Origin of the sequence: Cupriavidus oxalaticus (assembly GCF_038900635.1) — a bacterium.
GTDB lineage: Bacteria > Pseudomonadota > Gammaproteobacteria > Burkholderiales > Burkholderiaceae > Cupriavidus > Cupriavidus oxalaticus_B.
In genome coordinates, this window is sequence record NZ_JAYMRX010000022.1 from 1 (window position 1) to 57,671 (window position 57,671).

Annotated in this window: 49 protein-coding genes (1 of these 49 running past the window's edge); 24 read left to right on the top strand and 25 right to left on the bottom strand. The window is 66.0% G+C overall.

The genetic code is table 11. The annotated features are described in order from the left end of the window. Both VSR71_RS26810 and VSR71_RS26815 read left to right on the top strand, forming a co-directional pair. A partial coding sequence (locus tag VSR71_RS26810) for a hypothetical protein (RefSeq protein WP_342916802.1) occupies window positions 1-292 on the top strand: 292 nt, incomplete at its 5' end. A 124-nt stretch (window positions 293-416) separates the two neighbouring features. Further along, window positions 417-5,930, top strand: coding sequence for a trifunctional serine/threonine-protein kinase/ATP-binding protein/sensor histidine kinase (locus tag VSR71_RS26815; RefSeq protein WP_342916899.1), 5,514 nt, complete (start codon window positions 417-419; stop codon window positions 5,928-5,930). On the opposite strand, the gene VSR71_RS35345 is transcribed toward VSR71_RS26815, so the two are convergent. Together VSR71_RS35345 and VSR71_RS26820 are read right to left on the bottom strand one after the other, a co-directional pair. Beyond that, on the bottom strand, window positions 5,922-6,065 hold the full coding sequence (locus VSR71_RS35345) for a hypothetical protein (RefSeq protein ID WP_428979467.1): 144 nt from the start codon (window positions 6,063-6,065) through the stop codon (window positions 5,922-5,924). The two genes, VSR71_RS26815 and VSR71_RS35345, sit on opposite strands and share 9 nt — an antisense overlap. A 195-nt stretch (window positions 6,066-6,260) precedes the next feature. Next, entirely contained in the window at window positions 6,261-7,790 is a 1,530-nt protein-coding gene (locus VSR71_RS26820; RefSeq protein ID WP_342916803.1) for a DHA2 family efflux MFS transporter permease subunit, read from the bottom strand. A 316-nt stretch (window positions 7,791-8,106) separates the two neighbouring features. Here VSR71_RS26820 and VSR71_RS26825 point away from each other — a divergent pair, with 316 nt between their 5' ends. After that, on the top strand, window positions 8,107-8,787 hold the full coding sequence (locus tag VSR71_RS26825; protein ID WP_342916804.1) for a TetR/AcrR family transcriptional regulator: 681 nt from the start codon (window positions 8,107-8,109) through the stop codon (window positions 8,785-8,787). Further along, window positions 8,788-8,952 carry a hypothetical protein gene (locus VSR71_RS26830; protein WP_342916805.1) on the top strand — a complete coding sequence of 55 codons (165 nt, stop codon included), beginning with the start codon at window positions 8,788-8,790 and terminating at the stop codon, window positions 8,950-8,952. Here VSR71_RS26830 and VSR71_RS26835 read toward each other — a convergent pair. From VSR71_RS26835 to VSR71_RS26845, 3 genes are all read right to left on the bottom strand, one after another. Beyond that, complete coding sequence (locus VSR71_RS26835; protein WP_342916900.1) at window positions 8,949-9,956, bottom strand: bestrophin family protein; 1,008 nt, start codon at window positions 9,954-9,956, stop codon at window positions 8,949-8,951. The genes VSR71_RS26830 and VSR71_RS26835 overlap by 4 nt on opposite strands. A 110-nt stretch (window positions 9,957-10,066) precedes the next feature. Continuing rightward, window positions 10,067-11,080, bottom strand: a complete 1,014-nt coding sequence (locus tag VSR71_RS26840) for a tetratricopeptide repeat protein (protein WP_342916901.1) — start codon at window positions 11,078-11,080, stop codon at window positions 10,067-10,069. Between the two features lie 9 nt (window positions 11,081-11,089). Further along, window positions 11,090-13,993 carry a BTAD domain-containing putative transcriptional regulator gene (locus tag VSR71_RS26845; RefSeq protein WP_342916806.1) on the bottom strand — a complete coding sequence of 968 codons (2,904 nt, stop codon included), beginning with the start codon at window positions 13,991-13,993 and terminating at the stop codon, window positions 11,090-11,092. Window positions 13,994-14,251: 258 nt separating this feature from the next. On the opposite strand from VSR71_RS26845, the gene VSR71_RS26850 reads away from it, so the two are divergent. Then, window positions 14,252-15,625, top strand: a complete 1,374-nt coding sequence (locus VSR71_RS26850) for a tetratricopeptide repeat protein (RefSeq protein WP_342916807.1) — start codon at window positions 14,252-14,254, stop codon at window positions 15,623-15,625. 64 nt (window positions 15,626-15,689) lie between these two features. Here VSR71_RS26850 and VSR71_RS26855 read toward each other — a convergent pair whose 3' ends face one another. Then, window positions 15,690-16,064, bottom strand: coding sequence for a hypothetical protein (locus VSR71_RS26855; protein WP_342916808.1), 375 nt, complete (start codon window positions 16,062-16,064; stop codon window positions 15,690-15,692). 950 nt (window positions 16,065-17,014) lie between these two features. Here VSR71_RS26855 and VSR71_RS26860 point away from each other — a divergent pair. The 4 genes from VSR71_RS26860 (at window position 17,015) to VSR71_RS26875 (ending at window position 20,262) form a co-directional block, all read left to right on the top strand. Further along, window positions 17,015-17,806 carry an alpha/beta hydrolase gene (locus VSR71_RS26860; protein ID WP_342916809.1) on the top strand — a complete coding sequence of 264 codons (792 nt, stop codon included), beginning with the start codon at window positions 17,015-17,017 and terminating at the stop codon, window positions 17,804-17,806. A gap of 124 nt (window positions 17,807-17,930) precedes the next feature. Beyond that, complete coding sequence (gene cax, locus VSR71_RS26865; protein WP_342916810.1) at window positions 17,931-19,001, top strand: calcium/proton exchanger; 1,071 nt, start codon at window positions 17,931-17,933, stop codon at window positions 18,999-19,001. Window positions 19,002-19,300: 299 nt separating this feature from the next. Beyond that, window positions 19,301-19,540, top strand: a complete 240-nt coding sequence (locus VSR71_RS26870; RefSeq protein ID WP_342916811.1) for a hypothetical protein — start codon at window positions 19,301-19,303, stop codon at window positions 19,538-19,540. Window positions 19,541-19,719: 179 nt separating this feature from the next. Beyond that, on the top strand, window positions 19,720-20,262 hold the full coding sequence (locus VSR71_RS26875) for a hemerythrin domain-containing protein (protein ID WP_342916812.1): 543 nt from the start codon (window positions 19,720-19,722) through the stop codon (window positions 20,260-20,262). Window positions 20,263-20,268: 6 nt separating this feature from the next. Here VSR71_RS26875 and VSR71_RS26880 read toward each other — a convergent pair whose 3' ends face one another. Together VSR71_RS26880 and VSR71_RS26885 are read right to left on the bottom strand one after the other, a co-directional pair. Next, window positions 20,269-20,577: an EthD family reductase gene (locus VSR71_RS26880; RefSeq protein ID WP_342916902.1), complete on the bottom strand. Its 309-nt coding sequence runs from the start codon at window positions 20,575-20,577 to the stop codon at window positions 20,269-20,271. Between the two features lie 144 nt (window positions 20,578-20,721). Next, entirely contained in the window at window positions 20,722-21,012 is a 291-nt protein-coding gene (locus VSR71_RS26885) for a hypothetical protein (RefSeq protein ID WP_342916903.1), read from the bottom strand. A 190-nt stretch (window positions 21,013-21,202) separates the two neighbouring features. On the opposite strand from VSR71_RS26885, the gene VSR71_RS26890 reads away from it, so the two are divergent. From VSR71_RS26890 to VSR71_RS26900, 3 genes are all read left to right on the top strand, one after another. After that, window positions 21,203-21,469, top strand: coding sequence for a PepSY domain-containing protein (locus VSR71_RS26890; RefSeq protein WP_342916813.1), 267 nt, complete (start codon window positions 21,203-21,205; stop codon window positions 21,467-21,469). Window positions 21,470-21,508: 39 nt separating this feature from the next. Continuing rightward, window positions 21,509-22,150 (top strand): cytochrome b/b6 domain-containing protein, encoded by a 642-nt coding sequence (locus VSR71_RS26895; protein WP_342916814.1) that lies wholly within the window; start codon window positions 21,509-21,511, stop codon window positions 22,148-22,150. Window positions 22,151-22,252: 102 nt separating this feature from the next. Beyond that, window positions 22,253-22,996 carry an MBL fold metallo-hydrolase gene (locus tag VSR71_RS26900; protein ID WP_342916815.1) on the top strand — a complete coding sequence of 248 codons (744 nt, stop codon included), beginning with the start codon at window positions 22,253-22,255 and terminating at the stop codon, window positions 22,994-22,996. A 135-nt stretch (window positions 22,997-23,131) separates the two neighbouring features. On the opposite strand, the gene VSR71_RS26905 is transcribed toward VSR71_RS26900, so the two are convergent. Continuing rightward, window positions 23,132-28,606, bottom strand: coding sequence for an AAA domain-containing protein (locus tag VSR71_RS26905; RefSeq protein ID WP_342916904.1), 5,475 nt, complete (start codon window positions 28,604-28,606; stop codon window positions 23,132-23,134). 50 nt (window positions 28,607-28,656) lie between these two features. Then, the gene (locus tag VSR71_RS26910; RefSeq protein ID WP_342916816.1) at window positions 28,657-29,886 is read right to left on the bottom strand and encodes a M48 family metalloprotease; all 1,230 of its coding nucleotides are present in this window, start codon (window positions 29,884-29,886) and stop codon (window positions 28,657-28,659) included. A gap of 155 nt (window positions 29,887-30,041) precedes the next feature. Between VSR71_RS26910 and VSR71_RS26915 the strand changes: the two genes are divergently transcribed. Then, window positions 30,042-30,482, top strand: coding sequence for a hypothetical protein (locus VSR71_RS26915; RefSeq protein ID WP_342916817.1), 441 nt, complete (start codon window positions 30,042-30,044; stop codon window positions 30,480-30,482). 281 nt (window positions 30,483-30,763) lie between these two features. On the opposite strand, the gene VSR71_RS26920 is transcribed toward VSR71_RS26915, so the two are convergent. From VSR71_RS26920 to VSR71_RS26975, 12 genes are all read right to left on the bottom strand, one after another. Further along, window positions 30,764-31,216: a PA2169 family four-helix-bundle protein gene (locus VSR71_RS26920; RefSeq protein ID WP_342916818.1), complete on the bottom strand. Its 453-nt coding sequence runs from the start codon at window positions 31,214-31,216 to the stop codon at window positions 30,764-30,766. 245 nt (window positions 31,217-31,461) lie between these two features. Further along, window positions 31,462-32,526, bottom strand: coding sequence for a 2-aminoethylphosphonate aminotransferase (locus tag VSR71_RS26925; RefSeq protein ID WP_342916819.1), 1,065 nt, complete (start codon window positions 32,524-32,526; stop codon window positions 31,462-31,464). Beyond that, window positions 32,526-33,722, bottom strand: coding sequence for a phosphonopyruvate decarboxylase (aepY, locus tag VSR71_RS26930; RefSeq protein ID WP_342916820.1), 1,197 nt, complete (start codon window positions 33,720-33,722; stop codon window positions 32,526-32,528). The genes VSR71_RS26925 and aepY overlap by 1 nt, the downstream gene beginning before the upstream one ends. After that, window positions 33,719-35,425 (bottom strand): phosphoenolpyruvate mutase, encoded by a 1,707-nt coding sequence (gene aepX, locus VSR71_RS26935; protein WP_342916821.1) that lies wholly within the window; start codon window positions 35,423-35,425, stop codon window positions 33,719-33,721. Before aepX ends, aepY begins: the two co-directional genes overlap by 4 nt. Next, window positions 35,422-36,198, bottom strand: coding sequence for a phosphocholine cytidylyltransferase family protein (locus VSR71_RS26940; protein ID WP_342916822.1), 777 nt, complete (start codon window positions 36,196-36,198; stop codon window positions 35,422-35,424). Before VSR71_RS26940 ends, aepX begins: the two co-directional genes overlap by 4 nt. Before the next feature lie 29 nt (window positions 36,199-36,227). Beyond that, window positions 36,228-37,232, bottom strand: a complete 1,005-nt coding sequence (locus tag VSR71_RS26945; RefSeq protein WP_342916823.1) for a lysylphosphatidylglycerol synthase domain-containing protein — start codon at window positions 37,230-37,232, stop codon at window positions 36,228-36,230. Next, the gene (locus VSR71_RS26950; protein ID WP_342916824.1) at window positions 37,229-38,056 is read right to left on the bottom strand and encodes a HalD/BesD family halogenase; all 828 of its coding nucleotides are present in this window, start codon (window positions 38,054-38,056) and stop codon (window positions 37,229-37,231) included. The genes VSR71_RS26945 and VSR71_RS26950 overlap by 4 nt, the downstream gene beginning before the upstream one ends. 7 nt (window positions 38,057-38,063) lie before the next feature. Continuing rightward, window positions 38,064-38,732, bottom strand: coding sequence for a CDP-alcohol phosphatidyltransferase family protein (locus tag VSR71_RS26955; RefSeq protein ID WP_342916825.1), 669 nt, complete (start codon window positions 38,730-38,732; stop codon window positions 38,064-38,066). A 717-nt stretch (window positions 38,733-39,449) separates the two neighbouring features. Further along, window positions 39,450-39,815, bottom strand: a complete 366-nt coding sequence (locus tag VSR71_RS26960; protein ID WP_342916826.1) for a response regulator — start codon at window positions 39,813-39,815, stop codon at window positions 39,450-39,452. A gap of 23 nt (window positions 39,816-39,838) precedes the next feature. After that, entirely contained in the window at window positions 39,839-40,342 is a 504-nt protein-coding gene (locus VSR71_RS26965; RefSeq protein ID WP_342916827.1) for a hypothetical protein, read from the bottom strand. A gap of 44 nt (window positions 40,343-40,386) precedes the next feature. Further along, on the bottom strand, window positions 40,387-41,121 hold the full coding sequence (locus VSR71_RS26970; RefSeq protein WP_342916828.1) for a methyl-accepting chemotaxis protein: 735 nt from the start codon (window positions 41,119-41,121) through the stop codon (window positions 40,387-40,389). 55 nt (window positions 41,122-41,176) lie between these two features. Further along, on the bottom strand, window positions 41,177-43,429 hold the full coding sequence (locus VSR71_RS26975) for an Hpt domain-containing protein (protein WP_342916829.1): 2,253 nt from the start codon (window positions 43,427-43,429) through the stop codon (window positions 41,177-41,179). 603 nt (window positions 43,430-44,032) lie between these two features. On the opposite strand from VSR71_RS26975, the gene VSR71_RS26980 reads away from it, so the two are divergent. The 6 genes from VSR71_RS26980 (at window position 44,033) to VSR71_RS27005 (ending at window position 48,773) form a co-directional block, all read left to right on the top strand. Beyond that, complete coding sequence (locus tag VSR71_RS26980; RefSeq protein ID WP_342916830.1) at window positions 44,033-44,437, top strand: hemerythrin domain-containing protein; 405 nt, start codon at window positions 44,033-44,035, stop codon at window positions 44,435-44,437. Between the two features lie 138 nt (window positions 44,438-44,575). Further along, on the top strand, window positions 44,576-46,189 hold the full coding sequence (locus VSR71_RS26985; protein WP_342916831.1) for a cbb3-type cytochrome c oxidase subunit I: 1,614 nt from the start codon (window positions 44,576-44,578) through the stop codon (window positions 46,187-46,189). Window positions 46,190-46,205: 16 nt separating this feature from the next. After that, window positions 46,206-46,817: a cbb3-type cytochrome c oxidase subunit II gene (locus VSR71_RS26990; RefSeq protein WP_342916832.1), complete on the top strand. Its 612-nt coding sequence runs from the start codon at window positions 46,206-46,208 to the stop codon at window positions 46,815-46,817. A gap of 16 nt (window positions 46,818-46,833) precedes the next feature. Continuing rightward, window positions 46,834-47,436, top strand: a complete 603-nt coding sequence (locus VSR71_RS26995) for a cytochrome c (RefSeq protein WP_342916833.1) — start codon at window positions 46,834-46,836, stop codon at window positions 47,434-47,436. A gap of 57 nt (window positions 47,437-47,493) precedes the next feature. Beyond that, window positions 47,494-48,174, top strand: a complete 681-nt coding sequence (locus VSR71_RS27000) for an SCO family protein (protein ID WP_342916834.1) — start codon at window positions 47,494-47,496, stop codon at window positions 48,172-48,174. Beyond that, complete coding sequence (locus tag VSR71_RS27005; RefSeq protein WP_342916835.1) at window positions 48,171-48,773, top strand: hypothetical protein; 603 nt, start codon at window positions 48,171-48,173, stop codon at window positions 48,771-48,773. The genes VSR71_RS27000 and VSR71_RS27005 overlap by 4 nt, the downstream gene beginning before the upstream one ends. Window positions 48,774-48,881: 108 nt before the next feature. On the opposite strand, the gene VSR71_RS27010 is transcribed toward VSR71_RS27005, so the two are convergent. From VSR71_RS27010 to VSR71_RS27020, 3 genes are read right to left on the bottom strand one after another with little or no spacing between them, the layout of a single operon-like run. Further along, window positions 48,882-49,706 carry a GntR family transcriptional regulator gene (locus VSR71_RS27010; protein ID WP_342916836.1) on the bottom strand — a complete coding sequence of 275 codons (825 nt, stop codon included), beginning with the start codon at window positions 49,704-49,706 and terminating at the stop codon, window positions 48,882-48,884. A gap of 34 nt (window positions 49,707-49,740) precedes the next feature. After that, window positions 49,741-50,736 carry an HpcH/HpaI aldolase/citrate lyase family protein gene (locus tag VSR71_RS27015; protein ID WP_342916837.1) on the bottom strand — a complete coding sequence of 332 codons (996 nt, stop codon included), beginning with the start codon at window positions 50,734-50,736 and terminating at the stop codon, window positions 49,741-49,743. A 60-nt stretch (window positions 50,737-50,796) separates the two neighbouring features. Continuing rightward, window positions 50,797-51,858 carry a MaoC family dehydratase gene (locus VSR71_RS27020; protein ID WP_342916838.1) on the bottom strand — a complete coding sequence of 354 codons (1,062 nt, stop codon included), beginning with the start codon at window positions 51,856-51,858 and terminating at the stop codon, window positions 50,797-50,799. A 264-nt stretch (window positions 51,859-52,122) separates the two neighbouring features. Between VSR71_RS27020 and VSR71_RS27025 the strand changes: the two genes are divergently transcribed. The 5 genes from VSR71_RS27025 to VSR71_RS27045 form a co-directional block, all read left to right on the top strand. Continuing rightward, complete coding sequence (locus tag VSR71_RS27025) at window positions 52,123-53,289, top strand: acyl-CoA dehydrogenase family protein (RefSeq protein ID WP_342916839.1); 1,167 nt, start codon at window positions 52,123-52,125, stop codon at window positions 53,287-53,289. 13 nt (window positions 53,290-53,302) lie between these two features. Then, the gene (locus VSR71_RS27030) at window positions 53,303-54,667 is read left to right on the top strand and encodes an MmgE/PrpD family protein (protein WP_342916840.1); all 1,365 of its coding nucleotides are present in this window, start codon (window positions 53,303-53,305) and stop codon (window positions 54,665-54,667) included. 22 nt (window positions 54,668-54,689) lie between these two features. Beyond that, complete coding sequence (locus VSR71_RS27035; RefSeq protein ID WP_342916841.1) at window positions 54,690-55,931, top strand: CoA transferase; 1,242 nt, start codon at window positions 54,690-54,692, stop codon at window positions 55,929-55,931. A 98-nt stretch (window positions 55,932-56,029) separates the two neighbouring features. Next, window positions 56,030-57,262, top strand: a complete 1,233-nt coding sequence (locus VSR71_RS27040; protein ID WP_342916842.1) for an acyl-CoA dehydrogenase — start codon at window positions 56,030-56,032, stop codon at window positions 57,260-57,262. Window positions 57,263-57,289: 27 nt separating this feature from the next. After that, on the top strand, window positions 57,290-57,671 hold the start of the coding sequence (locus VSR71_RS27045) for a long-chain fatty acid--CoA ligase (protein WP_342916843.1). It continues 1,373 nt past the right edge of the window; the window shows 382 of its 1,755 coding nt (coding positions 1-382); its start codon is at window positions 57,290-57,292; its stop codon lies off the right edge, out of view.

Consider the following 57,671-nt stretch of genomic DNA (forward strand, 5'->3'; position numbering starts at 1 on the left):
GACCTTGGATTTAGCCATCCTCTGGCGTCTCCATCGTGTTCAACCGGGCAGGCTGAATACCATGAAGAGCGCCTCAGGCGGACATTTCTGCTTTGCTAAAACCGGACATTACCGCTTTGCCGCTACATCTCTTATTCGCATAATGTATATTATGTTAAATCATTGCCGGAGCCTTCTTGGCCAAGGCGCGCCTCATCCGGCGAACCGCGAGTCACTGCGGACGCGCCAGCCCGATCCCGGTGGCCCCGCGGCGCTGCGGTGTAAGATGCCTACTGCTGCGGAAACGCCGTGATGTAAATGGCTTTTTGCGCATCCCGCGCATCCTGGTTGTGGCGGACGAATGTGGGCCCTCTTAGCCCGACGCTGGGCAGCAGCCCTATTCCGATTGCAAGATGAACCCTTCACGTGGATCGCCGATGGTTAGCAGCCTAAGCCTTCAAATCTTGTGGGAGGACGGCGAGCGCGTCTTCTGCCGAGGGCGGCGCGATGGCGAGGGCGACGACCACAGCGTCCTGCTTGCACGGCCTGCCATGGAGCATCCCCCACCCGCCAGCCTTGATCGCCTCGCTCACGAATTCGGCCTGAAGGACGAACTCGATGGCGCGTGGGCGTTGCGGCCGCTGGAGCTGGTGCGCGAAGGCGGCCGGACCCTGCTGGTGCTCGAGGACCCCTGCGGCGAGCCGCTCTCGCGGCTGCTCGGCGCGCCCATGGAAATCGGGGAATTCCTGCGGCTCGCGGCCGGCATCGCCACGGCCCTATGCAAGCTCCACCAGCGCGGCCTCGTCCACAAGGATCTCAAGCCCACCCATATCCTGGTGAATTGCGCTGACGGGCAGGCGCGGCTCACCGGGTTCGGCCTCGCCTCCCGGCTGCCGCGCGAGCGGCAGGCACCGGAGCCGCCCGAAACCATCGCCGGCACCCTCGCCTATATGGCGCCCGAGCAGACCGGGCGAATGAACCGCTCGATCGATTCGCGCAGCGATCTCTATGCGTTTGGCGTCACGCTTTATCAGATGCTGACCGGCACGCTGCCGTTTACGGGCGCTGACCCGATGGAATGGGTGCACTGCCATATCGCCAGAATGCCGGTGCCGCCCAGCGTACGGGTCGGATCCATTCCCCCAGCGGTCTCGCACATCGTCATGAAGCTGCTGGCCAAGACGGCCGAGGAGCGCTACCAGACCGCCGCCGGGGTCGAGCATGACCTGCGGCGCTGCCTGGCCGACTGGGAGCGTCAGCATCGCCTCGAAGCGTTCCCGCTGGACGAACACGGCACGCGCGACCGGCTGCTGATTCCCGAGAAGCTGTACGGCCGGGAGCGCGAGGTCGGCATCCTGCTCGAAGCGTTCGATCGGACCCTGAAGAGCGGCAAGCCGGAGCTGGTGCTCGTCTCCGGTTATTCCGGCGTCGGCAAATCCTCGGTCGTCAATGAACTGCACAAGGTGCTGGTGCCGCCACGGGGCATCTTCGCATCCGGCAAGTTCGACCAGTACAAGCGCGACATCCCCTATTCGACGCTGGTGCAGGCATTCCAGGGCCTGGTGCGGCCCCTGCTGGGCAAGCGCGACACCGAGCTGGCGAGCTGGCGCGCCGCGCTGCTGGAAGCGCTGGAGCCCAATGCCCGGCTCATGACCGACCTGATACCCGAGCTGAAGCTCATCATCGGCGAGCCCTCACCGGTCCCCGTGCTTGAGCCACAACAGGCGCAACACCGCTTCCTGCTCGTGTTCCGGCGTTTTATCGGCGTATTTGCGCGCGAGGAGCATCCGCTCGCGCTCTTCCTTGACGATCTGCAGTGGCTCGACACGGCGACGCTCGACCTGCTCGAAGACCTGCTGACCCGCTCGGAGTTGCGCCACCTGATGCTGATCGGCGCCTACCGTGACAACGAGGTCGATGCCACGCATCCGCTCAGGCGCAAGCTCCAGTCCATCAAGAACGCGGGCATCAAGATCGAAGAAATCACGCTGGCGCCACTCGCCAGCGAGCATATCCGGCAGCTGATTGCGGAGGCGCTGCACTGCGAGCCGGGGCGCATCGAGCCGCTGGCGCAACTGGTGCATGACAAGACCGCCGGCAACCCGTTTTTCGTGATCCAGTTCCTGCACGCGCTCGTCGATGAAGACTTGCTCACCTTCGATCATGACGCGAGGCAATGGTGCTGGAATGCCGACCGCATCCATGCCAAGGGCTACACCGACAACGTCGTGGACCTGATGGTCGGCAAGCTGACCCGACTGCCGGCCGAGACGCAGCAGGCGATGCAACAGCTTGCCTGTCTTGGCAACGTCGCCGAGATCGCAACACTGTCGACGGTTCTCGACATGCCGGCAGCACAGGTCCACGCGGCGTTGTGGGAGGCGATCCGCCAGGAGCTGGTCGAGCGCCTGGAGGGCTCCTACAAGTTCATTCACGACCGAATTCATGAGGCCGCCTATTCCCAGATCCCGGAGGCCTCGCGCGCCGAGGCCCATCTGCGGATCGGGCGGCTGCTCGCCGCACAGACGCGCACGGAGAAGCGCGAAGAGGCGATCTTCGAAATCGTGGGCCAGCTCAATCGCGGCGCCGCGCTGATCACCGACCCGGACGAACGCGAGCAGCTGGCCGAGTTCAATCTGCTCGCCGGGCAGCGCGCCACGGCGTCGACGGCCTATGCCACCGCCCTCACCTATCTCGTCACCGGCGCGGAACTGCTGGGCGACGATCACTGGGAGCACCGCCATGGCCTGAGCTTTGCGCTGGCACTGAATCGTGCCGAGTGCGAATTCCTGACCGGACAGTTGTCGGTTGCGGACGAGCGCCTGGCGGCGCTGTCGGAGCGCGCCACGTCGATGGTCGAAAAGGCGCTGGTCGCGTGCCTGCAAATGGATGTCTACCTGGTGCTCGATCGCAGCGACCGCGCGGTCGCGGTATGCCTGGCCTACCTGCGGCATGCCGGCATCGAATGGTCGCCCCATCCGAGCGACGACGAGGTGCGACAGGAATACGATCGTATCTGGTCACAGCTCGGCAACCGGACCATCGAGGACCTGATCGATTTGCCGCTGATGGAGGATGCGGCGTCGCTCGGCACCGTCGAGGCGCTGAGCAAGCTCTTCGCGCCGGCCGTGCAGACGGATGTGAACCTGGCGTGCCTGACGATCTGCAAGGCGGTCAGCCTTAGCATCGAGCGGGGCAACTGCGATGCTTCCTGCGTGCTCTTCGCCAATGTCGGCAGGGTCGCCGGGCAGCGCTTCGGCGACTACCAGGCCGGATATCGCTTCGGCCTGCTCGGCTGCGAACTGGTCGACCGGCGTGGGCTCAGGCGCTTCGAGGCCAAGACGTTTCTCTGCTTCTCGATTTTTGTCGTGCGCTGGCTGAAGCCCGTGCGGACTTGCCGTGAGCTGCTGCGCCGCGCTTTCGCCGCGGCTAACCGGATCGGCGACCTCGCGTATGGCGCTTTTGCGGGCAACAACCTCAACTCGGACCTGATCTTCGCCGGCGAGCCGCTGCCCGAGGTGCAACGTGAAGCCGAACACGGCCGGGCCTACGCCGAGAAAGTGCGGTTCGGCCTGGTCGTTGATTTTATCGACACGCAGCTTGCGCTGGTCCGCATGCTGCGCGGCTTCTCACGGAAATTCGGCTGTTTCGACGACGATCAGTTCGACGAGCTGCGTACCGAGAGCCATCTGGCCAGCAGCGCCGACCTGGTCCTGGCCGAGTGCTTCTACTGGACGCGAAAATTGCAGGCCCGCTATCTCGCCGGCGACTTTGCAACGGCCGTGGATGCCGCGTCGAAGGCGCAAAAGCTGCTCCGGGTCGCGTCCGCGTTCTTTGAGGAAGCCGAATACCACTTCTACGGCGCGCTGGCCCGGGCGGCGTGGTGCGACGCCGCTCCGGTCGACGAGCGTCCGCAACACCTGGAAGCGATCGCCGGACATCACCGCCAGCTCCAAATCTGGGCGCAACACTGTCCGGAGAATTTCGCGGACCGCGCCGCGCTGGTCGGTGCCGAGATCGCCCGCCTCGAAGGCCGCGTGGTCGATGCCGAACTGCACTACGAGCGGGCCATCCGCTCGGCGCAGGAAAGCGGCTTTGTCCACAACGAGGCGCTTGCCAGCGAGCTGGCCGCGCGGTTCTACGCGGCGCGTGAATTCGAGGACATCGCGCATCTGTATTTGAGCAAGGCCCGCCATTGCTACCTGCGTTGGGGCGCCGACGGGAAGGTGCGCCAACTCGAGGAGATGCATCCGCGCCTCAGGACGGCAGAGCCCGTGCCCGGCCCGACGAGCACGATCGCAACGCCCGTCGAGCACCTCGACCTGGCGACCGTTATCAAGGTATCGCAAGCCGCCTCAGGCGAAATCGTGCTGGAAAAGCTGATCGACACGGTCATGCGCACGGCTATCGAGCAGGCCGGCGCCGAACGCGGCCTGCTGATCCGGTCCGATGGCCGCGACCAACGGATTGCGGCGGAAGTGACCACCGGCAGCGACGCAACGCGGGTGCTGTTGCACGAGTTGCCGGTGAGCGCGGACATGCTGCCGGAGTCGGTCCTCTACCATGTGCTGCACACGGGCGAAAGTGTCTTTCTCGACAATGCCGCGGCCGATCCTTCGTTTGCCGCAGATCCTTATATCCGCCAGCATCGCGCACGTTCCATTCTCTGCCTGCCGCTGATGAACCAGGCGAAGCTGACCGGTGCGCTCTACCTCGAGAACAACCTGACGGCGCGCGTGTTCAGCCCGGCCCGCATCGCCGTGCTGAAGCTGGTGGCATCGCAGGCCGCGATCTCGCTGGAAAATGCGCGCTTGTACCGCGACCTCGCGGAACGCGAAGCGAAAATCCGGCGCCTGGTCGACGCCAACATTATCGGCATCATCGTATGGAATGGTGCCGGCGACATACTCGATGCCAATGATGCATTCCTCGGCATGGTGGGATACGCGCGCGAGGATCTGGTCTCGGGTCGCATGAGCTGGCGGGACCTGACGCCGCCGGAGCTGCTGCCGGGCAGCGAACAGGCGCTGGCAGAAGTCGGGCAGACGGGGCGCGCCCGGCCCTTCGAGAAGGAGTACATCAGGAAGGATGGCAGCCGCGTGCCAGTCATCGTCGGCCTGGCCACGTTCGAGCCCAGCTGCAAGGAAGGCGTCGCGTTCGTGCTCGACCTGACCGAGCGCAAGCAGGCCGAGCAGAGAGTACGCGAGAGCGAGCAGCGTTATCGCGAGGTGCAGTCCGAACTGGCACACGCGAACCGCGTTGCGACCATGGGGCAGCTCACGGCCTCGATCGCCCACGAAGTCAACCAGCCGATTGCCGCGACGCTGACCAACGCCCAGGCTGCGCTGCGGTGGCTGAGCGCCCAGCCGCCTGACATCGATGAGGTCGGGCAAGGGCTGACCCGTATCATCAAGGATGCCAATCGGGCGGGTGACGTGCTCGGCCGGATCCGCCAGCTGATCAGGAAGGCGCCACCGCGCATGGAACCGGTGGACATCAACGAGGCGATCCGCGAGGTGATCGAGCTGACCCGTGGCGAAGCCACGAAGGTCGGCGCCTCGGTGCAGGTGCAGCTCGCTGACGGTTTGTCATGCATCGAAGGAGACCGGGTCGAACTGCAGCAAGTGCTCCTCAATCTGATCCTCAACGCGCTCGAGGCGATGAGCGGCGCCAGCGACGGCATACGGCAATTGCTCATCAGCACAGGGATACACGACACCGGCTGCGTGCTCGTGACAGTGAGCGATTCGGGGCCGGGCTTCGAGCCGCAGGACGCCGAGCGCGTGTTCGCGCCCTTCTACACCACCAAGCCCACCGGTCTGGGGATGGGGCTGTCGATCTGCCGTTCGATCATCGACGCGCATGGCGGCCGCTTGTGGGTCAGCGAGAACCTTCCCCGCGGCGCCGTCATTCAATTCACGGTGCCTGCCTGTCCGGACGTTTCATCGTAATTGCCGCGCGTCGCAAGCTGTATTCCGCGGGCACCCAGGCAAAGCCCTTGCCGTCCCGGCGCACATGGCCGATGCCTGGAAACGCCCGTCGTTCGGCGCTCTCAGGCCGGCATTGGAATAATGAATCGCGCGCACGCCGAGCGTGTACGTTGATGCCAACGTATGCCAAAGCCGATCCTGTCTTCGAAGTCACGGCAGAACCCAGATTTCGGTCGCCGACGCATGGACTGCTCTCATGGTCGCATCTCGGTGACAGCCCCCGGCTGCTCCGTCGCAACACACAGTGTTGCCCGAACAACACCAATTGCCTGCGTCGCGAGCGTCCGTGACTCAGTGCGTCACGGTCTTGAGCGGCCCCTTCGGACGCTTGACCGACCACACGACGAGTATCGACGCGACCATGAGCACGGTAGCCATAGCGTAGAAGTCATTCGTCGCCAGCATCACAGCCTGCGCATCCACCTGACGAGAGAGCAAGGTGGCTGCTCCGGTCTCTGAGCCGAGCAACTGTTGCGCAGTCCCGGCGATCGCATCCAGGTTCGACGGATTCGTTGCCCCCACCAGTTCGGCCCGGTTGAACTTCGCCATGTGCTCCCAGTAGGTCTGAGTCAGCGACGCCCCCACTGCCGAGGACATGAGGCGCAGGAAGTTCTGGAGACCTGCGCCGCTCGTGACCTTGTGGTCCGGCAGGTCCGACACGCCGAGCGACGTCAGGCTGATGATGCAGGCGGGGATCCCTGCCCCCAGCACGAACATCGAAATGGCCACGGACATGTAGTCGGCCTGCGTCGTGAATTGCGAGCGCATCAGAAACGACGCAGCGAGCACACCCATGCCCACGCTGACGATGAGACGAGCATCCACCTTCGGCAGCAAGCGACCGACGATCGGCGCTGTCACCACGGCGAGGATGCCCATGGGCGCCGTCGCGTAGCCGGCCCAGGTGGCGGTGTAGCCCATCTGCTGCTGCAACCAAAGGGGCGTCAGCACGATGTTCCCGAAAAAGATGCCGAACATGAGGCTCAGCGATAGCGTCGATCCAAGCCAGTTGCGCGACTTGAAGACCGACAAGTCCAGAGCCGGTGCCTCGTCCGTCAGCTCCCAGATGACGAGCACCACCAGCGATATGACAGCAAGGACCGCACTCCCGACGATGAAATTGGACTCGAACCAATCGAGCTCGCGGCCCTTGTCGATCATCACCTGGAACGCCGTCACGAACGTCACCAGCAGCGCCAGCCCGACGACGTCGATGCGGCTGCGTTCGGGCGTGGTCTCGAAAGGCTGCATCGCGCGGCGCGCACCCAGCAACACAATCAGCCCGAAGCCAATATTGATGTAGAAGACCCATGGCCAGCTCCAGTTGTCAGAGATCAGGCCGCCCAGGATGGGGCCGAAGATGGGCGCGACGACGGTCATCATCCCCCAGAGCGCCAGCGCGACGTGCGCCTTGTTTTTGGGGAACACCGCGAGCATCAGCGTCGACGACAGCGGAATCAGCGGGCCGCCGGCGAGACCCTGGAGGACGCGAAAGAGCACCAGCGCGCCCATGGACGTCGACAGGCCGCACGCGATCGAGAAGGCAACGAAGGCAATGACCGACCAGGTGAAGAGCCTCACCTGGCCAAAGCGCCTGGCGAGCCATCCGGTCAGTGGCACCGTGATGGCCTCGGCCACGGCATAAGCGGTGATGATCCAGGTGCCCTCGGTGGTCGAGACACCGAGGTCGCCCGAGATGGTCGGCATCGCGACGTTGGCGATCGTCGTGTCCAGCACCACCATGAAGTTGGCCAGCGACAGCACGATGGCGGCAACCACCAGCGGCGCGCCTGCAAGGGGGGCGGGAGTGACTGGCTTCATGGCTGGCCCGCCGCTGCGACATCGGGAACTTGCGCGCCTGAACACAGCAGCGATGCTGCCGCAAGCGCCGGATAGCGCAACGCCCGCCAACGACGGCCTGAGGCCTGCTGCGGCCTGACTCTTCGTGATCGCATTTCCAAGCTCCAATCAAGCTTACTAAACCGATCGGTATCGTAGCCAGTCATCAGGGTTCTTGCAAGCTTTCTTACTGGATTGACAAAATTCCGAGCCCGAGATGGTACCGATCGGTTTATAATGTGCCGGCAATGGAAAATCGCCGCATTGCCGACAGACACCGCAAATGAAGAGTTCCCGAATGAAGAGTTCCGAACGACGCATCTCCCGGGCCGGGAGAACGACACACGATGCGCTGTCGGCTGTGAGCGCGGCAGAGCCGCCCAGCGGCAAGGCCACGGTCGTCATGGCCGCGGCCCGATCCGTTTTCCTGGGCCACGGTTTCAGCGCGGCTACAACCGACATGATTCAGCAGGCGGCCGGCGTGTCCAAGGCCACCGTCTACTCGCACTACCCGACCAAGGAAGCTCTCTTCATTGCGGTCATCGACGCCGAGTGCGAGCGCTTCATCGCGAGCATCCGGGCCTTGCGGTTCCAATCAACGCGACTGGACCATGTGCTGATGGCGCTCGCTCAGGCGTACCTCGAAATCGTGCTTTCAGCTCCGGCCCTCGATCTTTTCAGGGTCGTTGTGGCCGACGCGCCCCGCTTCCCGGAACTCGCGAGGAAGTTCTACCTCGCGGGGCCGAATACTCTCAACGAGATCGTTGCGGCGCATCTGGACGAGGCTGCCGGGCGCGGCGAGACGGACTTCAGCGCCGTGGGTCGCGATGTCGCCGCCAGCCTATTCGTGAACCTCGTTCGCGGGGAACTCCAGCTGCAGTGCCTGACGCATCCTGGCTCGGTCCCTTCGGCCGCACAGCGTGACCTCTGGGCTCGCGCGGCGGTGACCACTTTCGTCCGCGCATTCGGCAAGCAGTAGGTGCCGGCCACGCCGGCGGCGCACACGCTGCCTCCCGGGCTGGCGCAGGCGCCGGAGCGCTTGCCCAGCGATTTCAAGGGCCTTGACGACCAGGTCAGGCAGGTGAAGGCTGAACTGTCGCAGCAGCCTGAGGAAGGCGACAACGCCCGGCGTCTGGAGCGCTAAAGGACAACACCGTGCTCTGTCGCTGGCCTGGCGATATCGCTCTGTTCGCCAATCATCCCCATGAGTTCGCGTTCGATCTTCTGGCAGATCTGCGCCATGGGCACGTCATTGGCATTTCCTTCGAACGGGTTTTCCGTGCTTTCGCCCACTTGCTCCAGTGCGAGGTACATCCACAGGATCATCGTGCTGAACGGAATGACCAGCCAGATCATGTGGCCCTGCATGAACCCTGAAACGCTGGCATTGAGCTTTTCGAACTCCGTAAGCATGCCAAAAGGCAGCAGCAGGCAAAAGGCGCGGACAAAGAGCTTGTTGATGACCGCGTATTGCCTGGGATACGGATAGTCCTTGATACGTTCCGCCCGTCCTTGCTGCGCGAAGAAGCCCCGGATCGACGCTAGCAGCTCCAGATAGAAGGCATTGCTGATCTCGCCGGCGTCAAGGAAGCGCTTGATCGTCGCTGACTGCGTTCCCAGCAGCTGGCTGGTCTTGCTGTCGGCCCGGGCCAGCGAGTGGAGCTCGGACTGGGACAGGTACCGCGCGAGCGCCGCTTCCAATGGCGTCTCCCACTCCGGCACGCGGTAGTACTTGCGGTACTCCACGTTGGATGCCTTGCTCGCGCTTTCCCAGATCCTCGGGGTCCTCAGCTGGTAGCGCAGCGCCGTCAGCCAGGCGCAATGCCGGAGGATCAGTTCCCGGGCGCCCGCCTGGCCTGCCAGGAATTCCCGGCTCATCACGCCAAGACTCCGGCTGCCGTTCAGAATCTCCGTCCAGATCTGGTGGGCCTCCAGGGCCCTGCTGTAAGTCTGTACGTTCCTGAAGCCCACGATGAACGAAGTGGCCGTTCCCAGGAGCACCACCACCGAGACCGGGATCGACAGCCATTTCAGTCCGGCGAACTGATAGAGAAAGACCGGCAGCGATGCGCACGCCACCGAGGCATAGAGTTGGCGTCTCGACCAGAACGTGAACTCGGATATTGAGTACGATTTTCCCAAATGCATGGTGCATGCGCTCTTGGCGGCGTGGCAGGTCAATGGGTAGAGGTTCCGACTGCCGGCCGGCAATCGGGCGAGGCGCCCTCCCCAGCGACAATATACCTGTTAGGGACAGCCTAGTTGCGTCCTGCCGCGAGCCGCTTCAGTGCGGCATCGATGGCCGCCAGGGACGCGAGCAGGCCGGCCGCATGCGCCTCGTCCCTGAGCTGGCGCAGGGTTTCACGCAGCGCCGGCGTGCCGCCACCCTCCTCTTCCTGTCCGGCGCTGACCAGCGCGCGGCCCCTGCGGATCAGGAAATCGCCCCACGGAAACGGCTCGGGCCGCATGTAGTCCTGCAGCGCCGCGAGGTACCGATCCGCTTCCTGCCAGCGCCGCAATGATACGGAAACGTCGATCGCGGCTTCCAGCAGGTCGACGTGGCAATGGCTGACGCAGCCCTGCGCCAGGATCGCCTCGGCCTGACGCAAGGCGTCGAGCTGCCGGTCTGGATCGTGTGTGGTGCGCGCCAGGAAGCCCAGCACGGTCGGTCCGGAGTAGCGCAGCCCGCTGGCGTGGCTCAGTTGCAGCGCCTCGTCGAGCAGTGCCTCGGCTTCCTGCATCTGGCCGAGCGCGCCGAGGGCGAGGCCAAGCCGCGCCAGCACCTCGGCCTCGAAGCGCCGCGCGCCCAGCCGGCGCGTCAGCGCCAGGGCGAGCCGCGCGTGCGCTTCGGCCTGCGGCCAGTCGCCGGCCAGCTGCGCGGTGGAGGTCATCACGTCGTAGGCCAGCATCTCGCTGCGCGCATCGCCGATGCGCCGCGCCAGGCGCAGCCCTTGCTCGCAGCTGGCCCGCGCGGAATCGAGCTGGTTGAGAAACAGCTCGACCGCGCCCACCATCGGCAGGTTGGCGCATTCGATGCGGACAAAGCCGTGTGCCCGCGCCAGCCCGACGCAGCGGACAAAGTGCGCATGGGCGGTAATCATGCGGCCTTGCTGGTAGTAGGCATCGCCGAGGCCGCCGAGCGCGCGCGCCTCGCCCAGCACCGATCCGGCCGCGCGCGCATGGCCGAGGGCGCGCTGGTGGGCGGCCAGGCACCGGTCCATGTCGCCCATCGGGAAATAAAGATTGCCGCGCAGCGATTCGATCTCGGCCAGCTGCTCGGACTAGCCCAGCCCGGCGGCGGCCTGCTCGGCCTCGCGCAGCGCTGACAGGGCCTCGTCATGCCGGTCGAGCAGGCGCAAGGCAGCCGCCGTGCCCTGCCAGCCCCGGGCCTGCTGCGCCGCCCCGCTCGCAAGCGGCTGGGCCTGCCGGAACGCTTGCAGGGATTGCGCGGCCAGGCCCAGGTCCAGCGCCAGTTCGCCATGCAGGCAGGCAAGCGCATGCCGGCACGCGACATCGCTGTGCAGCCGCTGCGCGCGCTCCACCAGGCGCAGCGCGCGCTCGCCGCGGAAGTGCGCCGCCTCATGCCGTGCCGCGGCGGCATAGGCCTCGGGCGCGCCGGGATCGCCCGCGGCATCCAGATGCTCCGCCATCAGCGCCGGGTCCCTGCCCTCGTACCAGCCGGCCGCGCGCCGGTGCAGGTTCTGCCGGCGCGACTTGAGCAGCGACGCGTACACCGCCTCATGGATCAGCGCGTGCATGAACAGGTAGTCCTCGCCTTCCGGCCGCGTCATGGCGGCCATGACCAGGCGCTCGCATGCATAGGCGGGGTCCTCGATCAGGTGCCGCAGCGCGGCGGGGCTGAAGCGCTGGCCCAGCACGGCAGCGGCCTGCAGCGCCTGCCGGTCGGCGGTGGAAAAACGGTCCAGCCGCGCCAGCACGATGCTCTGCAGCGTTCCGGGGAGCTCTTCCATGCCAGCTTCCGCGCCCGCCTCGGCGCCGCGCAGCAGCTGGTCGAGGAACAGCGGATTCCCTTCGGCCCGGCGGATGCAGGAAGTGGCGACTGCCGGATCGACCTGCCGGTAGCAGGCGGCCAGTTCGTGCGCTTCGGCATCGTCGAGCGGGCCGAGGTCGATGGTGGTCAGCGGCGCACCCTGGCTGGTCGCGCGCCAGGCCGCATCGACCGGGTCGTGCTCGGGGCGCACGGTCAGCACCAGGACCAGCGCATGGCCGCGCGTTGCGGCCGCCAGCTGCGCCAGGCAATCGAGCACCGTGCGCTCGGCCCAGTGCACGTCTTCGACCACGATCAGCAATGCTCGCGCGGCGCTGCGCCGGGTGGCCAGCGTCACCATCAGCCGCTGCGCGCCACGCTGCCGGCTGGCGGGATCCATCGCGGCCAGCGCGGCGGCGTGATCGGGGGACTGGGGCAGCTCGAGCATGTCGCGCGCGAACATCAGGTCCTGCTCGGCAAGCTGCCAGGCGGTGAGCGTGCCTTCGATGGCAGCCGCGTTGCCGCCATCGCCCCCATCGCCCAAACCCCGCGCGGCGCCCGTCAGGCTGTGCGCGAGCATGCGCATGGGATCGCCGCCGCTGCCGGCACCGAAATCAAGCACCAGGACCCGGTGTGCCTCCAGGCCGCGCTCGCGCGCCAGCGCGACAAAGCGTCCGGCCAGCCGGCTCTTGCCGATGCCGGCCTCGCCGCGGATCAATACGACGCGGCCATGACCCGAGCGCAGGCAGCTGTCCGCCACACCGGCCAACTGGGCCAGTTCCGCGTGCCTGCCAACGAAGGCATGCTCGGCCGGCGCCTGCTCCACCCCCAGGAAACGCCGCACGCGCCAAAGCGGGATCGGCTCGGCTACGCCGGGCAGCACGGCGCGGGCCGCGCAGTCGGCTTCGAGGCGTCCGGGCAGCGCCTGGTAGACCCGGTTGGACACCATCGTGCCGCCAGCCTCGGCGGCTTCCATCGCTTGCAAGGCCACGCCGACCGGGCCGCCGGTCAGCGTCATGCCGCTGCCGCCATAGGCCGCCAGCACCTGCCCGCTTGCCAGGCCGACGCGGGCCTGCAGCCGCGACCCGGCGGCACCGGCCAACCCCGCCAACGCGGCATGCAGCGCCCCGGCGGTATGCAGCGCGCGCTCGGCGTCGTTGCCGTGGGCCACCGGAACCCCGAACACGATGGTCAGCCGGGTGCCGATCTCATCGGTAATGTGGCCGCCACAGGCATCCGCCAGGGCGCGGGCCTGCTGGCGCCAGCACGTCAGCGCCTGGTGCAGCTGCTCAGGCTCCGGCGCGCTGGCGCAGCCCTCCTGCAGGCTGGCCACCAGCACCACCGCGTGGCGCAGTTGCGGCTCGGGTGTCAGCGCGGCCGCCAGCGTGGCAGCGGCGGAAACCGCGTCCGGTTTGTCCGTTTGCCCGACGTCGCCGTCACCGCCCAGGCTGCCTGACGCCGGCTCGCGCCGCGCGCGCAGGATGGCCTGGTACAGCGCATCGGTCTCGGGCTCGGGCGACACACCGAGCTCGCGCTGCAACGCCGCCCGGCACAGCCGGTATTGCTTGAGCGCGAGGGCCTGCCTGCCCTGCCGCTCATAGAGTCGGATCAGCGCCCGGTGCACCCCTTCCTGCAGCGGGTCCAGCGCAAGCAGGCGCGTGGCACTGGCGATGGCAAGGTCGGTCGCGCCGGCCTGCTCTTGGTGCGCCAGCAACTTCGCCAGGGCGCCCAGCGCCATGCCACGCAGGCGCTCGCGTTCGATCGCCAGCCAGTGGTCGAAGGCCGGCGCGGCGGCATGGAATCCTTCCAGCAAATCGCCACGGTACAGGTCCGCAGCGCGGGCCAGAGATGCCGGCGTGGCTTCACGGGCACACTGCTCGAACTCGCACACGTCGACCGAGATCTCGCCCAGCATCACGCAGTCGCCTTCGGCCAGCACCACGTGCTGGCCATGCGTGCCCGCCTCGTCGAGCGCGCGGCGGGCCGCGCTCAGCGCCTGTCGCAGGCTGCTGCGCGCCTGCTCGGCATTGCTTTCCGCCCAGCACAGCGCGGCAAGCTTGTCGCGCGGCTGGGCACGGCCCTGCAGGGCGAGGTAAGCCAGCACGGCGCGCGCCTTGCGCGCCGTCAGCGGAATCGGCGTGCCGTCGGCGGTACTGAGCTGGAAACCGCCGAACAGGTCGAGACGGGCGCGGGTCATGGGAGGGAAACTGGCGAGCCCATCCTTTATAGGCCACGGCAAAGGACTACGCCGCGCCCCCGGCCGCAAAGCCAGCTGGCCGTTACTTTCCGGCGCGCGGCAACTTTCACGATTCTTTCACGCCGGACCGCCGGCCCCCTTCACGGCCCCTGCCTAGTATCAGCACAACCCCGGGGGCGCGTGGCACCACCGCAGCGCGCAAGAACGGGCTGGTTATCGAGACAAGGGCTGTCTCCATCACACTGGAAGGATTGCGTCATGGCACATACTGATTCGCGGAGTGTTTCGGTCTCAAGCACCAACGCCAGCTCGATCGAGCGCTTCGAGGCGGCGCTGGAACTGCTGCACGGCTACTACGGCGACCCACTCACGGTGCTCGATCATGCCTTGGCGGAAGACCCCGGCTTCGTGATGGGGCATGCGCTGCGCGCCGGGATGATGATCACCGCCGGCGACGGCACGGTAGCGCCGCTGCTGCGGGAAAGCGTCGAAGCAGGCGAAGCGCTGTCCGCCGGCGCGAACGAGCGCGAGCGCCGGCATATCGCCGCGGCGCGCGCCTGGCTGGACGGGCACTTCACACGCTCGATCCAGCTCTACGGCGACATCGTGATCGACTACCCGCGCGACAGCCTGGCGCTGCAGGTTGCCCATATCGGGGATTTCCTGCTGGGGCAGTCCACCCTGCTGCGCGACCGCATCGCCCAGGTGCTGCCCCACTGGAACACCCGCGTGCCGGGCTTCGGCTATGTGCTCGGCATGCATGCCTTCGGCCTCGAGGAAACGCACCGCTACGAGCAGGCCGAGGAACGCGGCCGCTTCGCGCTGGAACTGAACCCGCGCGATCCCTGGGCGATCCACGCCGTTGCCCACGTGATGGAAATGCAAGGCCGCCAGGACGAAGGCATCGACTGGCTGAGCGGGCGTGCCGGGGACTGGTCGCAGGACAATATGATGGCCGTGCACAACTGGTGGCACCTGGCGCTGTTCCACCTGGAACTCGGCCATGCCAGGCAGGTGCTGGACATCTACGACGCCCACATTCGCGAGAACCAGTCTTCGGTCGCTCTGGAACTGATCGATGCCTGCGCCATGCTGTGGCGCCTGCACCTGCGCGGCATCGACGCAGGCTCGCGCTGGAACGAGCTGGCCGACACCTGGCAAACCCGCGGCGCGCAAGGCTATTACGCCTTCAACGACACCCATGCGGCGATGGCCTTCCTGTGCGCCGGGCGCGATGATGCGCTCGCCGCCCTGCTCGCCGGCATGCGCGGCGCGGCGGCCGCAGGCGGATGCAACGCGATGATGACGCGCGAGGTCGGCCTGCCGGTGACCGAGGCGCTGGTCGCCTTCTCGCGGCGCGACTTCGATCGCACCATCGAGCTGCTGATGCCGGTACGCCAGATCGCACACCGCTTCGGCGGCAGCCATGCCCAGCGCGACCTCATCAACCTGACCCTGATCGAGGCGGCGCTGCGCGGCGAACGCGCCAACCTGGCCTGCGCGCTGGCGGCCGAGCGCATGGAGCTCAAGCCGATGAATCCCAGCCTCAGCAAGCTGGTGCAGCGCGCCTCCGCGCTGCAGCGCGAGGCGGCGGACGGCACGCGGGAAGCAACGGCCGTGAAGGCGGCATAGCGCCAGGGCGGCTGGTGCGGGCTGGTGCGTGAAATCCGCCGGCGACCTGGGCCAGCGTCCACCGCTAGGTTTCCTCGTAAGCCACGGTGGCCACGGCACGGGTGCCCGCGGCCACCCCTACCGTCTGCGAGGGCGGCTGCGGCTTGCGGAGCGCGCCGCCCGTCAGTACGTTGGCGGCACTGACGGTATAGCTGCCAGGAGCCAGGTTGGACAGCGTGGTCGGCTGGGTCACGGTCTGGCGGAACTCGCCGGGGCCTAATACCGTAATGTCCGCCGACGTCCCCGACGGCAGGCCGAAGATGGAAATGGCCAGCGAGCCGGTGCCCATGCCGCCCGCACCGTCATTGCCCTCGTCTTCCCCGCCTCCTCCGCAGGCTGCGAGGGCAAGGCAGCAGGCGACGAAGCACTGGCAAACCGAGAATCGAAGTGCTACGGACATGACACGCTCCTTTCCCGGCTCGGGCACAGCCTGTCATCCGATCGCATGCTGCTGCGATGCCGTTCACTTGGACAGGGCGCGCATCCTTTCAATTACAGGGCGTGCCAGGGAGCGGCGTCCCGTAACTGGTTATCCCATAACACGTATCGCCTGGCTTGAGGGGGCCATCCGCGCTCGCTTCCGGATCGATGGGAAATTTTCCGACCTTGGTGCAACAGGAACGAAACCCGGTCGAAGGCGCTGGGGAATTCGCCGAATTTCCCGCTGCCGGCGAGGCCATCGCGGATCGTTCGGCCGGCACGGATTGCTCAGGGGCTGGAACGCTTCTCGTCACCTGCGCGGCCCTGGGGGCTGGCGCAGGCGGCGGAAAACTCCTCGTGGCAGGGGAAATCCGGCTGGGTTGCTCCGGCTTCGGGAAGCTCCTTGGGGCCGTGGGCGCCTTGATGGCCTGCTCGACGTTCCGGTCCTGTGCGCCGGGAGAGACACACTGACTGTTCTCGCAGATTCGCTCCCCTTTGCACTGCATATCGTATTGGCATCCAGCGGCGCCGGCGTGAGGCGCAAAGCCCGCCGCCATGGATATGCCGAGAAGCACGTTTAGCGCTTTCATATCTAGCCCTGGCCCCTTAGCCGTTTGGGCGCCCTTCACGCTTGCTCAAAACGGGCGTTCTTGCGCCTCTGGTCCTTAAAGGAGGGCACCGTTCCTAGTATGGAGTGCGCGCGCGCCAAGCGCCACCCTGGCCAGCCCTTATTACCGGGTGGTCGGCCCACGTGCCTTGCGCCATGCACGAGGTCTTTGAAGAAGAAGGCGATCCGCCTATACCAATTAGGTATGTTTTCGCACAGCCCCTGCCTAAGGAGTTGCTGCGCTAACGCTATCGTTCACCTCAACGGCTCGGTCCCCGACCCGTTCGACTTCTCCTTCGCACTGCCCAAAGCGGAGAAGCAACATGCCAAACGTAACGTCAGACGGTGTCTGCATCCACTACGAGATCAAGGGTCAGGGTTCAACCGTTCTTTTGCTGGCGGGGCTTGCGGGAGTGGGCGCGTCCTGGGGGCCACAGATCGATCTGTTCGCCGCGCGGCACCAGGTGATCATTCCGGACCACCGGGGCACCGGTGCGTCCGGGCACATTGCCCGCGACATGACGATCCCGCAACACGCCCGCGACATGGCGCGGGTCATCGAGGCTGTCGGATGCGGACCCGTCCACGTCGTCGGTTCTTCAACCGGAGGCGCCATCGCGCAGCTCCTGGCGATCCGCCACCGCGAACTGTTGCGCAGCGCGACCATTGTCTCCTCGATTGCCCGAGCGGACGCGTTCTACCGTCGCCAGTTCGCCATGCGGCAACGCATGCTGGTGGATTCCGGCCTGCGCGCCTCAACGGAGGCCAACGCACTGTTTCTGTTCGATGCGCGATTCATGCGCGAACACCCGCAGCAGGTGCAGGCATGGGTCGATGCCACAGCGGCTGGCAAGTTTGAACCAGAGATCGCCTTTGCCCGGATCGAGATGATCGTTGGCCATGACGCCTTCGAGGACCTTTCTTCCATCTCGACACCGACGCTGGTAGTGGTGGGCGAGCGCGACTTCTGCGCCCCGCCCTATTTCTCAGCGGAGATTGCGGCGCGGATTCCCGGGGCCGAGCTTGTCATGCTGGACGGTGGCCACTTCATCTTCCTCGAGAAGCCGAACCTGCTGCACGACACCATCGAGGGCTTTATCGCCAGGCACGAATGATCCTCGGCCGCAACCGCTCTCCCCGGTCCTGACGCGTTAATCGCGGACTTGCGCACTCGATTCCTCAGCGCGTTGCGAACGATAGTTGCGCACGTCCCTCCCGCACTCGCCCAAGGAGCGACCCATGTGGATGAACTGGCTTCTCGTATTCGTGCCGATCGCGATTGCCCTGGAATTCCTCGCGGCCAGTCAGCATCTCCTTATTTTCCTGACTTCTGCCATAGCCATCCTGCCCCTTGCAGGACGGATGGGACATGCCACCGAGCAGTTGGCGGAGCGCCTGGGCGAGGCGGTCGGTGGATTGCTCAATGCGACGTTTGGCAATGCGGCGGAGCTGATCATTGCCCTGGTCGCCTTGCGTGCCGGCCTCCATCAGGTCGTGGAAGCCTCCATCGTCGGCTCCATTGTCGGCAACTTGCTGCTGGTGTTCGGCGCTGCAATGCTCGCGGGGGGAATTCGCTATTCCGAGCAACATTTCAACCCGCGCGGTGCGCGTTCGCAGGCGACCATGCTCATACTGTCGGCGATCGCGCTGATCCTTCCAGCCAGCTTCGAAGCCGTAGCGGACGGATCAGCGGTGCTGTACCGGCTCAGCGTCTGGATCTCCATAGCACTGCTTGTCATCTACGCGCTGTATCTGTTGTTCTCCCTGGTCACGCACCCTGCGCTGTTCCGCAGCGCGCACGAAGCCGGGATGGCGGCGACAGAACACACGCAGGACAAGCCACCTGCCAACGCCGCCCGCGCGGTAGCGATACTGGCGGCAGCCACCGTAGGGACGGCGTGGATGAGCGAAATCATGGTGGGCGCGATTGGCCCCATGATGCATGCCTACGCCCTCAGCGACATCTTTGTCGGCGCGTTCGTCGTGGCAATCCTGGGCAATGCAGCAGAACATGCGTCGGCCATTACCGCGGCCATGAGAAATCGCATGGACCTGTCGTTTTCCATTGCAGTCGGATCAAGCGTCCAGGTGGCATTGTTTGTCGCGCCACTCCTGGTGCTCGTCAGCCATTTTCTCGGTCCGGCCCCGATGGACCTGGCCTTTCGTCCAGCGCTGGTGCTCATCGTGATCCTGTCCGTGCTGGTCACGGCGCAAATGGCAAGCGACGGCCGGGCCGACTGGTTCAAGGGCACGCAGCTTCTGATGGTCTATTTTGCGCTGGCCCTCACCTTCTTCTTCCTGCCGGGATGAGCCACAGGCGTCCGCGCACTGGTAATTCGCGGTTGCACCCGTCGGCTCAACACTTACCCTGATTGTCCCGAATAGCAAAGTTTTTGTCCCGCGCAGTCAAATGCAAGCGCGGCGATTTCACATACTGCTAGCACCCTTCCTTATTACGCGATACGCGCAATACGCCGGTTCGGCAACGACAGGACATCGGTTGTCGGTATAACCACATCAACGGGCGGATGGGAAGGCATGGCCGATAAGGCTGGCACGCCAGCCAGCACGCGCGGCGTCCCTTAATCCCCATCTTGCGAGTCTTCGTCATGTTCGCCATTGCCTGCTGGTTGATTTTTTCCGTTCTGGTTGGTTTTTTTGCCAACTGGCTGGGGCGCTCCGGTGCGGCCTGGATGACTTTCTCGATGATCTTCAGCCCGTCACTTGGCTTGCTTCTTGTAGCCATCCTTGACGAGAAGCCGGCCCAGGCCCGCACTGCAAGAAGCCTGGCTTTCAAGCGGCTGCTGGCTATCCGACCCGGGAAAACCTTGCACTCTGCCCCGCATTGACCGCCTCCGCCTGCGCCACGACGGCATTCTGGTCCTGAGCTGGTGGCACGCGGGATTGAACAGGAATCTTTGACCTAGATCAGGCCCACGCTGTGAGGGAAGACTATTGTTACTGAACTGTTGCAGTTCCGATGAATCTGGACGCAACTTCCCAGTGACCAGTTTCCCTGGAGGGCGCCATGGCCAACCAGCTTGCCGTCTGGCATTCCGACCACATCAATTTCGCCGCACTACTTGACCTGCTGGAAGAGCAGGTGAACGCCTTTTACCGGGACGAGCAGCCAAACTATGGCCTGATGGGCACGATCATCGATTACCTGCGCAGCTATGGCGATCGCGTTCACCACCCTCGCGAGGATGTTGCATACGCCCTGCTCGTCGAGCGATCTCCGGATATGGACATTGTGGTCAGTCGGCTTCTGCAAGAGCATCGCGTCATCGCCGCGGTGGGCGAGGAACTGCTCGGCCGGCTCCGTGAAGCAGAAAGCGAGGTCATTACGTCGCGGACGGCGCTCGAGGCCGCCGCCGCCATGTACCTTGCCTACTATCGCAATCATCTCTCCACTGAGGAAAAACAGGTCATGCCGCGTGCAGCGCAACGACTGACCGAAGAAGATTGGGCAGAAGTCTCGACCACCGTTCCGGACGGCTCCGATCCTTTGTTGGGAGACGATGCACAAGAGCGTTTCGCGACATTGCGCAAACAGATCGAGAGCGCCTGACAGGCACTACACCTCTTTGGTGTCGAAGACCAGAAGATCCACGCCCGCCTGTGCAAAATTCGCCAGGTCGGCCGCGGTCGCGGCGCCCTCTGGCGAAGCGAGAGCCTGTTGCATTGCGTCAAGGGAATCGAAGGTAAGCAACGCTACCAGATGGAAAGGTGATTGCCCGGCCGGCGTCTCCACCGGGCTGCTGCTGACCTCGTAAGCTTTCAAGCCGGGCATCTTCCTGGCAATCGGAATGTGCTTGGAGAAGTAGTGCGAGTCAAACGCTGCCTTGTCGGCGGGCATTTTGTACAGTGCGACAAGCTTGGCCATGTTGTTCTTCCGGTTGGGCGGGCGCAGCGGCGGATCGAAATGGCTGCGCGCCAAGGCTTGCGCTGAATCCGATCGATAAATCGATCCGGTTCCTTGCACGACCCGCCCCGCTCACTTGCGACCCGCCCTGCTTGCATGCAGCGCCTATTTGACGTGCAGGATAACGGTTCCTTCGGCAATCGTCGGCGCGCTTGCGCCGGTATCGGCCGCGTTCTCGGCGATCCAGTCCCTGGCCTTCTTGACGCTTTCATCCGCGCCCGCCTTGTCATTGCAGGTCGTGACGGAGAATCCGCCATCGGCGGTTCGCACCAGCGTATAGCTTACAAAGCCCTGAACCGAACGCATCAGCGATTCGACTTCCGAAGTCCGCTTTTCCAGCAGGTCATATAGCGCCTTGGCCCCGCTTCCGGCATAAGTCCTGACAACAGTGTGCATGATTCGTCCCTCCATGGAATGACCCCGGATTTCGCGAAGTCGCGCCGAGATGGATGTGATGGCACCAGTTTAGGTGTGGCGAGAGTCTTTACAAAAGATGGTCTGGCTACTGCTGCCGCCACATCTCCTGCGGATTGCGAATGATTCTCGCGTGCACTATGCTCAAGACTCCCTCGATACGGAGACTCCCATGCTGAGACTTGGTGCGCTGATGGCAATGATCCTGGTGTCCGGTTCAGTACTGGCCAGCGCGAAATGTCCCGCGCATCCGAAGGGCGAATGGATGAAGGAGAGCGATGCCCGCGCCAAGATCGAGGCGCAGGGCTACCACATCAAGAAATTCAAGGTTGACGGAAATTGCTACGAGATCTACGGCACGAACAAGGATGGGAAAAAAGCCGAGGTCTATTTCGACACCAAGACGCTGGACATAGTCAAGTCGGAAATCGGGAAGTAGCAACACGAGATTCCGTCGTCGTCCCAGCCCTGCCGCACCATGCAGCCTGCGCGCCGGTCCATCCTGGTCTGGGATCCCATCGTCCGCATTACACACTGGAGCGTAGCGGCACTGGTGCTTTGGGACCTGTACGAGGATTCCGGCGGGCCGCTGCACCGTAATCTCGGCTACGCGGCCGCATGCCTGGTGCTGGTCCGCATGGTGTGGGGTGTCGCAGGTCCGGGCGCGGGGAATTTCCGCGCGTGGGTACCCACCCCTCGCGGCATACTGGCCTATGCCAGGGCCGCCGCCGCCGGGCGCCCGCCCCGCTACCTGAGCCACAGTCCGCCTGGCGCAATGATGATGCTGACGCTGTGGATCTTCATCCTGGCACTGGCATTTACCGGTTGGCTATCGCGGCTGGACAGGTTCTGGGGAGAAGACGGACCCAAGGATTTCCACGCCATCCTGGCCTACGTGTTGATGGCGCTGGTCGGCGTCCATATCGTCGCTGCGGTCTTCATGAGCTGGCTGCACAAAGAGAATCTGGTGCTCGCCATGGTCACGGGCAGGAAACCGGCGGAGGAGGAAGACGGCCCGCTGACGGACGCTGGCTCAGCAAACGCATCTGAATTGCCTGCAATCCCCGCCTCTTCCGCGGCAAAGGCCGGCGCCGAAGCGCCGCCGCTTCGCCCGCATTGATACTTCCCTTGACGCTGGACCCACATGGTAGACAATCGTCGAACGTGCATCGACGAGCTGGCCGAACCTGGAAAACGTCAGTTGCCCAAGAAGGAGCGCGCCATGGCGACCCTGTCCCTTTCGAGCGGTACAACAATCGACGAGATTGCGGACCGCATCTATCGCATCTCCACGCCGGTCGAGATCCCCGGGGCTGGTGGTTTCTCTTTCAACCAGTACCTGATCGACGACGACGCGCCGCTGTTATTTCACACCGGTCTGCGCAGGCTGTTTCCGGTGGTCAGCGAAGCCGTCGAGCGGATCATGCCTGTCAGTCGTCTGCGCTATGTCGGTTTCTCGCATTTCGAGGCTGACGAGTGCGGCGCGCTCAACGCGTTTCTCGCGGCCGCACCGCAAGCTGAGCCACTGTGCGGCCAGATCGCGGCCATGGTCTCGGTGAGCGACTATGCCGACCGCCCACCTCGCGCGCTGGATGATGGCGAGACCATCTCGCTCGGGCAGCACAGGGTGCGCTGGCTGGATACACCGCATCTGCCGCATGCATGGGAGTGCGGGTTCCTCATGGAGACCTCGACGGCGACGCTGCTCTGTGGAGACTTGTTTACGCAGGGCGGCTCGCACCCTGCGCCGCTTACCGAGAGCGACATCCTCGAGCCGAGCGAGGCGTTCCGTCGCGAGATGGACTACTTCTCGCACACCAGGAACGCCCGCGCAATGCTGGAACGTCTCGCTGCATTGCAGCCCACAACGCTCGCCTGCATGCACGGCAGCGCCTGGCGCGGCGATGGCTCGGCCCTGTTGCGCGCGCTCGCCGACAGCGTCGAACGCGATCAGGCTTTGCCGTAAGGCTGCCACCGGCGCCCAATGGCCTGCGCTCGATTCTCGGCCAGCACGCGCGCCAGCGCGGCATCTCGCTGGACGTGGCACTGGAAGTGGAATCGCTGAATACGGTAAAGGAGGTTGCGGCCGGCAGCAACGAAATTACGCCTCCACGTACCCCTTGCGCAGTTTCTCCGCCACCAGCTTGTCCATCTCGCGCCGGGCCCGCTCGGCGCTGTCGAACGCCTTCACGCCGGTCTGCCCCGCGCTGCCGATGCGGCCATAGGTGACGGAAAGCTCCGCCCCGCGCACGCTGGCCCGCCAGAACTTGCGCGACGTACCCTGCTCGAAGCGCAGCGTCCGCGTGAACGCTTCCTGCACAGCCGACGCGGTTGCCGCCGCCTGGAGTTCGTCCGTTGCGGATGTGACCTGCACGGCGGCTGGCTTCAACGGCGCCGCCATCTCCACCTCCTCGTGCAGTGCGCGATCTTCGCCGTCGGCCAGCATGGCTTCGATGCGGGCCAGCACGGCGTCCCGATCATCGAGCCAGTCCTTGCCCGGGATGTCCAGCACGCGCCAGCCGAAATTGCGCAGGATGCCGGGACGGAACACATAGCGTTCAGCCGTATCCGTGACTGGCTCCGACGGCGAATCGAGCAGGATTGCCAACGCGTAGCCTTGTCCCGACGGATCGGCAATGGCCAGGTCGCAGCGGAACTGCGAGCGGCCAACGTTGGCGTGCACCTGGTGGCCGCGCGCGCGCAGCGCCTCGGCCAGCGCGTCGCGGATGCTGTCCGGCGTGGCCTCACGCGTGAAGACGTCGCGCGCGCCCGGGTTCAGCGCGCCAAGCACCGCCTGGGCACGCTCGAACTGGCCGCGCGCGCTGGCCTGCGCGAACTGCAGGAACGCGCGCAGCGCGGCCGCGCCATCGTTGTGCACATTGGTGATCGCCTCGGCCTGGATCGTCGACACCACCGCCATCCGATGGCGCGCGCGGCTGAAGATCACGTTCAGGCGCTTCTCTCCTCCACGCTGGTTGATCGGGCCGAAGTTCATCAGCATCTTGCCATCCGGCCCTGGCGCGTAGCAGATGCTCAGGATAATCACGTCGCGCTCGTCGCCCTGCACGTTCTCCAGGTTCTTGACGAACAGGCCGTTGAACTGGTCGTCGTCCTCGCGCACGTACTCGCGCTCGAGGCGCATCGCGAAGTCCGCGTCTTCGGCGGCCAACGCCTCGAGCGCTGACTCGATGGCGCCCTGCTGCGCCTCGGAAAACGCCACGATGCCCAGGCTCAGCCCGCTCTCGCGGCGCAACAGCTCGCGTACGATCCGGGCGATGTAGCTCGCCTCTGGCGCATTGCGGCGCTCCGCGTAGACACCATCGGCCAGCCGGTGGAAGCTGACCGGCCGCGCCAGCAGTGCGTCGGCGCCCGCGATGCCGGCATCCTGCTGGTCCGAGCGCAGCGGCGCCGCCTCGTCCTCGACCTGCTCCAGCACACGGTCGGGAATGGTGACAAGGCGCCCGTCGTAGAAGGCGGCGTTGGAGAAGCTGATCAGCGACTCGTGGCGACTGCGGTAGTGCCACGCCAGCAGCGTCGCGGGCAAATTGCGTGCGGCCTGGTTCAGCAGGCTGTCCGAATCGAGGTTGATGGCGATCCGCTCCCCCTCCTCGTCCACGACGATCTCGTCGTCGCCCTCGGCGCCACCGGCCGTGAAAAAGCTTGTCGGCGGCAGCTGCATCTCGTCGCCGACCACTACCGCCTGGCGCGCGCGGCTGAGCGCGGGCACGGCCTCCTCGGTCGGAATCTGGCTAGCCTCGTCGAAGATCACCACGTCGAACAGGTCAGGCGACAGCGGGAGCGTGTCGGACACCGACAGCGGACTCATCAGCCAGATCGGCTTCAGGTCGTTGATGACGAGCCCCGTTTCATCGTCGGCGAGATCGCGGATCGAGCGGTGGCGCATGCTCTTGCCGAACTCGTGCTCCAGTTCGCGCCGGCCCGTGGCGTATTGCTTCTTGAACGCCTTGCCGTCGGCGTCCAGCATCGTGGCCGACAACGAAGACGCGCGCACATGCTCGGCGAAGTGCTTGTGCCGCGTGGCGCGCACGACCTCCGCATTCAGTGCGAGCAGTTCGCGCTGGCCCTGCGCCACGGCGCGCGCGGCCTGTGCGAGCGCGGCACCGCCAAAGCTCGCCAGCAGCGGGTTCTCGCGCGCAAGGCGACGCAGCGCCTCGTCGGCCACCAACGCTTCCAGTTGCGCGGGTGCATGGTCGAGCCACTGCAGCGTGGCGGCGCAGGCGGGATCGCCTGCATGCACGGCGCGCAAAAGCGGCAACAGGTCCGGCAGTTCGTCGAGCGCTTCGCGCAGGTCGCGCAGCAGCTCGGCGATGTCGCCAAGGCGTACGTCGGCGGGCAGCGCCAACCCGTCGCGTACGCGCTGCGCGAGCTTCTCCAGCGCCTCGCGCGCGCCGGCCTCGGCGCGCGCCGCCGCGACCGCATCGACGGCCTGGCGCAGATGCGCGACCAGTTCGCGCGGACCCGCGCCCGACTGCAGGCGCTGCTCGAGTTCGCCAAGCGCGCGCAGAAAAGCCTGCATCTCGCTCACGCCGTAGCGCCGGCGGCTGTCGGCATCGGCTGCCGCCAGCGCCGCGCTCGCGGCGTGTTCGGCGGCCAGCGCTTCCAGCACCTTGCCGTAGCCGGGATGGATAGCGTGCTTGCCGAAGTCATAGCGGCGCTTCAGCTCGCCGCGCAGCCGCCACCATGCAGGCTGCAGCCAGCGCGCAAACGACGGCTCCAGCCGCCGCGCGAGGGCCAGCGCCGATTCGGTATCGCCGGGGCTCAGCTTGTCTTGCCAGTTCGCTGTCGCGCCACGCGCGTCGGCGAGTGCCTGCGCGCGCCTCTCCAGGTCCGCGCGGACTTCGCGCAGTGCCGCTTGCGCCGGCGACGCGGGATCCAGCAGCTCCAGGTGCCCGGCCAGGCTGGTATCGAGCAGCCATTGGCTGTCGGCGGCAATCGCGCGCGCCTGTTCCAGGCCCGTGTCCTGGCTGGTAAGGCTCGCGGTGCTGTCCAGCAGCGGGTCGAGCGCATCAAAAAGCGCTTCCGCGTCACGGCAAAGCTGCTCGGCGCGGCCATACGCGCGCTCGTCGGCCAGCAGCTGCGCAGACAGGCGCGCGAACGGATGCGCGGCCAGGCTGTCGAGACCGAAGCGCTCGCGCATCGCGCGGTGCACGCGCTGCGCGAGGTCGCGCTGGCGGTCCCATGCGGCGAGCGCCGGCAGGCGCTCGCGCATCGCGGGCCCCGTATCCGGCACCGCAGGGAGCGCTACCACGCGGCGCAACAGCGCACGCACGCTGTCGCCGAGTGGCTCAGGCGCGGCGGCCATTGCCGATTCGAATGCGTCGATACGTTGCCGGTGCGCGGCCAGGGCCTCCGCCACCTGTTTGCGGCGTGCCGCCAGCGTGTCGCCGTCGTGCGGCTGCGCGATCCACTGCTCATAGCAGGCGCGCAGGTCGGCAATGAAGGCCTTCTTGTCGGTCTGCGAGTCGTGGATCAGGCAGCACAGCGAGTCCAGCCCGCTTTGCTTGAGCCGATGGAACACCACGTCGAGCGCGGCCCGCTTCTCGCAGACAAAGAGCACGCGCTTGCCGCGCCCGGCGTAGTCGGCGATCAGGTTCGTGATGGTCTGCGACTTGCCCGTGCCCGGCGGGCCCTGGATGATGAAGCTGCGCTGGCTGCGTGCAAGCCCGACCGCAGCGTTCTGCGTCGCATCGGCCGCCACCACGTTCCACTGCTCGGCCGGTGCGAGCGGCGCGGGCGCCTCCGTCTCCACGTCGCGCGGCTCGATCGAGAACACGCGGTCGAACGCCGGATTCTCGCCCGGCTCGTCGAGCAGCTGCGCGTAGTCGCGCACCAGCGACATCTTGCGATAGTTGAAGTTCGCGAGCGTCACCTGGGTCAGGTCCAGGTCCCAGGCATAACGGTGGCCCTCGGACTCCTCCAGCACGAAGCCCTGGCGCTCTTCGCCTTGCGCCGCGGCCGCGCCGCTCATCTGCGGCCGGCGCGGGCCGGCACCCGGGGCTGCGCCGGCCTCGAAACGCTGCGGCAGCTCGCTCGGCCGTACCCAATGCTCGAACAGCGCGCGGCCCAGCGGGCGGTAGTCGTCCCGCGCGTAGCTGTATGGCGGCAGCCAGCCGCCCGTGCGCCCAGCGGCCGTGCCTGGCCTGCGGCGCTGGAACTGCTGCATCCGCTGCAGCGCCTTCTGCCGCACGAGCCGCACGGCGGCCTTGTCGACCAGGCGCAGCTCCACCGAAGGCTCGGAACGGCGAATCTGCGCGAGGATCCCGGCATGGATCTCCTCGAGCGAGGTCTTGCCGAGATCCACGGTCTCGTCGAGCCGGATGTCATAGAGCTGGCTCAGGTAGTGGCGCAGCGCCGGGTTGAACTCGGCCTCGCCGCCCGCGCACTGGATCACGTACTGGTCGCGCACGCCCTTGCGCTTGACCAGCTCTACCGGCAGCCACAGCAGCGGCGTCACAATGCGCTCGTCCGGCGCCTCCTTCAGGTTGTGCCAGCGCAGGAATGCCACCACCAGGCGCAGGTTGCTGAAGCCGTATTCGGCGCGGTCGCGGCGCGTTTCGGCGATCAGGCGGTCGAGCGAGGCCGGCAGGTATGGCTGGTCGTCGAAGCGCAGCCAGCGCTGCAGCGACACCGGCTTGCCCGCCACCAGGTCGGCGGCAAACGGGCCGCCCCAGGTGCAGATGTGCTCGGGCCGCACGCTTTCGATCTGCAGCATCAGCGGCACGCTGGCTACCGTCAGGTTGACACTGGCCGCGGTCGGACGGAAGTGCAGCAGGCGGTTGCGCCGCGACAGATCGAACAGGCGGTCACGCAGATGCGTGAGCACGGCGGCGCGGCGCGGCGTGGCACCAGTCGTGCCGGCCAGCGCTCGTTCGACATCCAGGGCTAGTGGCTGATCCCGCCACGTGCGCAGCCGCGTCGCGAGCGCGGCGACATCGGTGGCGCGATCGTGGCGGTTGATCTCGGTCATCTCGACGATCACCGCGGCGACGATCGGATGCAAGCGCTCATGCAGCAGGAACAGGTTGCGGCGGTGCGTCACAAAGTTGCGCAGATCGTGCTCATCGGCGAAGTCCAGGCCGCAGGCCAGGCTCGCCAGCACCATGCCGAGCAGGAAAACGTCGCCGATCTCGTCGTGGTGGCCGACGAGCCGTTCCCAGCTGGCTGGGCCGGGCAGGTAAACCGGGCGCCCGATCGGCGCCGTAGCGTCAAGCTGCAGCGCCAGGTCGGTCTGGTCGCGCTGCCCGTCATCGGCGTGGCCGAGCTGCAGCGCCCCGACTATATTCAGGCCGGAGGCCGGATGCGGCTGCACGCGATGCACCGCGCCGAGGTCCATGACGGGGATTTCGCCATCTGGCCGCCGCAGGCGCAGCGCGCCGTCCTCGCTCACCAGTATGCTGTCGGGATCGAGCGCCGCCACCCTGCCCTGCGCATGCAGCGTGGCGACCTGCGCGAACAGGGGCAGCACCAGCACCAGGACGTCGTCGGCAGCCAGCGCCGCGCCCGCCTGCGCATCGATCAGTGCCCGCAGCGTGCGCGGCCCGCCGCTATCGTTCATACCGGCGCTGGTGTTGGTGCCGTCGGTCGTGCCGTGGGTCGTGCAGTGATTCATGCCCGGCCCTCCGTGGCCCGTTGGTGATCGAGTTGGTGATCGAGTTGCCGATCGAGCTGGCGCCGGTAGCGGTCCAGTTCGCGCTTGCCGAAGCCGGCGTCGCGGCGCAGGTTGCCTTGCAGCGCTTCGAGGCTGCCGAGCCCCTGAGCCATCTGCCCGGCGCGCAGCAGGGCCGCGTCCTGCTGGTCGGGGTCCGCGAGCGCAAGGTCGATCATCAATGCGTTCAGGTAGCCGCGGACGCTGTCTTCGATCACGCCCTGCCCCAGCTTTTCGGGACCGATCGCCGGTTCGTCGTCACGCCAGTCGGGAAACATCATGCGCACCTGCGCAAGCACCGCCTCGCTCGCCAGCGGCGTGCCGGCGAGAAAATGCGCCAGGAAGCCGCGCGTGAGCGCCTGCAGCCGGACCTGTCCGGGAAGGTCCAGCCTTTCCAGCGCCAACGGGCCGTGCAGGCGGGTGTCGATCCACGGATCAAGATCGGCCGCGCCCTCCCACCACAGCGCAAGCGCGCGGGCCCGGATAAAGGTCTCGGGATGGCTGTGGGCGGCGCTCGCGCCCGGCTCGGTGGATTCGATCTCGACCGCCTGGCGCAGGTAAGCGGCCGCGTCCACGCTGCCCATGCCGGTCTGCACCTTGACCAGCGTCGACACCGCCGGCGCCACCGCACCGGCGGCCACGGCGCCGCCACGGTCGGCAAACAGCTCGGTATGCAACGCGTAGCGGCGCCAGGTCTCGCGATGACTGGCGCTCGCGCCTGGCGCGGCCAGTGCGTCGTTCAGGATGCGGTCAGCCACCAGGAACTGGCCGTCGTCGCGCGACCACAGCAGGTAGTGCGCCAGTTCGTGGCCGAACACCGCCAGCAGCTCCGGCGGCGCGAGCCGCTCCAGCAGCGGACCCTGCAGGACGATGTGGACCTCCCCGGGCACATAGACCAGCGACGCGTTCATGTCCTGGCCCGGCGACTGGTAGAGCGTCGCGCGCGCTTCGATGCCGAGCCGCGACATCGCCTGCGCCAGCGCTGCGTGTATGTCGGCGTGGGCGTCTGTCTCGATCCGGTAGGTGTCCCGCAGCAGCATCGAGCGCAACGCGTCGCGGTGGTCGGCGCCGGTAGCGCGTGCGTTGGCCCAGCGCCAGACTTCAGGCTCGTGGCGACGCAGATAGTCGACCACCGTTGCGTGATAGGCCAGCGGCAGCAGCGCGCCGCGATCCGGGGCTTGAGAGTCCATGCGGGACGTTCCAGGGTTGGTGGTAGCCGATTCTACAAGGTGGCGATCGCCAGGGGAGCCTTCGTGGCAACTTCCCGTGCGAGCGGGTCCGCATGCCGCGCCGTGTAAACTCCCGTACTGGCTGATCGCCGAACATCTCCTACCTGAGAAAGAACATGACTCGACAACCACTTCGTACGCTGTGCCTGACCCTGCTGCTGAGCGCTGCCATTTCCCCGGCGCTGGCCGATGACCTGAAGAACGCTGCGGGAGGCGGCCTGGGTGGCGCCGCCGGTGCTGCCGTCGGTGGCGCACTAGGCGGCAGCACGGGCGCCGTGATCGGTGGTGCGGTGGGTGGCGGTGCGGGCGGCGCAGTGACTGCCAACAAGAAGGAACGCACGGGCGCGATCGTGGGTGGCGCGCTCGGCGGCGGCGCAGGCGCGGCGGCTGGCAATGCCCTGGGCGGCCGGACCGGCGGCATCGTGGGTGCCGCGGCCGGCGGTGCAGCGGGTTCGGCGCTGGGCGGCAATGTATCGCGCAACAACTATGCCGATGATTACCATGGCGGCAATCGTGGCAAGCACAAGGGTCACAAAAAACATCGCCACGACGACTGAGCGAGGCGATGCACGGGCGCCCGGCGGCGCTGGCGTAAGCGTCCACCGCGGCCGCCAGCAGCGGCGTCAGACCTCTGATAATGGAGCTCTGCGAGCAAAACGAAATCCCCTGATGAAACTCCGGCCTGCCGCTGCGGGCTTCAGGATCGACAGGGGAACGATGGCAAGGACGAAAAGGAACCGGCGGGGCGCTGTACCGGGCTCACATGGCGGAAGCCGCCGTGCCGATGCTCATGGTTGCATCGGTGGACGAAGTGAGCTGCCCGGATCCGCCCCGCACGTCAATGAATCTGCATGCCCCGCATGGCATGAAGCCGCCCGTGATGCCGCATCAGGTCATCATACTGACGCTGTAACATGGCGCTGGCCTCCGGCGGGAGCGACTTCGTCAGGGCGGACTGATACTCGCGCCTGGCGGCTTCTTCCTCGTGCTCGCAGATGCCCAGTATGGCGTCGTCGTTGCCTGGCTGCAGCATGTGGCGCAGCGCCATCCAGCCACGGAGCAGCGTTCCTTGCATGCTGCCGCGGTCAGCAGGCTGGCCGCCCATGGCACTGACCATGGTCTGCAGCTCCTTCACCGACGTGCGGCACGATGCCGCCGTGCCGGTCAGGATGTCGCGCAGCTGCATATCGTTCACGTCGCTGGCTCCACTCATGCAGGCCAGTTCGCTGTCCTTGCCAGCCGCGATCAGCTGGTTCAGCGCGTGGAAAGTTTGTTGCTGAGTTTCGCCCATGACATTCTCCTAACATGCGCGCCGGCGACGCGAGCGTGCCGCGACTCGCCGGGATAGCCAAAGGAAGGAACCGTCGCAGGTTGGAGACGCCAACGGAAATGGCTCACGCGGTTCGCGGTGGTTCCTGTCGGCCTGCCGATGTCGAGGCAAGGTAAAACCATGATAGGAGATGGCCGGCGCGGGAGAGGAAGGGATCACATGATCGTCGCCGACCCGCCTCGATAACGCGGGTCGCCCCGTCGCGATCAGGTCATCAATGCCGCAAACCCCTGCAGCAGGCGCTCGATGTCGTGCGCCTGAATATGTCCCATCGTGGAGATCCGGAACAGTTCGTTCGACAGCTGGCCCTGCCCTGCATAGATCACAAAGCCGAGCGCTTTCAAGCCGTCGTGCAACTGCGTGTACGACAAGCTCGCCGGCAATCGGTAGGCGCGCAGGACAACGGAGGACTGCTCCGCCGGCAACGCGCTGGCGATGCCACGCAATGCAAGTCCCGCGCGCACCTGCTCGGCCAGGGCCGCATAGTGCGCGTGCCTGGCGGGCTGGCCGCCGCTGTCGTCGAGTTCGCGCAATGCTTCCACCAGGGCGTAGTAGGCGTGCACGGACGGGGTGAAAGGGGTGTTGCGCTGATCCTGCAGGCGTGCCAGCCGGCCAAGATCCAGGTAGTAGGTCCGGCTTGCGGCCTGAGCCAGCGCGTCACGCCGCGCGATGACGAAGGCGGCCCCGGGCACGCCGTGCAGGCACTTGTTGGCAGTGGCGGCCACGGCGGCAATGCTGCCGCCGAAATCGATCGTCTCGGCGCCGAAGCTGCTGACGGCGTCGACCAGCAAGCGAACGCCTCGCTGGCGGCAAACGGCGTCGAGCGCATGCAGATCGTTCAAGCGCCCTGTCGTCGTTTCATGGTGGATGACCGCCACATGGCCGATGGCCCGGTCCGCGTCCAGCACGGCGGCCAGCCGGCCGGGATCGGGCGGCTGCATCCAGTCATGCCTGATCACCTCGTGGTCGATGCGGTATTGACTCGCTATCTGCGTGATGCGCTCGCCGTACACGCCATTCTCGATAACGAGCAGCTTTCCGCGCTCGGGCACCAGCGCGGCAATCATGCTTTCGACTGCCGCCGTGCCTGACCCGGTCATCAATATCGCGGCCCACTCGGCGGGGTCCAGCCGGTAGACGTCGAGCAGCCGCGCGCGCGCCTCGTCCTGCAAATCGAAGAATTCGCTTTCGCGATGACACAGGTCGGGCTGCAGCAGGCTGCGGCGTACGCGCTCGGACAAGGTAACCGGGCCGGGGTTGAGCAATAGCATCAGTTCTCTCCGTGATCAGCGCCGATGTGCCGCGCGAGGCGGGATTTCACTTCCGCGGGGGTGATGGTGGGCCTGGGCAGGCCATCCGGCGTGCCGGCGCGTATCACCAGTCGCACGAAACGCGAGCCGGAAGCGGACGCACCCGCCTCGGCGGGCACAGGCGCCGCAAGCCAATCGTCAAGCAGTTCGAGGCGGTCGCCTTCGGCCGCGGAGGCATAGCCGCAAGCCGACGCCACGCCGGCAAAAGACACATTGGGCGACACCGTGGCCTGTGCGCCGGTCGAGTCGTGCGCGCCGTTATCGAGCAGCACGTGCGTGAGGTTCGACGGACCGTATGCGCCCACGGTGGCGAAGTTGCCCATGCGCATCAAGGCGGCGCCGTCGCCGTCGATGGCCACCACATGCAGGTCCGGGCGCGCGAGCGCGAGGCCGAGAGCAAACGAAGCCACGCAACCCATCGAGCCCACCATATAGAGCTGGTTCGGCCGGTCTTCGAGCGCATACAGTTCGCGGCCGCAGAAGCCGGTCGATGCCAGTACCACCGTGGAAGCAGCCGGCGTATGCGCAATCACGCGTTGCAAGGCATCGCGACGCGAAGGCAGCGCATCCGGCGCCCCTCCCCGCCACTGCGTGCGCACCGCGCATCGCGCACGCGGCGCGGGCCGAACCTGCGGCGCGAGCGCATAGGGCGCGACACTGCCCTTTTGCATGACCAGCGCGTAAGGGCGCCCGGTCGCGTCCATATGCGCCAGCGCGCGATCGAGCGCCGGGCCGATGGCGGCCGCGTCGGTCGGGAACAGCTCCCAGGGTATTTCCATGGTGTCGAGCATCGCAGGCGTGACCGGACCCATCAGCGCGTGCTGCGGCTCGTCCGCGGTGCCAGGTTGTCCTCGCCACGTCACGATCAGCAATTGCGGCAGGCGAAACGTCCAGGTCAGCGAAGTGAGCGGGCTCACCGCATTGCCAAGACCGGAGTTCTGCATCATCGTGATGCCACGCCGCCCGCCCCTGGCCCCGAGCGTCACGCCCGCGATCAGCGCGACCGCGTCGCCTTCGTTCGCCGACGAGACGTAGTGCAACGATGGATCCTGCAGCACGTAATTGATGAAGGGGGTGAGATACGAGCACGGCACCCCCGCATACCAGGAGAAGCCACGCGCCAGCGCTGCCTCGATAAACTGAGCCGCGTCGATCATGGGCGTTTCTCGCTGCGGGGTGCGGCCTGGACGAACGGCAGCCGCGCATGCGCGAACTCGCCCGCGCGCTGGTAGTCTTCCAGGTCGTTCACGCTGCGCCAGTGGCCATGCACATACTTCACCTCGATCTCCTCGCCTGCATCGATCAGGGCGTTGAGCAGGTCAGGCATGTCCAGCGTGTCGAAATCCGCTCGCGCCTGCAGGCCGGCAAGTGTCCGCTGCAAGGCCTCGCGCCCGGCGCCGCGTGCGCACAGCAGGCCGATCCAGCGCCCTTGCGGCGCCTGCCCGCCGCTGACGGCCACTTCCGTCGCCTTGTTCGACACATGCCGCAGCAGGACCTTCTGGCCGAACAGGGCGCGATCGTCCGGCGCGGAGCAGTAGGCGAAATCGCGTACGCTCTGGTTCGACGGTTGCGTCTGCGACGAGTCGACCACCACGCTGAAGCGGCACTCGCTCTCCAACAGGTCGCGCAGGAAGTAGCTGCGAAAGAGCAGGTCGCCGTAGGCGATCACGGTATCTGTATGCAGGTCGTCGGCCGCGCACGCCAGCGACGCCAGTTCGCCGGTACTCGCGTGGCGCTCGTTGCGCACCAGCTTGATGCCCCCGCTCTGGATCGCATCGGCATGATAGCCGCCGACCACGGTGATGTCGTGGATGCCCTGCATCTTGAAGGCGTCCACCAGCCAGCGCAGCAGCGGCTTGCCCGCGACCGGCAGCATGACCTTGGGCCGCTCGGCGGTCAGGGCGTCAAGCCCTTCACCGCGGCTCGCCGCCAGCACAACCGCCGCGCCGCGCGCCTCGGAGCCAGACAGGTACAGCCGTTCGGCGGCGGAATACTCGTCGGCATCCTGCAGGCGGAAGATCTCGCTCACCGGCGCGATGCGGTCCTCGACATGAACCAGCGTCTGGGTGTCGTGGATCTCCCTGGCCACCGCCTGCATCGCCGATGCCGCCGCACGGATCAGGTGGTTGGCCCAGATCACGAGGCTGATGCCGGCCCGGCGAAACACCTCGGTGGGAGTGCTGTAGTACCTGGTCGGCACGATCACCAGCGGAGCGCGGCCGGCCCACTCGCGTGCGAACTCGAGGATCTCATCCGGCCGCGACAGCTTGCTGTGGATCAGGATCGCATCGGCGCCGGCCTGCCGATAGGCTTCGGCCCGGCGCAAGGCCTCGTCCATGCCCCAGCCCGCAATCAGTGCTTCCACGCGCGCGACGATCGAGAAATCGGCATCCGTCTGCGTATCCTTGCCGGCCTTGATCTTGCCGCAGAACTCGTCGATCGTGGCCAGCTGCTGGCGTTCGCCGTCGATAAAGCTGTTGGTCTTGGGAAACTGCTTGTCCTCGATGCACAAACCCGCGATGCCGCGCTGTTCGAGTTTCCTGACCAGGCGCCGCACATTGTTGAAGTTGCCATAGCCGGTATCGCCGTCGACCAGGATCGGCAAGCCGCTGGAATCGGCCATGAATTCGAGCGTGTCGACCACCTGTGTCCAGCTTGCCTCGTTGTTGTCGCGCACGCCGAATTGTGCCGAGATGGCCAGGCCGGAGGCCCAGATGGCCTTGAAGCCCGCTTCGCGCACAATCCGGGCCGAGAGACCGTTGTGGGCCTCCAACATGAATTCAAGTTCGCTGCTCACCAGCAGCTGGCGCAGCGTGGCGCTGCGCGAGGCCGTGGGCAAAGCCGGATCGGGTGCGTTCATGGCGTGGCTCCCGTGGAGACGCTGGACCGGCGCTGGAGTTCCGGCAGCACTTCATCGCGCGCGCGCACGACGTCGCCCGGGAAGTCGATCTCGATCCAGGGCGCACCGGTCACGTCCGCGATTTCAAAGGCATGAGAACCCTCCAGCAGCAGATCGCGCACGGCTTCCTCGTGCGGCATCTTCTCCTGGTTGCGCTCGACATACCCCGCGACGATCTGCGCCAGGCGGCGCGCGGCCTGCTCGCCAAAGCGGAAGAAACCAACCGACTCGCCGATCGTGTCATATTCAAGGCCCACCGCGACCTGCTTGCGCAACTCAACTGGAATGCCGTCCCGCAGGCAAAGCTTGACTGGCTCGTCGCCGATTTCGAAGTCGCGGTCGATCAGCAGGCGGTTGACGCTGTCGCCGGCGACCAGCGCGGCGAGAATGCGCTCGTCATAGAGCACGTCGGCGTCCATCAGCAGGACGTCGCCGCCGCGCGTGAGCGCGTCGGCGACGGTGTGCACGGTCAGGACGCTGCCGAGCTCGTAGCGCTGATTCAGAACGATTTCAGGATGGGGCGAATGTCCGAGCCGGTCGAGTTCGGCCCTGACCTGTTCAGGCTGGAAGCCAAGCGCAAGCACGATCTCCGTGACGCCCGCCGCGTCCAGCATGCGTAGATGCCGTTCCAGCAGGGTCATGCCATCGAAGCGCAACAGACACTTTGGGAATTGTTCTCCGGGCGGTTGCTGCAAACGCAGGCCAAGGCCCGCGGCAAGAATAATCGCTCGCATATTTTTCTCCGCTCCCATGCAAATCGCCATCAATCGGTAGTCGGCACACCCCCCATGCTTCGCCGCCGGTGGTTTCGTTCACTCCAGTACAAATACAGAAGCCCGGGCGCGCCAAGGGCGATTTCCCGGGCGCGCTTGAGCAGCGACAGCGCCAGCGCCGCGTCGGCAGGCAGGCCCACCAATGGCGCGAGCAACAGATAGCCAGCCTCCTGGGCACCCAGCGAGCCGGGAATCGCAAACGCGGCGCCGCGGATCGCCTGCCCGGCGCTCTCCAGCAGCAAGGCGTCGAGCCAGCTGACAGGATGGCCGAGAAACCGCAGGGCCAGCCACACCTCGCCGGTGCCGACCAGCCAGCCCGCCAGGCTCAGCGCGAAGGTCGCGGCGATCTTGCCTGGCGCGCGATAAGTCCGCCGCACCGCAGCGTCCACGGCATCGGCACGCGTAGTCAGCGCAGACCAATCGCGCTTTCCCGACAATTTCGACAGCAGGCGCAGCACGCCCCCGAACAGGCCACGCCGCTGCGCCACATAGAACCCGACCACGCACAGCGCCAGCAGCGCGGTGACGGCAATGACCGGCAACTGCAAATCCTCGCGCGCGCCGCGCGCCGTGAACGCGCCAAACAGCACGAGCCCGAACACCGCGAACACCAGCTGCGCCATCGCTTGCATCGTCGTGCTGACAATGATGGCCGCGGCAGCATCGCGCATGCGCGCACCGAGTTGCACGAGATGGCGCACCATCAGCACCGGTCCACCCAGCTGTCCGGCGGGAAGCAGGCTGTTCACGGACTCACCCACCCAGCGCGCAAGCAGCGCGTCGCGCATGGTGCGATGTCCGGCGTGACGATCGAACAGTACCAAGATGGCACCTGCATCCAGCGCCAGCGGCAGCAGGTGAAACGCCACCACCAGCAGGCTCAACCAGCCCGCGGACGTCAGCGTCGACGCGACCGAGCCGAATCCGGTGACGGCAAGCAGGACGACAAACAGCGCCGCCCCGGCTGACAGCGAAAACATCGCCGCACGGGTCATGCCCGGGGCTGCTGGCCCTTGGCCAGCCGTCTGAAGACTTGCCGGAAGCCGAAATAAGCGAGCGCGTCCTTCATGTTGGAGACGAAACGCAGCCACGGCCGCATGCCCTGGTCGGTGACGTATTCGAAAGTCAGCGACACCCGCATCTGGTTCGCCCCGAGTGGCGTGATGCGGTGGCGCAACTTGTCGCCATCGAAGAAAACCAGGCCGCCTGGGGGGATCTGTACCGACCCCGCCTGGGCGGGCACACCGGGCTCGCGCGTGTGCAATTCGTACTCGAGACGGCACGACGATTCGTCAATCACGCCGAACAGCAAGGTATAGCGCCTGCCGTCGTAGTAAGAGGTGTCGTAATGCCAGCCGATATGATCGCCCTCGCGCGTGTAGTAATAGAGCGCGTAGGCATGCGGATCCTGCTCGGGCGAAGGCAGCAGCCGCTCGCCGCAGATCTGTTCGAGCCAGCCGATCAGGGCCCTGGACCGGTAGAGTTGCGCGATAAAAGGCGCGTGCTGGTCGATCGTATGGCGGCTGACGCTGCCGCCCTGCTTGTGGCCCGGGAGATAATTGCGGTTGATCCGCTCTTCCAGGGCCCGGGCGCTGGCAACCAGCCCTTCCGTGACTTCGGCAGGCAAAAATTCGCCCACATGCAGGAACGCACCCTGGCGCTCGAATTCCGCGCGCAGCGCGCCGTGCCCGAGTGTGCCGACACGTGCGGCCACATCTGCATCGGGATCGGCGCGCGCGTCTTCAGCGGCGGCGAAAGGCCGCTGCCGCTCGCCAGGCAGGGTGAGAAGATCCCGGTCCGCTTCGGCTTGTTCGCTCATCGGCGCCTCATGGTCTGGTAGCCGCTGTCACGGGGCGAGCGCGCCGCACGGCGCGCCAGTAGTCGATGACCACCCATGCCGCGAACAAGGGCGCGCCGATCGACGCCGCCGTCAGGAACGGGCCGATGGCGCTGCTCAGGGTCACAAGTGGCAGGAGATAGAGCACATCCTCCGTCTCGAAGCCAGCGACCGAGGCCTGTTTCGTGGCGGTCTTGCCGGCGAGCGCTTCGATGCGCATGCGCAGGAAGAAGATCAGCGCCACGGCCCCGCCCGCCACGCTGCCGCGCACGACCGCTGACACCGCAGTGTCCTGAAACTGTCCCGAGACGCCGATCCCCATGCTGACGAAGAGCAGGATAGTGACTGCTGCGTCGCTGAACAGATCGTAAAAATGGCCTAACTTGCTGGATTTCCCGCTGATTCTCGCGAGTTCCCCGTCAGCATGGTCGATGAAATTGGAAAGCACGACCAGCAGCGCACCGCCATTCGTCCAGGCGAAGCCGCCCTGCGCGAGGCATGCCGCGCCGGCCAAGCCGGTCAAAAACCGGATTGTGGTCAGATGATTGGGCGTAACCCGGGAATCCTTGAGCGGTTCGACAAGCCGCCGCGCCAGACGTGCGTCCCATGTACGCGGAGGTGGTGGCGGCGCATGCGAGTCCATTGGATTGCTGCTCATCTTGCAAATACCCCCGCGGCAGGGAATGCGGCGTGGCTGCAGGGCCAGCTCGCGTGTTTTGCTTGGCAGTATTTCAATCTGAAGGATCAGGGTCGATCGCGCGCCGGATTCCGCACTGCAGCGCGGTTCGGACACTGTGATCCCAAGCCCCGGGCCAGGTGCCGTCCCTTGCATGCACAAGACAAGTGCACTCCGGCCTTCATTGGGGTAAATAATAGACGTGATTCCGACGGACTGCCGAGGCAGCGACCGTCTCACCCCGCCTCCCCGCCTCCCCCGCCTTCCCGCCTCCCTGCATTACCCCCGGCGGATCGCCGCCGCCGTCGGTCGGCACCGTCCCGCTCGCACGGCACCGCCGTTGTCTCCCTCGAACGGCTGTCGTCCCCCGCAAGTCCTGGACTCTGGGGTTTCCCCTGGCGATTTCGCCTTGACACCCGGCATCCATCTTCAATCCGCCTGCGCGCGACGGGAGCGTGCTCGAGGTGACGATAACCGCCCGGAAGTGATGAATGCGCTCCATTCCCCCGCGAACAGGGAGCTGGCATCCGTCTGGGATGCCAGCGCCACGGATCCGGATTTGTGGGTTGCGGTCGGGCGCCGCCCCTCGCGCGTCAGTCAACCACCCGCGCGATCACAATGCGCTGCGGAGTGCAAGCGCGGAGGCAAAGCAGGAAAGGATTGTCCGGCAGCAGGCCTGTCCTCGCGGACAGGCCGTTGTTACTGGGCCAGCTTCTTCAGCCCTTCCAGCGCGGCAGCACCCTTGAAAGGCTTCACGATCCAGCCCTTGACACCGGCGGCCCGGCCGCGGTCTTTCATGGCCGGGCTGCTTTCCGTCGTCAGCATGACCACGTTGACGCTGCGATTGGCGAGGTCGCTGCGCACCTTCTCCACCATGGTCAGCCCGTCCATGTTCGGCATGTTGACGTCGCTGATGATAAGGCGGATGGCCGGGTCGGCCTTCAGCCTGGCCAGCCCGTCCTTGCCGTCGACCGCGGTCTGAACGTCCATGCCGTTGGCGCGCAGAAAACCGGCCACCTCGTCGCGCACCGCGTTCGAATCATCTACCACCAGAATTTTTGCCATGCTGGTTCTCCTGCAGCGAAAGTTCAGAACAGTTCCAGTTCACCGTCGGACGCTTCAACGACTTCCTCACTCACAGTGAAGTCGAGGGGCACGCGCGTGAACAGGCACATCGTTACGCCGAGCTGGACCGATGCGCCAATGGCGACTTCGAAGTCGGCGCGGTAGTCGGGCTTCAGGCTGTCGACGTGACGCTGGCTCTGCCCGCCCAGGATATAGGGCGTCGACATGCCCAGGTCGGCGAAATGCCCGACGAAGTCCTGGTTGATCGCCCCGCAGCAGAGATTGCCGGTCTCCAGCAGCGCGTCGTTCAGGCTGCCCGCGGTGCCGCCGCGGGTGAAATAGGCGCTAGTGGCCTCATCGTTCCTGAAGCGCAGCAGCAGCATCAGCCGGAAGCCCATCGACGAGATCGTGAGCACCACCACCGCATCGTCGTCCGCGCCACGCGCGCGATCAGCGTCGACGCGAGTGATCGTGCAGTGAGCGCCGTCGTCCAGGACCAGGCGTGACTGCACTGCGCGATGCAGCATGCGCTCAAGGCTGTGTCTGGTTTGCGCACTGATCACGTCGGCACTCACTGGCACGCGGCCTCGGGCTGGCCGGACTTGAACTGCTCGGCCAGCATGGCAACGCTTGCCAGCGATGCAGCGATCATCTTGCCGCCCGCCTGGATGTCCTGGAACGTGCCCGTGGTGGTCAGGTCGCTTTGATAGAGGTTGTCGCCGAAGCTCTTGGACAAGGCTTCCGAGCGCGCCGCGAGTTCGCGCACCTCGCTCGCCACCACGCCAAAGCCCCGGCCTGCCGTCCCCGCGCGTGCTGCCTCGATCGAGGCGTTCAGCGAGACGATCACCACATGCCTGACGATCGACGACAGTTCCGTGTTCTGCTCATGCATTGCACGATTGCGTGCCATCAGCGAGATCATCTGCTCGTGCCAGCGCTCGAAGGTGGCCGCCAGCCCGCGCAAACGCTCCGCTTCGCCGGCGATGCGGAGCGCCTGGCGCCCGGCTTGCGCTTGCGCCTGGCGCGCGGCAACCAGGTCGGCGTTGAGCTGATCCATGGCCGAAGCCTGCGCGGCTGCCGACGACTCCATGCGCTCCAGCTCGGCCTGGAGTGCCTTGCATTCCTGTCCGTTCTGCGCAATCTGCTCGCTCAGCGCAGTATTGGCCTGGTCCAGCGACCGGAGCTCGACGCGATGCGCATCGTGCGCGGCCGCCACCGCCCGCCTGATTCCATTGCGGTACGCCAGCCATGCCGGTACCGCAGTCATCACCACGCCCGCGAGCGCGCCTGTCAGAAATTCACCCATACTGCCCCCAGTACTGCTCCTGCCGCAATTGCCCTGCCCAGAATCGGTCTGCTGATCACAACGCCATCGACGCCGGCGCTTCCGACAACGCCACCACGCTATCCACGGCGAACCGCTCGGGCAGGCTCACCACGGTCTGGAACTGCCGGTATGGCGCTCCGACGTTGTTGTCGGTAAAGCGCAGCGCAATGCCGCCCTGCGCGCGCTCGAGGAAATCGCGCACCGCATCCATGCCGACGCCGCGTCCCGAGATCATCGTCACGGTTTCGGCAGTCGAGAAGCCCGGGCGGAAGATGAACCGGGCGATGACATCGTCGCCGACCATCTCATCTTCGCCGATCCAGCCACGCTCCAGCGCCGTCGCGCGGATCCGGTCCAGCGCCAGCCCGCGGCCATCGTCGGCAACGGTAACTTGCAGCGCATGCTGGTCGACGGCGGCTTCGATGCGAATCGCACCTGCCACGGGCTTGCCAAGCGCGATGCGCGCCTCGGCCGGTTCGATGCCGTGGTCGATGGCGTTGCGAAGCAGGTGCGAGAAGACGTTCTCCATCAGCCCGGTGACTTCGGCGCGCAAGCGGTAGCCGTTGTCCTGGATGCTGACCTGCGGCGGCAGCTTGCCCAGATCTTCGGCCAGCGACGGCAGCGCGCCCACGACTGCCGACAGCGCTTCCTCGACGCTGGTGGTCTCTGGCGCGGCTGCCAGCTCCGACGCGGCGCCACCCGCGCCCTTGCGGCCCAGCTTGACTTCGTTGATCGTGGCGTAGCGTGCCAGCACGTCGCGCACGCGCTCCACGTCCTGCATCAGCGCATCGGGATTCCACTCGCTACTGTCGCGCTCCACATCGCGCAGCACTTCCAGGCGTTGCTCGGCCTCGTGCACGACGTCGGTCAGGTGCTGCAGCTTGTAGGTGCGCGCATTGCCCTTGATCGTGTGCATGTTGCGGAACAGCGCGGCCACGGCAACCGTGTCGGCTTCGGTGGACTGGCGGATGATGCGCTCGTTCTCGTGCACGAAGCCGTGGGCGCTTTCCATGAACCGATGGAACTTGTCCTGGCTCACCGCAAGGATCTCGCCGATGATCTCTAGGCTGCGCCGCTGCTCGCTGGCCTCCGCCGCCAGCTCGCGCAGCTGCGTGACGTCGCGCACGCACAGCATCAGGCGTACGACGGTATCGGCATCGTCGGTGATCGCGGACCAGCTCAGGTCCAGCACCTTGACCTGACCATCCGGCATGCGCTTTTCGACTTCCGTTGGCAGCAGGTGCTGGTTGAAGACGAAGTTGATGCCGTCCTGCCCCACGCAGGCATCAACCGCGGCCTCGACCTGCGATTGCGCATCCGTGCCGAGGTCGGTGTCGGCAAACACCAGATCCATGAAGTTCCGGCCCGCGATCTCGCTGGTGCCGAAGATCTGCTCCAGGTACGCCGAGTACTCCGGATGGATGGCGCCGCCGTCGACCACGGTCAGGATGCCCTGCTGCATGTTCTGCAGGATCGCCTGGATATCGGTAGTCTTCTGCCTGAGCAGCGATGCGTTTTCCTGGATGCGCTCGATCATGCTGTTGAAGGCGACGATCGAATGGCCGATCTCATCCATGCGCCCCACCTCGATGCGACGGGTGAAGTCCTGGCTCGTCGCGATCTCGCTCATGGTCGACTGCATGCGCGTCAGCGGCCGCGCGATCTGGCGATACAGCAGCCAGCCGATGGACGAAAGCAGCACCACGGCCACCGCGCTCACAATGCCGATGGTGCGCGCCGCGCCCGCCAGGGCGTCGTTGAGCGAGGTGATCGCGTCGTCCTTCTCGCGGTTCTTTTCCACGCGCAGCGTATCGACGATCTTTTCCATCTCATCGCAATAACGGGCGACATTGGCAAACAGGAAGGCCTGCGCAATCTCGTCGCGGCCGGCGGCCTTCATGTCCGCGGTTTCGCGAATGGCACCGAAGTAGTTTTCCAGGCTCTCCTGAGCTTGCGCGAGCAGGCCTTTCTGCGCATGGGTGGATGCGCTCTGCGCCTGGCGTGCCAGCGCATCGCCGAGCGCCGCCTGCCTGGTCTTGAGATCGTCCTGCGCCTGCGCCAGCAGATTGGCGTCCGGCGCATAGACCAGGGTCATGGTGGCGAGCTGAATGTCCTTGACCAGGGACACCACATCCGCCGAAGCCAATGCGCTGGGCACGACGCCCTCGGTTACCTGTCTGACTTCAGACGCGCTCGATCGAGTCTGCATCACGGCATAGCCGCCAATCGCGGCCAACGCCAGACACATCAAGGCGATCAGCAGCACAATGCGCTGACGAATGGTCATGGCACTTCTCCCCGGCAATACAAAGTCAAGCCCTTCAAGGAAGGGAATTTGCCCCGTTCTGTGCGGGACGACTATTTAGCGCCGTGATTATGGCAACCCCACTGTGACCTTGCGATGACATTTGTTCATGTCCGGAGCCACGCCCGAAGGGTGGGCTCCGGACATGGCGGCGTTTGTTGACCGAGGGCGCCGAAGCCCAGGTCAACGCGACGTTCCATGCCGAATGCTCCAATTCGCGGCTTGGTCCGGTATCCAGCCGCCTGAGCACCAGAGGCATTGGTGCAAAAGAGGAAACGCAGAAGAGTCCGCTATGTGTCTACCCCGGCCACCGGGCCGTGCCTACCATGCCATCTATCGGCATCCGGACGATGCCATGGCAGTCACGATGCATAGATTTGGATGCTCCCTGCCGTTGCGGAAGGATCATCGTCTCCAGCCTCCATATCGGACTGGCGCTAGCCCTGTCCCGTAGCGGCGCCACCTCACTAGCGCAGCAGTCGGGAAGCGATCCTATATGTTGCATTTAATATGCATCTTTAATAGAATGCTGCGACACCCGGCGAGGCCATCACAACGCCATATCAAGCGAAAGAACTGCAAATCATGACAGCCCTCATCGACACCATGCTTGCCGAGCATAAACAGATCTTTGCGATGCTCGAGACCGTGCAGCGCCAGGGCGTTGGCACAGAAGCCGGCCTTCAGACGTTGGACCGGCTTCGCAAGCTGGTGCTAGCGCATCTGGCGCGTGAGGATCACAAGCTTTACCCGCCCATGCATCTCCATGAACAGACCCGTGCGCTCGCCGAAGAATATGAAGCTGAGATGCACGTCATTTCCCGGGAAGTACTGGATTTCTTTGCCCACTTTCGCGACGGCGGCGACAGGCTTGCGTTCGCGCGGGCGCTGGGCCGCATCGTCGCCCGCCTGCGAGCCCGGATGACGCGCGAGGAAATCCGCCTGTATCCGGCGTTTCGCGCGCACTGCAGCGCTGTAGCCGCGGGCTGACATCGTCTTTTTTCGTCGAGATCGCGCCGCAAACCGCGCAGTGTGCCGACCAGCAACATTGGCCTGCGGCCGCAGCGCGCCGCCGGTAGCACTGCCTCGACCATACCGCGCCCATCCGCATTTCTCAGGAGAGTTCCCGTGAGCACCATCGCGATCCTGTTATCCGCCTTCGTGCTGTCGATGATCGGGCTGTTCGCTTTCATCTGGACGCAGCGTCGTGGCCTGTTCGACCGCGATCCCAAGGCAGCGGAAGTCATCTTCGCGCCGGGCGAGATCGGCTCCGTCGAAGACCCCGCCAATGATGCCGCGCGCATGGCGCGGTGGCAGGCCGCGGCCCCGCACCATGCGGGCTCCGCTGCGAGCGCCGAGCTGGCCCAGCGTGCCCGCGCGGACGCCTCGACCGCGCCGCTGGTGTTCTTCCTGTTCTGCTGCGCATTCGCGTGGCTGCTGGTCGCATCCGCCGCTGGCCTGACCGCGTCAATCAAGCTGCACGCGCCCGACTGGCTTGCCGATGAGGCCTGGCTCACCTTTGGCCGCATTCGCACGATTCACCTGAACGCCGTGGCCTATGGCTGGGCGCCGATGGCTGGACTGGGTATCGCGCTGTTCGTGATCCCGCGGCTGCTCAAGACCGAACTTGTCGGCGCGCGCTATGCGTTCCTCGGTGCCGCGCTGTGGAATGCGGCACTGATCGCGGGACTGGGCGCGATCGGCGCAGGCCTGGCCGACGGGCTCGAATGGCTGGAGATTCCCTGGCAGATCGACATCCTCTTTGTGGCCGGTGGCGCGCTGCTCGGTGTGCCGCTCGCGCTGACATTGCTCAACCGCAACGTCGAACATCTCTACGTCTCGGTCTGGTACATGGGCTGTGCGCTGTTCTGGTTCCCGGTGCTGTTCCTGGTCGCCAATGTTCCGGGGCTGCACCGTGGCATCGAGGAGGCCACGATGAACTGGTGGTTCGCCCACAATGTGCTGGGCCTGTTCTATACGCCGCTGGCGTTGGCCTCGATCTACTACTTCCTGCCAAAGATCATTGGCCGGCCGGTGCAGTCCTACAACCTGTCGCTGCTCGGCTTCTGGGGGCTGGCCTTCTTCTATGGCCAGGTCGGCGGCCACCATCTCGTGGGTGGGCCGGTGCCCGGATGGATGGTCACGCTATCCATCGTGCAGAGCATGATGATGATCATTCCGGTGATGGCGTTCACGGTGAACATGCATGGCACGCTCAAGGGCAAGCTGGCTGCGCTGCGCTATTCGCCCACGCTTCGCTTCATCGGCTTTGGCGGCCTGATGTACACGGTCAGTTCGATCCAGGGTGCCTTCGAAGCGCTGCGCAGCCTCAACGTGGTCGTCCATTTCACGCACCATACGGTTGGCCACGCGCATCTGGGGATGTACGGCTTTGTCACCATGGTGTTCTTTGGCGCCATCTACTTCATCGTGCCACGCGTGTCCGGGCGTGAGTGGCCATCGCAGTTCCTCATCAGCGCGCACTTCTGGCTGGCTGCGATCGGCATCACGATCTACTTCGTGAGCCTGAGCTACGGCGGCTGGCTGCAGGGGATAGCGATGCTGGACGCGAGCCGCCCATTCATGGATTCGGTCACGCTGACCCTGCCCTACCTGAGGGCACGCAGCATAGGCGGGGCGCTGATGGTGCTCGGTCATCTGGCCTTTGTCACGCATTTCGTGATGCTGCTGCGCGCCCGGCCGGCCGGCAGCAGCACGCCAGCACTACTGAAGACCGTCTAAGCGCGGGGAAGATCAGATGGAAAACGAAGCAAGACTATTTGCTGGCGGCATGGCAATGCTCGGCATCGCAACCAGTGCGCTGGTGGTCGTGCCCTATATGACGGCACACGACGTCAAGCCGGCCGAAGGACTCAAGCCTTATACCAGCGTCGAGCTGCGCGGGCGTCAGCAATACATCGCCAATGGCTGCGTCTACTGCCATTCGCAGCAGCCACGTGCACGCAGTTTCGCGCCGGACTTCGAGCGGGGCTGGGGCCGCGCGAGCGTGGCCGGCGACTATGCCTATGACTCCCCGCTTCTGCTCGGCAGCATGCGCACCGGTCCCGACCTGCTCAATATCGGTGCGCGCCAGCCCAGCGAGCAATGGCACCTCGGCCACCTGTACCAGCCGCGCGCTTATGTGCCGGGCAGTGTCATGCCCAGTTACCGCTATCTGTTTGAAGCCAGGGACGAGGTCGGGCGCGGCGAGGTCGAAGTGCAGCTTCCGCCCGGGTATGCGCCTGTCGGAAAGCGAGTGGTCGCGCGCCCGGAGGCGCTCGAGCTGGTCGCGTACCTGAAGTCGTTGAACCGGACTTACCCGGTGCTGCCTGCGCTGCCCGAGGGCCCGGCGCCGGCCGCCACCCGCTGAACTTGAGGAATCGACTGTGCAAGATCCCGACATCCTGCCGCAACAGGCGCGCGAGAACTCGGACCCCCACGAGGCCACGAATCCCATGCCGTGGTACATGATCGTGCTGACCGGTCTTCTTCTGGCTTTTGGCATCGGCTACATCGTGCTCGCCGATATCGACCATCCTGCCAACTGGGGCGACGGACGCGCCATGGCTGAGCTGTCCGGACCAGCCGGCGGCGGTGCGGGAAAGGTCGATGGCGGTGCGCTTTTCGCCTCGCTATGCGTGTCGTGCCACCAGGCCAACGGGCAAGGACTGCAAGGCGTGTTTCCGCCCCTCGCCGGCTCGGAGTGGGTGGTCGGCAGCGACAGCACGGTCGCGGCGATCGTGTTGCACGGCGTCACCGGCTCGCTGACGGTCAAGGGCACCACCTACAGCGGCGCGATGCCCGCCTTCAAGGACCAGCTCAGCGACGAGCAACTCGCCGCGGTGCTCAGCCATATCCGTTCGCAGTGGGGCAATGGTGCCGCGCCTGTGCCGGTGGAGACGGTTTCCCGCGCCCGCGAGGAACACAAAGCGCGTACTGCCCCCTTCGCTGGAGACAAGGAACTGCCTGCACCGGGATCGCCAACGTGATGTCCGCCGACGCCAACGCTCCTTCCACCTCCCTGCCCCGACCCGGCTAGTACCGCCATGCCGATCGCAACGACAGCGGCGCCTATTGCCACTGCGGTCCGCCCACCGCGGCTGGGCGCGACACTGGCCCTCTGCGCGCTGTCGCTCGCGGGCTTCGTGGCCCTGGCCGGACATCTTACCCACGGCTTCGAGGCCTGGACCTTCGAGGCGCTGCGCCGCCAGGCGGCCATGCAAGGCAAGCTGGAAGCACCGGCACTTGCGCTGCGCGATGCGCAGGGCCGCCCGATCCAGCTTTTCGATGGGTCAGCGGCGGGCGCGCCGGTCTATCTGGTGGACTTTATCTACACCCGCTGCCTGACCGTCTGCGCGGCGCTCGGCACCGAGTATCAGCAGATGCAGCGAGCGATGCGTGCCGACCCACATTCACGAGTGCGTCTGCTGTCAATATCGATCGACCCCGCACATGACGACGCGCGAGCGTTGCTGGCCTATGGCAACCGTCACCAGGCCGATCCGGCCAGATGGATACTGGCCGCGCCGCGCGAGGAAGCAGCGGGGCAAGCCGCACTGCGGCAGCTCGGCCTGGTCGCCATCCCTGATGGTTTCGGTGGCTACGTGCATAACGGCGGGATCCACCTGATCGACGCCCAAGGCAAGGTGCACGGCATCTTCGACTACGGCCGATGGCCGCAGGCGCTCGAGGCGGCCAATCGGCTCGCCGAAGGAGCGCCTCGGTGAGGGGGGGCGTCACGCCCGTCGCGCACGGTCTGCTGGGCGCTTCGTCGCTGCTGTGGCTGGTGCCAGGCGTGCGGCATGTGTTCGAGGCCAGCATGAGCCTGCATATGGTGCTCCAGTTTCCTTTGCTGCTGGCGGCGGGCTGGGCAATGTCGGCCTGGGTGCCGGCACGCCTGGCCGCATGGCAGGCGCGATGCGATGCCCACGGCCTGTTCAGTGCAACGCTGGTTACAGTCGTCTCGGCCTTCTGGATGATTCCCGCGGCACTTGACCTGGCGTTGCTCGACGCGCGCGTCACGGCACTGAAGTACGGTAGCTGGCTGCTCGCCGGGATGCTGCTCGCGCAGGGTTGGCGACGCCTGAGCCCGGAGCTGGCCACCTTCTTTCTCGGCAACGTCGCGTGGATGCTATTTACCGCCGGCCTGCTGTATCGCGATGCCGAGGCGCGGCTTTGCGTCAGCTATCGCTTCGACGAACAGATCGTCGGAGGAAACGGCCTGATGGCCTGGGGCGCAATTATTGCCGCGCTGGCGTGGCTGAAGCTGCGGCCGGTGTTGCGCCATGACAATGCGCAGCGGAAGGAAGAAACCGGCATGCGATAGGCTGGCTTTGCCGACACTCTCCCGGCCGGCCAGATTGCCGTTCTCGGTGGGCATCCGTTCAATGCCACCGATGCCGCAGACTGGTTCCTGGCGGCTACCCCTCATGCTCTATGGCATCGCCCCACCTCTGCTGCGCTTGAGCTGGAACGCTACTGATACGCGGTCGGCCGGATAGATCGTGTCTGTAATCTCGAGAATCTTGCCGGAGTTGTCCTTGTAGTGGCGGATCAACCGCAATCCCGCTGATCCGGCCGGTACGCCGAGCTGCCCGGCCAGCGGCGCTTCGATCAGCGTGGCGGTAACCACCTGCCGGATCTCGGCAATGGCGATGGCGCGTTCGCGCTCGATCAGGGCGCTGACCAGCGTCTGCGGATGGTTCCGGATGGCATCCACCAGGCCGGCCAGCGACGCGTCGATATAGATGTCGGCCCGTGCCACCGGCGTGCTGCCCTTGCGCGCGTCCACGCGGGTGCCGCTGAGAAGCACCCAGGCGCTGCCCACCGGCGCCTCCAGGCGCCGCGCCAGCGCGCGGTCCAGCGTGATATCGGTGACAGCCTCGATGGCGCGCACCTCGGTGGCCGCCACGCGCACCAGGTCTTCGGCCGTGCCGAAGGACTGCGTGTAAGCCGCGTTCGGGTTGGCGTTTTCGACCATCGTGCCGACCGCCTTCTTGCGCGAGATATAGCCGAGGTCCTGCAGCAGGCGAAGCGAGGCTCGCACCGTATGGCGGCTCACGCCGTGCTGCTCGGCCAGCTCGTGCTCCGTCGGCAGCAGGCTGCCCACCACCCGGCGCCCCTCCACGATGTCCTTCACCAGCATGCTGGCGAGTTCGGCATATCGGGTCGGGGCGCCCGGCACATCTGCCTTGGGCTTGCTGTCCTTCAGTGTCGCGGTCATGGCGGCGGGCAGGGGAAAGTCGGAGGATGCGCGCATTTTACGCTGCCGCTGCCATGGCCCTCCTGCTTTGTCAGTTGGCGAAGAAGCGGCGCTCCGCCTCGGCCGGCAGTGCCATGCCGGTAACTTTCGCCTTCTGCAGCACCTCCCAGAAATAGCGGTAGGTGGCACGGTCGTGCAGTTCGCCCTTGTACTGGATCGGGCCCCAGTCCGCGTCCTGCGCGGCCACGAGGATGCCGGCGGCGTCTTCCACTTCAGTGAAGTCCGGGCGCATGGCGTTGACGATCGGCTGGATCTGCGCCGGATAGATACTCCACATGCGCAGGAAGCCGAACTCGTTGCGCGCACGGCGCGCGTCGCCGGCGATCACCTCGGCGTCCTTGAGGTTCAGGCACACGTTGTGCGCCGGCACGATGCCGTTGGCCAGTGCCGCCGCCACCATGTCGGCCTTGGCGCGCGCCAGCAGCGCATGCTCGAACTGGCCAGGGCTGCGCATGGCGGCGGCCGGGATCGCACCATGGTGGCCGCTGACGAAGTCCATCAGGCCGAAGTCGAGTACTTCGATGTTCGGCAACCCGGCAATCTGGAACACATCGCGCAGGGCGCCGTGGGTTTCGATCAGCACGTGCACCGGCACGGGTTTTTCCAGGCCGGCCCGCTTGGCGACGTCGCCGATATACCGGATCACTTCCGCCACCTGCCCGCTGTTGGTCGCCTTGGGCACTGTGATATAGGCCAGCCGGCTGCCAGCGCCGTTCACGATGATGTCCACGTCCTGGCGCCAGGCCGCGTGCGACGGGTCATGGATGCGTGCGCCGGCACGGCCGTGGACGTTGCGGTCCGACGCGATCATGCGCGCCACCATTTCGGCGTGCTCGCGCTCCTGGCCGGCGGCGGCGCCGTCTTCGCAGTCACAGGTCACGTCGAAGACCGGGCCGTATTCGACCTGCAGGTCCATGGCCTTGCCGATCAGCTTCTCGCTGCCGGCGAAGTGTTCACAGGCGGCCAGTACGGGAAAGGCCTTCTCGCCGGCAAAAAGGGCGTCGTTCGGATGGGTTGCGGTGGTCATGTCTTGTCTCGATGATCTCGCTGACAGGTTGTATGCATTGGGGCAGCCCGCGCGCGGGGCTTACCGCTGGCGTTTCGGGATGGCGATGGTGTAGTCGAGGTCGAGCACCACGTTGGACGGATGCGCCGCCCTGCCCTCGCCCGGTTCCGGAAAGGCAGTGGATGCGCCGCTGGCGTTTTTCACGCCGATCATGCGCAGGCGCAGCGCGCCGACATGCTCCTGGCCGAGGTCGACCTTTTCCAGCACCTGTGTCGCGCAGGCGATGGTGTCGCCCGCGTAGGTCGGGTTCACATGGCTGCCGCCGTTGATGGCCAGCATCGACAGGGCGTTTTCCAGCCCGTCATAGGCCAGCGCGCGGCATACCGAGATGATGTGTCCGCCGTAGACCAGCCGCTGGCCGCCGTTCGCGGCCATGGCGTGCCCGTCGAAGTGGGCTCTGGCCGTGTTCTGGTACAGGCGCGTGGCAAGGCTGTGGTCGCTGTCGTTGATGGTCATCGCGCCCGGGTGATCGATGCGCTCGCCCACGGCGTAGTCCTCCCACAGGTCGCCGAAACCCGTCATGGCCGTGATGTCGCGCACGCGCGCCGAGTAGTCGCTGCGGCGCAGGCGCTCGGCCGGCACCACTGCCTGGGTGGTCGGCACCGCCGCTTCCCCGCACGCCGCGTCGTGGTCGCGCTTGTGCACCATCACCCAGCGCACCCAGCTCAGCACCTCGTGGCCATGCTGGTTGCGCGCGGTCGAGCGGACATAGACCACCCCGCTCTTGCGGTTGGAGTTCTCCTTGAGGCCGATCACTTCGGTTTCGACGGCCAGCGTGTTGCCCGGATAGACATGCGAGACGAAACGCACTTCCGCATAGCCGAGGTTCGCCACGGCATTGAGCGAGATATCGGGCACGGTCTTGCCGAACGCCGTGTTGAACACCAGCAGGTCTTCCAGCGGCCGATGCTCGAAGCCCAGTTGCCGGGCGTTGGTCTCTGCGGTGCACAACGCCGTGCGGCTGCCGGTCAGCCCGATATACAGGCTGCGGTCCCCTTCGGTCAGCGTGCGCGGCGTGGCATGGCGGATCTTCATGCCGACGCGGAAATCCTCGAAATAGTTGCCGCTGCGGTCCTTCTTCATATCCGTTTCCTTGTCCCTCATGGCTCTGGCGGCGTGCTCCGGCGCCAGCTTTATGTACGTACATAGTGATTGGTGGAACGGACAATGTCAACTGTATTCGGCCGCATCATCTCCATGGCATGGCTAAAAAATGGCGAATTATACCTACCCGTCTTGGGTGGGGATTCCGGATAAGTCTTGCATATCCCCCTCCTCGCACCGCTAATATGTCCGTACATAAATGCCGCCATTTTGGCGGAGCCAGACCACCGCCAGGAGCGCAAGGTGCAGAAACTGACCGAAGAGCGTCGCATGATCCAGGAGGCCGCGCGCCAGTTCACGATGGAGCGCGTGCTGCCCATCGCCAACAAGCTGGATCCTGAGAAAGGCCAGATCCCGCGCGAGCTGATCGAAGAGATGGCCGAACTCGGCTACTTCGGCATCCTGATCCCCGAGGAATACGGCGGCCTGGGGCTGGGCGCCTACGAGTACTGCCTGGTGGCCGAGCAGCTGTCGCGCGCCTGGATGAGCGTGGGCAGCCTGATCGCGCGCGGCAATGGCCTGATCGGCGCACTCAAGGGCCTGTCGCCAGAGAAAAAGTCGGAGTACCTGCCGCGCATGGCCCGTGGCGAGTTCCTCGGCGCGTTCTCACTGTCCGAGCCCAATGCAGGCTCGGATGTGGCAAACATCTCGTGCCGCGCCGTGCGCGACGGCGACGACTGGCTCATCACCGGCAGCAAGTACTGGTGCACGTTTGCCGACGAGGCCGACTTCATCCTGGTGATCTGCCGCACTGATCCGGTCATCGATCCGAAGGCACGCCACAAGGGCCTGTCGGCCTTCATGGTCGAGAAGCCGCGCGGCGAATTGCCCGAGGGTGTCAAGGGCAGCGTGATCCCCAAGATCGGCTACCACGGCTGGACCACGTGGGAACTGGCTTTCGACGGCTGCCGCGTGCCGCACTCGAAGATGGTCGGCGAAGAAGGTAAGGCGTTCTACCTGACCACCGTCGGCCTGGAAACCGCGCGTGCCCACACCGCCGCGCGTTCGATCGGCCTCGCGCAGGGCAGCCTCGAGGATTCCATCCAGTACGCGAAGGACCGCAACCAGTTCGGCAACCCGATCGGCAACTTCCAGGCGATCCGCTTCAAGCTGGCCGACATGGCCACGCAGATCGAGGCCTCGCGCGCCCTGCTCTACGCCGTGTGCGAGAAGATCGACGAAGGCGTGCGCGCCGACACCGAAGCGTCGATGGTCAAGCTGTTCGCCAGCGAGATGTGCGAGCGCGTGACCAGCGAAGGCCTGCAGATCCACGGCGGCGCGGGCTACACCACCCACTTCGCGGCCGAGCGCTACTGGCGCGATGCGCGCCTGACCAGGATCTTCGAAGGCACCTCCGAGATCCAGATGCGCATCATCTCCGATGCCATGCTGGGCAAAGTCGCGGCGTGAGGGAGTGAGAGCCATGTCGCAAGCCGCCATGCCCTCGCCCGGCCTCACCGTGCGCGCCGCCAGCTTCGCGGTCGATGATTCACTGCGGTTTCCCGCCGATGCGCTCGATATTGCGCGCCTGTCCGTCTATGACTGCCTGGCCGTGGCGATCGCCGGCGAGCAGGAGCCAGTCAGCCGCGCAGTGCGCGAACTGGTGCGCAGCGAATCCGGCGCACCGCAGTCCGGCGCCTTCGGCCTGGCGCAGCGCGTGCCGGCCCGCGCCGCCGCACTGCTCAACGGGGCGGTTGCGCATGCGCTCGATTACGACGACACGCACTTCGATTTTGTCGGCCATCCGAGCGTGGCAGTGCTGCCCGCCGCGCTGGCGGTCGCCGAGCATCGGCAGGCTGGTGGTCGCGCGCTGCTCGAAGCCTTCCTGACCGGTGTCGAGGTTACCTGTCGCGTAGGCGGATGGCTGGGCCGGCCGCACTACAATGCCGGTTTCCACCAGACCGCCACCTCCGGCGCCTTTGGCGCAGCCGCGGCGGCCGCGCGTCTGCTCGGCCTCGATGCGGAGCGGGCTGCTCATGCCCTGGGTCTCGCCGCAACGCGCGCATCGGGCCTGAAATGCCAGTTCGGCACCATGGCCAAGCCGTTCCACGCGGGCATGGCGGCTTCCACCGGCGTGGAAGCGGCCATGCTCGCCGCGCAGGGTTTCATCGCGCGGCCTGATGCGATCGAATGTGCCGGCGGGTTTGCGTCCACCCATGGCGCCCCGCAGGGCTGCATGGACGATCCGTTTGCGGGCCTGCCCGAAGCGTTCCGCTTTGTTGACGTCCAGTACAAGTTCCATGCCTGCTGCCACGGCACGCATCCCGCGCTGGAAGCGCTGAAGACCTTGTGCGCCAGGCACGGGTTGCAGGCCGGCGACATCGGCACTGTCTCGCTGACCATCGCGCCGCAGTGGCTGCCGGTCTGCTGCATTGCCGAACCGGCGACGGGGCTGGAAGCCAAGTTCAGCCTGTCGCTGACCGCTGCCATGGTGCTGGCCGGCGTCGATACGGCAGCGCTGGCGTCGTTCTCGGATGCCAATTGCCGCGCCCCCGCACTGACGGAACTGGCGCGACGGGTCGAGGTCCATCCCGACCCCGCCGTTGCCGATACGGCGTGCCGCGCCACCATCGTGACGAAATCGGGCGTATCGCTGGACAGCCGCATCGAACTCAGCGATCCCCTTCCCTATGAGACCAGATCCGCGAAGCTGCGGAATAAGGCAGACGCGCTGCTGGGCTCGCAGCGGGCAGAGGCACTGTGGGATTTCGTCGAAACCCTGGACAACCAGCCGGCAGCGGACCTGTATCCGCGCCTGCATACCTGGATGGCCGGCGCTGCCGCCTGACCAGCCGAAGTCGGAGTCAACCATGCACCCCCACAACCAGCCCCACGCCAGGCCGGCCGGCGCCCTCGCCGGCCTGCGCGTGGTCGACCTCACGCAGATGCTGGCAGGGCCGTTCTGCACGCAAATCCTGGCCGATCACGGCGCGGACGTCATCAAAGTCGAAGCGATGACCGGCGATGGGACGCGCGTCACCGGTCCGTTCTGCGCCGACGACGCGCTGAAAGACTTTGGCGGCTATTTCCAGAGCGTCAACCGCAACAAGCGATCGATCGCGCTGGACCTCAAGACCGGCACCGGCCGCGAGATCCTGCGCCGGCTGATCGACGGCGCCGACGTGGTCGTGGAGAACTTCCGTGCCGGTGTGATGGAGCGTCTGGGCCTCTCCTACGAAACCCTGCGCGAGACCAACCCGCGCCTCGTCTATGGCACGGTGCGCGGCTTCGGCGACCCGCGCAGCGGCGAAAGCCCCTATGCGCAATGGCCCGCCTACGACGTAGTGTCGCAGGCCATGGGCGGGATGATGGGCATTACCGGTCCCGACCGCGACACGCCCACCAAGATCGGCCCCGGCGTGGGTGACACGGTGCCGGCGCTGATGCTGTGCATTGGCATCCTCGCCGCGGTCAGCCGCGCGCGGGAGACCGGCCAGGGCCAGTTTGTCGATGTCGCCATGACCGACGCGGTGCTGGCCATGTGCGAGCGCATCGTCTACCAGACTTCCTACACCGGAACGGTGCCCGCGCCCGAGGGCAACCGCCACCCGCTGCTGTGCCCGTTTGGCGTGTTCCGGGCGCGTGACGGCCATGTCTCGATTGCCTGCGCGACCGATGCGTTCTGGGAAAAACTGGCGATCGCCATCGGCCGCCCCGACATGGCGCAGGCCCCCGCTTTCGCCACCAATGCCGCGCGCGTGCAGCACCAGCAGCAGGTCATCGATGCCATCGAGGCCTTCACCACGGTGCGCTCCAAGGAGGAAATCGCCGTGGTGCTGGGCGGCAAGGTGCCGTTCGGGCCGGTCTACACCTCGGCGGAGATTTTCGCGGACAGGCACTACGCGGTACGGGAGATGCTGGTCGATGTGGAGCAGCCCGGATCGGCAAATCCCGTGAAGATCGCCGGCGTGCCGATCAAGCTGAGCGACACGCCGGGCGCAGTGCGCCGCCGGGCGCCGATGCTCGGTGAGCATACCGACGAGATCCTGGGTGGGATCGGCTATGCGGAGGACCTGATCCGGGCGCTGAAAGAACAGCGTGTGGTGGCTTAGAAGCGCCCCCGACGCCTGACCAGGCGCTGCCACGAGAGCAGCAAGCCAAGGCGACAAGCATGAAGAAATGGACCCAGAAGTCCAAGGAGACTTGCACCATGAACTTTGACATCCCCAGCGAATGGGTCGAATTCGGCGATGCCCTCATCAAGTTCGTCGAACGCGAAGTGGCGGGGCTCGAGAAAGAGCATCGCGCGCTGCTCGGCAGCGAACGCACGGTCTACACCGAAGACGGCCGCTATGCGCCCGAAGTCCTTGCCCTGCGCCGCCAGGTGCGCATGCGCTCGGCAGAACTGGGCTTCTACACGGCGCTGTCGGCGGAATCGCTGGGCGGCGGCGGGCTGGGCCCGCAGGCCGCGGTGTACATCCAGGAGCGGCTGAACGCCCATTGCGGGCCCGAGCGGCACCTGATCCAGACCGTGGTGCTGCCCTCCCCATTTACCAACGGTCTCTCGCCTGTTCTCAAGCATCTCGATTCCGCAGTGCTGGAGACGGTGCGAGACGAACTGGCCAGCGGCGACAAGACCATGTGCTTCGGCCTGTCCGAGCCGGACGCTGGCTCGGATGTGTTCGGCATGCGCACGCGCGCGGTCCGCGACGGGGATCATTGGATCCTCAACGGCACCAAGCAGTGGATCACCAACGCGCCGTATGCCGACTACGCGATGGTCTTCGCAGTCACCGACGAAGAGAAGGCGCGCGCGCACCGGGGCGGCATCACCGGCTTCTTCCTGCCCGCCGATACACCGGGCTTTTCCGTACCGAGCGTGATTCCGACCATGGGCCACCTCGGCGCCGATATCGGCATCATCTCGCTCGAAAACGTGCGCGTGCCGGACACCCATCGGCTCGGTCCGGTCGATCGTGGCCTGTCCGTCGCGCTGGACGGCGTGAACGCCGGGCGCCTCAGCATGGCCGCCAGTTGCCTCGGCCTGGCCGAATGGGCGCTGCAGCAGGCGGTGGACTACGCCAAGGTTCGCAAGACCTTTGGCCAGCCGATCGGCGAGCACCAGGCCGTGCAGATCATGCTGGCCGAATGCGCCATGGACATCTACGCCACCAAGTCGATGGTGCGCCATTGCGCATGGCTGGTGGACAACGACCTGCCGGCGACCAAGGAAGTGTCTATCGTCAAGGCATCGGCGACCGAGATGACGGGCCGGGTCTTCGACCGCGCCATGCAGGTCCACGGCGGCATGGGGCTGACCAATGAGCTACGCCTCGAGGCCGGCTACCGGTTCGCGCGCACCATGCGCATTCCTGACGGCACCTCCGAGATCCAGCGCCGCACCATCGCGCGCCGGCTGCTCGACGGCGATATGGCATTCTGAACCCGCATCCAACTCTCCTTCCTGCCCATGACCATGACTCCCTACCTGCCCGGCGCCGGCAATGCGGTGGCCTACCCCAGCGGCACCCTGTCCGTGGACAAGTCGGTGACGCTCGGCGCGGTGCCATACGGCTTCCACGTGCCGGAAACCACGCTGTTCGAGAACCTGGAGATCTCTGCGCGTCGCTTTCCCGAAAAGACCGCGATCCAGTTCTACGGCAATGCGATCTCCCACGCGGCGCTGCTCGACGAAGTCGAGCGGCTCGCCGGCTACCTGCAGCAGGCCTGTGGTGTCGGCCATGGCGACCGCGTGGTGCTGTTCAGCCAGAACAGCCCGCAGTTCATCGCGGCCTATTTCGCGATCCTGCGCGCCGACGCCGTGGTAGTGCCGGCGAACGCGATGCTGCTGG

Coding starts and splice junctions, on each gene's coding strand:
- VSR71_RS26815 (WP_342916899.1), top strand. CDS start 417: ATGGTTAGCAGCCTAAGCCTTCAAATCTTGTGGGAGGACGGCGAGCGC.
- VSR71_RS26820 (WP_342916803.1), bottom strand. CDS start 7,790: ATGAAGCCAGTCACTCCCGCCCCCCTTGCAGGCGCGCCGCTGGTGGTT.
- VSR71_RS26825 (WP_342916804.1), top strand. CDS start 8,107: ATGAAGAGTTCCGAACGACGCATCTCCCGGGCCGGGAGAACGACACAC.
- VSR71_RS26835 (WP_342916900.1), bottom strand. CDS start 9,956: ATGCATTTGGGAAAATCGTACTCAATATCCGAGTTCACGTTCTGGTCG.
- VSR71_RS26845 (WP_342916806.1), bottom strand. CDS start 13,993: ATGACCCGCGCCCGTCTCGACCTGTTCGGCGGTTTCCAGCTCAGTACC.
- VSR71_RS26850 (WP_342916807.1), top strand. CDS start 14,252: ATGGCACATACTGATTCGCGGAGTGTTTCGGTCTCAAGCACCAACGCC.
- VSR71_RS26855 (WP_342916808.1), bottom strand. CDS start 16,064: ATGTCCGTAGCACTTCGATTCTCGGTTTGCCAGTGCTTCGTCGCCTGC.
- VSR71_RS26860 (WP_342916809.1), top strand. CDS start 17,015: ATGCCAAACGTAACGTCAGACGGTGTCTGCATCCACTACGAGATCAAG.
- cax (WP_342916810.1), top strand. CDS start 17,931: ATGTGGATGAACTGGCTTCTCGTATTCGTGCCGATCGCGATTGCCCTG.
- VSR71_RS26870 (WP_342916811.1), top strand. CDS start 19,301: ATGTTCGCCATTGCCTGCTGGTTGATTTTTTCCGTTCTGGTTGGTTTT.
- VSR71_RS26875 (WP_342916812.1), top strand. CDS start 19,720: ATGGCCAACCAGCTTGCCGTCTGGCATTCCGACCACATCAATTTCGCC.
- VSR71_RS26880 (WP_342916902.1), bottom strand. CDS start 20,577: ATGGCCAAGCTTGTCGCACTGTACAAAATGCCCGCCGACAAGGCAGCG.
- VSR71_RS26885 (WP_342916903.1), bottom strand. CDS start 21,012: ATGCACACTGTTGTCAGGACTTATGCCGGAAGCGGGGCCAAGGCGCTA.
- VSR71_RS26890 (WP_342916813.1), top strand. CDS start 21,203: ATGCTGAGACTTGGTGCGCTGATGGCAATGATCCTGGTGTCCGGTTCA.
- VSR71_RS26895 (WP_342916814.1), top strand. CDS start 21,509: ATGCAGCCTGCGCGCCGGTCCATCCTGGTCTGGGATCCCATCGTCCGC.
- VSR71_RS26900 (WP_342916815.1), top strand. CDS start 22,253: ATGGCGACCCTGTCCCTTTCGAGCGGTACAACAATCGACGAGATTGCG.
- VSR71_RS26905 (WP_342916904.1), bottom strand. CDS start 28,606: ATGAACGATAGCGGCGGGCCGCGCACGCTGCGGGCACTGATCGATGCG.
- VSR71_RS26910 (WP_342916816.1), bottom strand. CDS start 29,886: ATGGACTCTCAAGCCCCGGATCGCGGCGCGCTGCTGCCGCTGGCCTAT.
- VSR71_RS26915 (WP_342916817.1), top strand. CDS start 30,042: ATGACTCGACAACCACTTCGTACGCTGTGCCTGACCCTGCTGCTGAGC.
- VSR71_RS26920 (WP_342916818.1), bottom strand. CDS start 31,216: ATGGGCGAAACTCAGCAACAAACTTTCCACGCGCTGAACCAGCTGATC.
- VSR71_RS26925 (WP_342916819.1), bottom strand. CDS start 32,526: ATGCTATTGCTCAACCCCGGCCCGGTTACCTTGTCCGAGCGCGTACGC.
- aepY (WP_342916820.1), bottom strand. CDS start 33,722: ATGATCGACGCGGCTCAGTTTATCGAGGCAGCGCTGGCGCGTGGCTTC.
- aepX (WP_342916821.1), bottom strand. CDS start 35,425: ATGAACGCACCCGATCCGGCTTTGCCCACGGCCTCGCGCAGCGCCACG.
- VSR71_RS26940 (WP_342916822.1), bottom strand. CDS start 36,198: ATGCGAGCGATTATTCTTGCCGCGGGCCTTGGCCTGCGTTTGCAGCAA.
- VSR71_RS26945 (WP_342916823.1), bottom strand. CDS start 37,232: ATGACCCGTGCGGCGATGTTTTCGCTGTCAGCCGGGGCGGCGCTGTTT.
- VSR71_RS26950 (WP_342916824.1), bottom strand. CDS start 38,056: ATGAGCGAACAAGCCGAAGCGGACCGGGATCTTCTCACCCTGCCTGGC.
- VSR71_RS26955 (WP_342916825.1), bottom strand. CDS start 38,732: ATGAGCAGCAATCCAATGGACTCGCATGCGCCGCCACCACCTCCGCGT.
- VSR71_RS26960 (WP_342916826.1), bottom strand. CDS start 39,815: ATGGCAAAAATTCTGGTGGTAGATGATTCGAACGCGGTGCGCGACGAG.
- VSR71_RS26965 (WP_342916827.1), bottom strand. CDS start 40,342: ATGCTGCATCGCGCAGTGCAGTCACGCCTGGTCCTGGACGACGGCGCT.
- VSR71_RS26970 (WP_342916828.1), bottom strand. CDS start 41,121: ATGGGTGAATTTCTGACAGGCGCGCTCGCGGGCGTGGTGATGACTGCG.
- VSR71_RS26975 (WP_342916829.1), bottom strand. CDS start 43,429: ATGACCATTCGTCAGCGCATTGTGCTGCTGATCGCCTTGATGTGTCTG.
- VSR71_RS26980 (WP_342916830.1), top strand. CDS start 44,033: ATGACAGCCCTCATCGACACCATGCTTGCCGAGCATAAACAGATCTTT.
- VSR71_RS26990 (WP_342916832.1), top strand. CDS start 46,206: ATGGAAAACGAAGCAAGACTATTTGCTGGCGGCATGGCAATGCTCGGC.
- VSR71_RS27000 (WP_342916834.1), top strand. CDS start 47,494: ATGCCGATCGCAACGACAGCGGCGCCTATTGCCACTGCGGTCCGCCCA.
- VSR71_RS27010 (WP_342916836.1), bottom strand. CDS start 49,706: ATGCGCGCATCCTCCGACTTTCCCCTGCCCGCCGCCATGACCGCGACA.
- VSR71_RS27015 (WP_342916837.1), bottom strand. CDS start 50,736: ATGACCACCGCAACCCATCCGAACGACGCCCTTTTTGCCGGCGAGAAG.
- VSR71_RS27020 (WP_342916838.1), bottom strand. CDS start 51,858: ATGAAGAAGGACCGCAGCGGCAACTATTTCGAGGATTTCCGCGTCGGC.
- VSR71_RS27030 (WP_342916840.1), top strand. CDS start 53,303: ATGTCGCAAGCCGCCATGCCCTCGCCCGGCCTCACCGTGCGCGCCGCC.
- VSR71_RS27035 (WP_342916841.1), top strand. CDS start 54,690: ATGCACCCCCACAACCAGCCCCACGCCAGGCCGGCCGGCGCCCTCGCC.
- VSR71_RS27040 (WP_342916842.1), top strand. CDS start 56,030: ATGAACTTTGACATCCCCAGCGAATGGGTCGAATTCGGCGATGCCCTC.